The sequence below is a fragment of the Bradyrhizobium sp. 31Argb genome (assembly GCF_043638955.1).
Classification (GTDB): domain Bacteria; phylum Pseudomonadota; class Alphaproteobacteria; order Rhizobiales; family Xanthobacteraceae; genus Bradyrhizobium.
In genome coordinates this window covers 1-47705 of sequence record NZ_JBEGDB010000034.1, presented here as the reverse complement: position 1 = coordinate 47705, position 47705 = coordinate 1, and the positions used below count along the sequence as shown (strand labels likewise).

General features: G+C 63.5%; 56 protein-coding genes and 2 pseudogenes. 50 read left to right on the top strand and 8 right to left on the bottom strand.

Going from position 1 to position 47705, the window contains the following annotated elements; genetic code table 11:
* Positions 1–63: 63 nt before the first annotated feature.
* Positions 64–945: pseudogene (locus tag AAFX91_RS09690) on the top strand (GNAT family N-acetyltransferase); the annotation flags it as partial.
* Positions 946–1116: 171 nt separating this feature from the next.
* Here the strand turns inward: AAFX91_RS09690 and AAFX91_RS09685 are convergent.
* Positions 1117–2303: pseudogene (locus tag AAFX91_RS09685) on the bottom strand (FAD-dependent oxidoreductase).
* A 668-nt stretch (positions 2304–2971) separates the two neighbouring features.
* Between AAFX91_RS09685 and rpsL the strand changes: the two are divergent.
* The 33 genes from rpsL to AAFX91_RS09520 all read left to right on the top strand — a co-directional run bounded on the left by rpsL (position 2972) and on the right by AAFX91_RS09520 (position 24619).
* The gene (gene rpsL / locus AAFX91_RS09680; RefSeq protein WP_028168167.1) at positions 2972–3343 is read left to right on the top strand and encodes a 30S ribosomal protein S12; all 372 of its coding nucleotides are present in this window, start codon (positions 2972–2974) and stop codon (positions 3341–3343) included.
* A gap of 15 nt (positions 3344–3358) precedes the next feature.
* Complete coding sequence (gene rpsG, locus AAFX91_RS09675) at positions 3359–3829, top strand: 30S ribosomal protein S7 (RefSeq protein WP_394566293.1); 471 nt, start codon at positions 3359–3361, stop codon at positions 3827–3829.
* Between the two features lie 30 nt (positions 3830–3859).
* On the top strand, positions 3860–5932 hold the full coding sequence (fusA, locus tag AAFX91_RS09670) for an elongation factor G (RefSeq protein WP_394566292.1): 2073 nt from the start codon (positions 3860–3862) through the stop codon (positions 5930–5932).
* 40 nt (positions 5933–5972) lie between these two features.
* A complete protein-coding gene (gene tuf / locus AAFX91_RS09665) occupies positions 5973–7163 on the top strand; it encodes an elongation factor Tu (RefSeq protein ID WP_027583251.1) in 1191 nt (396 codons plus the stop codon).
* A gap of 83 nt (positions 7164–7246) precedes the next feature.
* The gene (gene rpsJ, locus AAFX91_RS09660) at positions 7247–7555 is read left to right on the top strand and encodes a 30S ribosomal protein S10 (protein ID WP_394566291.1); all 309 of its coding nucleotides are present in this window, start codon (positions 7247–7249) and stop codon (positions 7553–7555) included.
* 54 nt (positions 7556–7609) lie between these two features.
* Positions 7610–8329, top strand: coding sequence for a 50S ribosomal protein L3 (gene rplC, locus AAFX91_RS09655; protein ID WP_130225562.1), 720 nt, complete (start codon positions 7610–7612; stop codon positions 8327–8329).
* Between the two features lies 1 nt (position 8330).
* Positions 8331–8951 (top strand): 50S ribosomal protein L4, encoded by a 621-nt coding sequence (rplD, locus tag AAFX91_RS09650; protein WP_130577498.1) that lies wholly within the window; start codon positions 8331–8333, stop codon positions 8949–8951.
* Complete coding sequence (locus tag AAFX91_RS09645; protein WP_028168161.1) at positions 8948–9247, top strand: 50S ribosomal protein L23; 300 nt, start codon at positions 8948–8950, stop codon at positions 9245–9247. The genes rplD and AAFX91_RS09645 overlap by 4 nt, the downstream gene beginning before the upstream one ends.
* 13 nt (positions 9248–9260) lie before the next feature.
* Positions 9261–10094 carry a 50S ribosomal protein L2 gene (gene rplB / locus AAFX91_RS09640; protein ID WP_028168160.1) on the top strand — a complete coding sequence of 278 codons (834 nt, stop codon included), beginning with the start codon at positions 9261–9263 and terminating at the stop codon, positions 10092–10094.
* Positions 10095–10106: 12 nt separating this feature from the next.
* Positions 10107–10385 carry a 30S ribosomal protein S19 gene (gene rpsS / locus AAFX91_RS09635; RefSeq protein WP_027583256.1) on the top strand — a complete coding sequence of 93 codons (279 nt, stop codon included), beginning with the start codon at positions 10107–10109 and terminating at the stop codon, positions 10383–10385.
* Between the two features lie 10 nt (positions 10386–10395).
* On the top strand, positions 10396–10782 hold the full coding sequence (rplV, locus tag AAFX91_RS09630) for a 50S ribosomal protein L22 (RefSeq protein WP_028168159.1): 387 nt from the start codon (positions 10396–10398) through the stop codon (positions 10780–10782).
* Between the two features lie 22 nt (positions 10783–10804).
* The gene (gene rpsC, locus AAFX91_RS09625; protein WP_130577497.1) at positions 10805–11503 is read left to right on the top strand and encodes a 30S ribosomal protein S3; all 699 of its coding nucleotides are present in this window, start codon (positions 10805–10807) and stop codon (positions 11501–11503) included.
* 30 nt (positions 11504–11533) lie between these two features.
* A complete protein-coding gene (gene rplP, locus AAFX91_RS09620) occupies positions 11534–11947 on the top strand; it encodes a 50S ribosomal protein L16 (protein ID WP_028168157.1) in 414 nt (137 codons plus the stop codon).
* Between the two features lie 5 nt (positions 11948–11952).
* The gene (gene rpmC / locus AAFX91_RS09615) at positions 11953–12159 is read left to right on the top strand and encodes a 50S ribosomal protein L29 (RefSeq protein WP_130577496.1); all 207 of its coding nucleotides are present in this window, start codon (positions 11953–11955) and stop codon (positions 12157–12159) included.
* A gap of 10 nt (positions 12160–12169) precedes the next feature.
* Positions 12170–12418 carry a 30S ribosomal protein S17 gene (rpsQ, locus tag AAFX91_RS09610; protein WP_027583261.1) on the top strand — a complete coding sequence of 83 codons (249 nt, stop codon included), beginning with the start codon at positions 12170–12172 and terminating at the stop codon, positions 12416–12418.
* Positions 12419–12499: 81 nt separating this feature from the next.
* The gene (gene rplN, locus AAFX91_RS09605) at positions 12500–12868 is read left to right on the top strand and encodes a 50S ribosomal protein L14 (RefSeq protein WP_028168155.1); all 369 of its coding nucleotides are present in this window, start codon (positions 12500–12502) and stop codon (positions 12866–12868) included.
* Positions 12868–13182: a 50S ribosomal protein L24 gene (rplX, locus tag AAFX91_RS09600; protein ID WP_028168154.1), complete on the top strand. Its 315-nt coding sequence runs from the start codon at positions 12868–12870 to the stop codon at positions 13180–13182. The genes rplN and rplX overlap by 1 nt, the downstream gene beginning before the upstream one ends.
* On the top strand, positions 13175–13732 hold the full coding sequence (gene rplE, locus AAFX91_RS09595; RefSeq protein WP_130577495.1) for a 50S ribosomal protein L5: 558 nt from the start codon (positions 13175–13177) through the stop codon (positions 13730–13732). The genes rplX and rplE overlap by 8 nt, the downstream gene beginning before the upstream one ends.
* Positions 13733–13779: 47 nt before the next feature.
* The gene (gene rpsN, locus AAFX91_RS09590; protein ID WP_130577494.1) at positions 13780–14085 is read left to right on the top strand and encodes a 30S ribosomal protein S14; all 306 of its coding nucleotides are present in this window, start codon (positions 13780–13782) and stop codon (positions 14083–14085) included.
* 13 nt (positions 14086–14098) lie between these two features.
* Entirely contained in the window at positions 14099–14497 is a 399-nt protein-coding gene (gene rpsH, locus AAFX91_RS09585) for a 30S ribosomal protein S8 (RefSeq protein ID WP_394566290.1), read from the top strand.
* Positions 14498–14511: 14 nt separating this feature from the next.
* Positions 14512–15045 carry a 50S ribosomal protein L6 gene (gene rplF, locus AAFX91_RS09580; protein ID WP_130577492.1) on the top strand — a complete coding sequence of 178 codons (534 nt, stop codon included), beginning with the start codon at positions 14512–14514 and terminating at the stop codon, positions 15043–15045.
* Between the two features lie 11 nt (positions 15046–15056).
* Positions 15057–15416: a 50S ribosomal protein L18 gene (gene rplR, locus AAFX91_RS09575; RefSeq protein WP_027583268.1), complete on the top strand. Its 360-nt coding sequence runs from the start codon at positions 15057–15059 to the stop codon at positions 15414–15416.
* Between the two features lie 60 nt (positions 15417–15476).
* Positions 15477–16049 (top strand): 30S ribosomal protein S5, encoded by a 573-nt coding sequence (rpsE, locus tag AAFX91_RS09570; protein WP_027583269.1) that lies wholly within the window; start codon positions 15477–15479, stop codon positions 16047–16049.
* A 38-nt stretch (positions 16050–16087) separates the two neighbouring features.
* A complete protein-coding gene (rpmD, locus tag AAFX91_RS09565) occupies positions 16088–16282 on the top strand; it encodes a 50S ribosomal protein L30 (RefSeq protein ID WP_028168147.1) in 195 nt (64 codons plus the stop codon).
* Between the two features lie 20 nt (positions 16283–16302).
* Positions 16303–16791 (top strand): 50S ribosomal protein L15, encoded by a 489-nt coding sequence (gene rplO / locus AAFX91_RS09560; RefSeq protein WP_130577490.1) that lies wholly within the window; start codon positions 16303–16305, stop codon positions 16789–16791.
* A 141-nt stretch (positions 16792–16932) separates the two neighbouring features.
* Complete coding sequence (secY, locus tag AAFX91_RS09555; RefSeq protein WP_394566289.1) at positions 16933–18264, top strand: preprotein translocase subunit SecY; 1332 nt, start codon at positions 16933–16935, stop codon at positions 18262–18264.
* 79 nt (positions 18265–18343) lie between these two features.
* A complete protein-coding gene (locus AAFX91_RS09550; RefSeq protein WP_394566288.1) occupies positions 18344–19207 on the top strand; it encodes an adenylate kinase in 864 nt (287 codons plus the stop codon).
* A gap of 187 nt (positions 19208–19394) precedes the next feature.
* Positions 19395–19763 carry a 30S ribosomal protein S13 gene (gene rpsM / locus AAFX91_RS09545; RefSeq protein ID WP_130580944.1) on the top strand — a complete coding sequence of 123 codons (369 nt, stop codon included), beginning with the start codon at positions 19395–19397 and terminating at the stop codon, positions 19761–19763.
* A 114-nt stretch (positions 19764–19877) separates the two neighbouring features.
* Positions 19878–20267, top strand: a complete 390-nt coding sequence (gene rpsK / locus AAFX91_RS09540; RefSeq protein ID WP_006021048.1) for a 30S ribosomal protein S11 — start codon at positions 19878–19880, stop codon at positions 20265–20267.
* A 99-nt stretch (positions 20268–20366) separates the two neighbouring features.
* Entirely contained in the window at positions 20367–21410 is a 1044-nt protein-coding gene (locus AAFX91_RS09535) for a DNA-directed RNA polymerase subunit alpha (protein ID WP_207234542.1), read from the top strand.
* Between the two features lie 140 nt (positions 21411–21550).
* Complete coding sequence (gene rplQ / locus AAFX91_RS09530; protein WP_130580942.1) at positions 21551–21967, top strand: 50S ribosomal protein L17; 417 nt, start codon at positions 21551–21553, stop codon at positions 21965–21967.
* 282 nt (positions 21968–22249) lie between these two features.
* Positions 22250–23041 (top strand): SDR family NAD(P)-dependent oxidoreductase, encoded by a 792-nt coding sequence (locus AAFX91_RS09525; protein ID WP_394566287.1) that lies wholly within the window; start codon positions 22250–22252, stop codon positions 23039–23041.
* A 249-nt stretch (positions 23042–23290) separates the two neighbouring features.
* A complete protein-coding gene (locus AAFX91_RS09520; protein ID WP_394566286.1) occupies positions 23291–24619 on the top strand; it encodes a chloride channel protein in 1329 nt (442 codons plus the stop codon).
* 42 nt (positions 24620–24661) lie between these two features.
* Here AAFX91_RS09520 and AAFX91_RS09515 read toward each other — a convergent pair whose 3' ends face one another.
* A complete protein-coding gene (locus AAFX91_RS09515; RefSeq protein ID WP_394566285.1) occupies positions 24662–25675 on the bottom strand; it encodes a zinc-binding alcohol dehydrogenase family protein in 1014 nt (337 codons plus the stop codon).
* A 107-nt stretch (positions 25676–25782) separates the two neighbouring features.
* Here AAFX91_RS09515 and AAFX91_RS09510 point away from each other — a divergent pair, with 107 nt between their 5' ends.
* The 3 genes from AAFX91_RS09510 to AAFX91_RS09500 all read left to right on the top strand — a co-directional run bounded on the left by AAFX91_RS09510 (position 25783) and on the right by AAFX91_RS09500 (position 28955).
* Positions 25783–26160, top strand: coding sequence for a winged helix-turn-helix transcriptional regulator (locus AAFX91_RS09510; protein ID WP_394566284.1), 378 nt, complete (start codon positions 25783–25785; stop codon positions 26158–26160).
* Positions 26161–26229: 69 nt separating this feature from the next.
* Positions 26230–27621, top strand: coding sequence for a DegQ family serine endoprotease (locus AAFX91_RS09505; RefSeq protein WP_394566283.1), 1392 nt, complete (start codon positions 26230–26232; stop codon positions 27619–27621).
* On the top strand, positions 27618–28955 hold the full coding sequence (locus AAFX91_RS09500) for a replication-associated recombination protein A (protein ID WP_130580936.1): 1338 nt from the start codon (positions 27618–27620) through the stop codon (positions 28953–28955). Before AAFX91_RS09505 ends, AAFX91_RS09500 begins: the two co-directional genes overlap by 4 nt.
* 21 nt (positions 28956–28976) lie before the next feature.
* On the opposite strand, the gene AAFX91_RS09495 is transcribed toward AAFX91_RS09500, so the two are convergent.
* The gene (locus AAFX91_RS09495; RefSeq protein WP_130580935.1) at positions 28977–29777 is read right to left on the bottom strand and encodes an LON peptidase substrate-binding domain-containing protein; all 801 of its coding nucleotides are present in this window, start codon (positions 29775–29777) and stop codon (positions 28977–28979) included.
* A 317-nt stretch (positions 29778–30094) separates the two neighbouring features.
* Here AAFX91_RS09495 and AAFX91_RS09490 point away from each other — a divergent pair, with 317 nt between their 5' ends.
* The 6 genes from AAFX91_RS09490 to AAFX91_RS09465 all read left to right on the top strand — a co-directional run bounded on the left by AAFX91_RS09490 (position 30095) and on the right by AAFX91_RS09465 (position 36188).
* Positions 30095–31300: an RluA family pseudouridine synthase gene (locus AAFX91_RS09490; protein ID WP_394566282.1), complete on the top strand. Its 1206-nt coding sequence runs from the start codon at positions 30095–30097 to the stop codon at positions 31298–31300.
* A 595-nt stretch (positions 31301–31895) separates the two neighbouring features.
* A complete protein-coding gene (locus AAFX91_RS09485; protein ID WP_130580932.1) occupies positions 31896–32669 on the top strand; it encodes an ATP12 family chaperone protein in 774 nt (257 codons plus the stop codon).
* Positions 32670–32757: 88 nt separating this feature from the next.
* The gene (locus AAFX91_RS09480) at positions 32758–34296 is read left to right on the top strand and encodes a flagellar hook-length control protein FliK (RefSeq protein WP_394566281.1); all 1539 of its coding nucleotides are present in this window, start codon (positions 32758–32760) and stop codon (positions 34294–34296) included.
* Complete coding sequence (locus AAFX91_RS09475; protein WP_130580931.1) at positions 34293–34559, top strand: EscU/YscU/HrcU family type III secretion system export apparatus switch protein; 267 nt, start codon at positions 34293–34295, stop codon at positions 34557–34559. Before AAFX91_RS09480 ends, AAFX91_RS09475 begins: the two co-directional genes overlap by 4 nt.
* A gap of 69 nt (positions 34560–34628) precedes the next feature.
* The gene (gene blaOXA, locus AAFX91_RS09470) at positions 34629–35447 is read left to right on the top strand and encodes a class D beta-lactamase (RefSeq protein ID WP_282530741.1); all 819 of its coding nucleotides are present in this window, start codon (positions 34629–34631) and stop codon (positions 35445–35447) included.
* An 87-nt stretch (positions 35448–35534) separates the two neighbouring features.
* Positions 35535–36188 carry a carboxymuconolactone decarboxylase family protein gene (locus AAFX91_RS09465; protein ID WP_394566280.1) on the top strand — a complete coding sequence of 218 codons (654 nt, stop codon included), beginning with the start codon at positions 35535–35537 and terminating at the stop codon, positions 36186–36188.
* 106 nt (positions 36189–36294) lie between these two features.
* Here AAFX91_RS09465 and AAFX91_RS09460 read toward each other — a convergent pair whose 3' ends face one another.
* Positions 36295–36705, bottom strand: a complete 411-nt coding sequence (locus AAFX91_RS09460; RefSeq protein ID WP_130580928.1) for a DUF4260 domain-containing protein — start codon at positions 36703–36705, stop codon at positions 36295–36297.
* Between the two features lie 146 nt (positions 36706–36851).
* Here AAFX91_RS09460 and AAFX91_RS09455 point away from each other — a divergent pair, with 146 nt between their 5' ends.
* Positions 36852–38384 (top strand): acyl-CoA carboxylase subunit beta, encoded by a 1533-nt coding sequence (locus tag AAFX91_RS09455; protein WP_130580927.1) that lies wholly within the window; start codon positions 36852–36854, stop codon positions 38382–38384.
* 110 nt (positions 38385–38494) lie between these two features.
* On the top strand, positions 38495–38809 hold the full coding sequence (locus tag AAFX91_RS09450) for a hypothetical protein (protein WP_130580926.1): 315 nt from the start codon (positions 38495–38497) through the stop codon (positions 38807–38809).
* Between the two features lie 115 nt (positions 38810–38924).
* Here the strand turns inward: AAFX91_RS09450 and AAFX91_RS09445 are convergent, their stop codons facing one another.
* On the bottom strand, positions 38925–39383 hold the full coding sequence (locus AAFX91_RS09445) for a glyoxalase/bleomycin resistance/extradiol dioxygenase family protein (RefSeq protein ID WP_130584394.1): 459 nt from the start codon (positions 39381–39383) through the stop codon (positions 38925–38927).
* 382 nt (positions 39384–39765) lie between these two features.
* On the opposite strand from AAFX91_RS09445, the gene AAFX91_RS09440 reads away from it, so the two are divergent.
* Positions 39766–39939, top strand: a complete 174-nt coding sequence (locus AAFX91_RS09440; protein WP_165421615.1) for a hypothetical protein — start codon at positions 39766–39768, stop codon at positions 39937–39939.
* 193 nt (positions 39940–40132) lie between these two features.
* Here the strand turns inward: AAFX91_RS09440 and AAFX91_RS09435 are convergent, their stop codons facing one another.
* On the bottom strand, positions 40133–40360 hold the full coding sequence (locus AAFX91_RS09435) for a GCG_CRPN prefix-to-repeats domain-containing protein (RefSeq protein WP_282530737.1): 228 nt from the start codon (positions 40358–40360) through the stop codon (positions 40133–40135).
* 248 nt (positions 40361–40608) lie between these two features.
* Entirely contained in the window at positions 40609–41304 is a 696-nt protein-coding gene (locus tag AAFX91_RS09430; RefSeq protein WP_165421400.1) for a helix-turn-helix transcriptional regulator, read from the bottom strand.
* A 164-nt stretch (positions 41305–41468) separates the two neighbouring features.
* Between AAFX91_RS09430 and AAFX91_RS09425 the strand changes: the two genes are divergently transcribed.
* From AAFX91_RS09425 to AAFX91_RS09415, 3 genes are read left to right on the top strand one after another with little or no spacing between them, the layout of a single operon-like run.
* Positions 41469–41774: an NIPSNAP family protein gene (locus tag AAFX91_RS09425; RefSeq protein WP_130582248.1), complete on the top strand. Its 306-nt coding sequence runs from the start codon at positions 41469–41471 to the stop codon at positions 41772–41774.
* A 34-nt stretch (positions 41775–41808) separates the two neighbouring features.
* Positions 41809–42159 (top strand): antibiotic biosynthesis monooxygenase, encoded by a 351-nt coding sequence (locus AAFX91_RS09420; RefSeq protein ID WP_130582250.1) that lies wholly within the window; start codon positions 41809–41811, stop codon positions 42157–42159.
* A 45-nt stretch (positions 42160–42204) separates the two neighbouring features.
* Positions 42205–43017, top strand: coding sequence for an oxaloacetate decarboxylase (locus AAFX91_RS09415; RefSeq protein WP_130582252.1), 813 nt, complete (start codon positions 42205–42207; stop codon positions 43015–43017).
* Between the two features lie 65 nt (positions 43018–43082).
* On the opposite strand, the gene AAFX91_RS09410 is transcribed toward AAFX91_RS09415, so the two are convergent.
* Positions 43083–43490 (bottom strand): hypothetical protein, encoded by a 408-nt coding sequence (locus AAFX91_RS09410; protein WP_130582254.1) that lies wholly within the window; start codon positions 43488–43490, stop codon positions 43083–43085.
* Between the two features lie 371 nt (positions 43491–43861).
* Between AAFX91_RS09410 and AAFX91_RS09405 the strand changes: the two genes are divergently transcribed.
* Entirely contained in the window at positions 43862–47353 is a 3492-nt protein-coding gene (locus AAFX91_RS09405; protein ID WP_130582255.1) for an indolepyruvate ferredoxin oxidoreductase family protein, read from the top strand.
* Positions 47354–47705 lie beyond the last annotated feature (352 nt).

Sequence of the window (47705 nt, the reverse complement as noted above, 5' to 3'; positions counted from 1 at the left end):
TGACGAAACAATCCACGAGATCTTCCTAGCCGACCAGATCAGCCCTCAGTGCGTGGTCGCCGGATGACGCTCACGATCGATTCACCGAGGCTGGACATCGCCCCGCAATGGGACGAGCTGGTGCGGCGTGCGTCGTCGAACGTGTTCATGAATCCGGCCGCGCTTGCGGCGGTCGTTGCGACCGACTTTGCCAAGATACGCGTGTTGCTGGCCTGGGAGCAGGGCGCTGCGCGGCGCAGGCTCGTGGGCATCTGGGCGTTGCAGGTGCGGCAGACGGTGCGGCTGTGGCCAAAGGTATCGGAAGCGCTGCCCTACGAGTACGCTTTTCTCTCCAGCCCCGTCGTCGATCCGGCTTTCGCCGATCAGGTCGTTCCCGCGTTCCTCGCCGCCATCGAACAAGACCCGCTGCTGCCTGATGTCCTCAGCCTCACGTCGCTCGACGCGGAATGCCCGAGCTATGCCGCCATGTCGAAATGGCTGGCTGCGCGTGGCATCGAGCCGTTGATCGTTGCAACGAGCAGCCGACCTTTCGTGACGAAGGAATTCGGCGTGAAGCGTAGCGGCTCGACGCGGAAAAAACTGCGTCAGGACTGGAACAGATTGTCAGCGCTTGGCGCCGTCGATGTCGTCAACGACCGGTCGCCCGGCGCGGTCCGCCAGGCGTTCGAGACATTTCTGACGATGGAAAAGGCAAGTTGGAAGGGCGAGCGGGGCACGGCGCTGCTGTCGGACGTCCGCGATGCCGCCTTCACCAGACAGTTGGTGCAGAATCTGGCCGACCGTCAGGCTTGCTCCGTCGCCTTGCTCCAGGTGAACGGCGAGGTGGCGGCCGCGCAGGTGCTGATGTATTGCGGCTCGACCGCCTATACTTGGAAGACAGCATACGAAGCGCAGTTCGCGCGATATTCGCCCGGGCATCTGCTCGTCGACAAGGTGACCGATCAGTTGCTCGCGCAGCCCGAGATCGAGGCGATCAATTCCTGCGCCGCCGAAGACAGTTTCATGGCCCAGCTATGGGCCGGCCGCCGCACCATGCTCGATCTGATCTTCGATGTCAGCGGAACGAAGTCGCTGGGCTACCGGATGGAAGCGGGCCGGCTGCTCGGCTACCATTTCCTACGGCGTCTGCGGCAGCGCCTCCGGCAGCGTCGTCCGGCGTCCTCCGCCAGCAAGCCGTCGCAGGGCGCCTCGGCCAAGCCACGACAGGAAGCGGCCGCCGCGCTGCGCACGCCAGTAAAGGCTGGTGTCCGTCGACACCCGGCGGAAGTCGAAGGCCTTGGCCATTGACCAGGCGTCGCAAGCCTTCTTGACGGGATCGTCGTAGTACGCGGCGATCTTGTCCACGCCCATGCCTTCGCTGGCAAGCCACGCCGGGATATGGACATTGCAGAGCCGGGCGACGTCCGTGAACACCTTGTCGGTGCCGGTACCGGTGACCGGGCAGGTGACCGAGAAGGCATCGCCGACTAGGACGATGCCCGGCCGCCGATAATTGGTACTGACAGAAAGATCGGCCGGACGCACCTTGATATCGCCGGCAACGGCGAACTCGCCGGTGATCCGGGAGAGTCTGGGCAACGCGGCATTGAGGGTTCTGACAGGGCTCACCCGCATCTCGCGCAGCCAGGGATCATCGGCCTCACGATAGACGAACAGATTGGCACGCATCCGGCGCTCTTCGACCGGAAACAGCGTCAGATAGGGAATGCGGTCGCTCGGCCGCTCGGAGAAATAGGTCAGCGCCGGGAAGGGGAATGCCGGCTGGCCCACGGGGACGAGATCGAAACCGAGCGAGATTGAATGGCAGGGGCTGGTAATCTGTCGTTCGATGCCGATCATGCGGCGCAGCCCGACATTCAGCCCGTTGGCAAGCACGACCAGCCGGGCCGAAACCGTCTCGCCGCCGCCGAGCGTCACCTCCTGCCGCTCGGCGCTGATCGCAACATTGGTGACCTTGTCGTAGATGAACTCGGCGGGGGCGGCGATCTCAGCCCGAATCGCGTTGACGAGCTCGTCATACATGATGCCTATTGGTCGATCGGCGCCCTGTCGAGCAGTCGGCCGAAGCGGGCGATCCAGTTTTCGCGTGCGTGAGTCGCGCGCGAAAGCACCGCCTCCGCCAATCCGGTCCGCGCGAATCGCTCGATCTGCCCGCCGCCGCCCAGCTTCTCGACGCGGAAATCGAACGGATAGACGTCGTGCGGGTCGATCAGGATGGTCGGAATGCCGGCACGGCCCAGCATGGCGGCTGCCGTGGAGCCGGCCAGTCCCCCGCCGATGATCGCGATGTCGGTATAGCGCATGGGAAATCCCGGTCTCCAAGCGGGTTCTTTGCGCCCGCAATGGCAAACAAAGGCTTATTTTGCGCGATATCTCTGGATGAGAGCCGCGCAAGAGCTGCTTCAGGATATTTTGTCCGGGTAAAAAAGTCGGCCGACTCGCCCGGAGGAAGGGCGCCGAGCCCTGCATTTTCACTCGCGCTGAGCGCGCGAAAGTGCCAAATCCATATGCGGCAGAGGCGTTTCTCGTATTGTCGTTTTGCTTGACTTCACTATCTACCGCTTATACAAGGCGCGAACTTAACGACAGGCGGTGAGCTACGCCAGCGTCGGAACGGAACACCCTATCAGACCTACTGGGACTGAGGCGGGCACCAACCTCGACGAATGCCGCTCAAACGCTGTCGATGATAGCTAGGCAATGCCAGGGCGATCTTTGTTCTCTTGAGCGCGTTCTCTTGAGAGTGAACTCGGATGCATGACCTCGGTTCTCAACCGGACAGCGAACGCTGATCGGTCGTGATCGTGGTCCTCTGCGGCGTCAAACGCTTTCCGCTCAGCAATGAGTGGTAGGCGCGATTTCGTTTTGCGCGAATGGTTTTCGTGTGAGGCGGCCGGACGGGCGGCTCGTTCCCGTGAAGAACTTGCGGAGCCAGTGAGGTTCCGCGTGAACTTGAAGGGTGAAGGCTGACATGCCGACGATCAACCAGCTGATCGCAAAACCACGGGAAGTGCAGAAGTCGCGCAAGAAGGTGCCGGCGCTGCAGCAGTCGCCGCAGAAGCGCGGCGTGTGCACGCGCGTCTACACGACGACTCCGAAGAAGCCGAACTCGGCGCTTCGCAAGGTCGCCAAGGTGCGCCTGACCAATGGGTTCGAGGTGATCGGTTACATCCCGGGTGAGGGCCATAACCTTCAGGAGCACTCGGTGGTCATGATCCGCGGCGGCCGCGTCAAGGACTTGCCGGGTGTGCGCTACCACATCCTCCGCGGCGTGCTGGATACCCAGGGCGTCAAGAACCGTAAGCAGCGTCGTTCGAAGTACGGCGCCAAGCGTCCGAAGTAAGCGGGAACAGGTAAGATGTCGCGTCGTCACTCTGCAGAAAAGCGTGAAGTGCTTCCGGACCCGAAGTTCGGAAACATCGTCATCACCAAGTTCATGAACTCGGTCATGTACGCCGGCAAGAAGTCGGTCGCCGAGAACATCGTCTATGGCGCGCTCGGCATGATCGAGACCAAGACCAAGCAGAACCCGCTCGGCGTGTTCGAGCAGGCGCTCGAGAATGTCATGCCGACCATCGAGGTGCGCTCCCGGCGCGTCGGTGGTGCGACCTACCAGGTGCCGGTGGAAGTCCGCTCGGTGCGCCGGCAGGCGCTCGGCATCCGCTGGCTGATTTCGGCCGCGCGCGAGCGCAACGAGAAGACCATGACGGAGCGGCTCTCGGCGGAGCTGCTTGATGCGTCGAACAACCGGGGGAACGCCGTCAAGAAGCGTGAAGACGTGCACCGGATGGCGGAAGCCAACCGCGCCTTCTCGCACTATCGCTGGTAAGGCGAATTACGGAATTTAAGGAACAGCCCCATGCCACGCCAACATGCCATCGAGGACTATCGCAACTTCGGTATCATGGCGCATATCGACGCCGGCAAGACCACGACGACCGAGCGCATCCTCTATTACACCGGCAAGAGCCACAAGATCGGCGAAGTGCACGAAGGTGCCGCGACGATGGACTGGATGGAGCAGGAGCAGGAGCGTGGCATCACCATCACCTCGGCTGCGACCACCGCGTTCTGGAACGGTAAGCGGCTGAACATCATCGACACCCCCGGCCACGTCGACTTCACCATTGAAGTTGAGCGCAGCTTGCGCGTGCTCGACGGCGCTGTGTGCGTGCTCGACTCCAACCAGGGCGTCGAGCCGCAGACCGAGACGGTCTGGCGCCAGGGCGACAAGTACAAGGTTCCGCGCATCGTCTTCGCCAACAAGATGGACAAGACCGGCGCCGACTTCTTCAAGTGCCTGTCCGACATCGTCGACCGCCTCGGTGCCAAGCCGATCGCGATCCAGCTTCCGATCGGCGCCGAGAACAACTTCAAGGGTCTCGTCGATCTCGTGAAGATGAAGGGCATCGTCTGGAACGATGAATCCCTCGGTGCGAAGTTCGACTATGTCGACATTCCGGAAGACCTCGTCGACCAGGCCAAGGAATACCGCGAGAAGATGGTGGAAGCCGCCGTCGAGCTCGACGACGACGCATTGGCCGCCTTCCTCGATGGCAACGAGCCCGACGAAGCGACGCTGAAGCGGCTGATCCGCAAGGCGGTGCTGACCGGCGCGTTCTATCCCGTGCTGTGCGGCTCCGCGTTCAAGAACAAGGGCGTGCAGCCGCTGCTTGACGCCGTCGTCGACTATTTGCCGTCGCCGATCGACGTGCCCGCGATCAAGGGCACCGACGAGGACGGCAACGAAGTCGTGCGCAAGGCGGACGACAAGGAGCCGCTGGCGCTGCTCGCGTTCAAGATCATGGACGACCCGTTCGTCGGCACTATCACCTTCTGCCGCATCTATTCGGGCATCCTGCAGAGCGGCACCGGCGTGGTGAACTCGACCCGCGAGAAGAAGGAGCGGATCGGGCGCATGCTGTTGATGCATGCGAACAACCGCGAGGACATCAAGGAAGCCTATGCCGGCGACATCGTCGCGCTGGCGGGCCTCAAGGAAGCGCGCACCGGTGACACGCTGTGCGATCCCAACAAGCAGGTGATCCTGGAAAAGATGGAATTCCCGGACCCGGTGATCGAGATTGCGATCGAGCCGAAGTCGAAGGCCGACCAGGAAAAGCTCGGTGTCGCGCTCGCGAAGCTCGCCGCTGAGGATCCGTCGTTCCGGGTTTCGACCGACCATGAGTCCGGTCAGACCATCCTGAAGGGCATGGGCGAACTGCATCTCGACATCAAGGTCGACATCCTGAAGCGCACCTACAAGGTCGATGCCAATATCGGCGCGCCGCAGGTGGCGTTCCGTGAGCGCGTGACCAAGCGGGTCGAGCACAGCTACACCCACAAGAAGCAGACCGGCGGCACCGGCCAGTTCGCGGCCGTGACGCTGATCGTCGAGCCGAACGAGGCCGGCAAGGGCTACGAGTTCGAATCTAAGGTCGTCGGCGGCGCGGTGCCGAAGGAATACATCCCCGGCGTCGAGAAGGGTCTCGAGAGCGTGCTGGGCTCGGGCGTCGTCGCCGGCTTCCCGATTGTCGACGTCAAGGTGCAGCTCATCGACGGCAAGTATCACGACGTCGACTCGTCGGCACTGGCCTTCGAAATCGCAACGCGCGCCTGTTTCCGTGAAGCGCTGCAGATGGGCAAGTCCGTCCTGCTCGAGCCGATCATGAAGGTCGAGGTGGTGACGCCGGAAGACTACACCGGGTCCGTCATCGGCGACCTGAACTCCCGGCGCGGCCAGATCCAGGGCCAAGACATGCGCGGCAATGCCAACGTCATCAACGCGATGGTGCCGCTCATGAACATGTTCGGTTACGTGAACAACCTGCGCTCGATGAGCCAGGGTCGCGCGACCTTCACCATGCAGTTCGATCACTACGCCGAAGCGCCGGCGAACGTGTCGGCTGAAGTCCAGAAGAAGTTTGCCTGATTATCGTTGGTTGGCAGCTAACGATTGAACGGAGAGTCAAATGGCCAAAGCAAAATTTGAGCGTAACAAACCGCACTGCAACATCGGCACCATCGGTCACGTCGACCATGGCAAGACCTCGCTGACCGCCGCGATCACCAAGATCCTGGCGGAAACCGGCGGTGCGACGTTCACCGCCTACGACCAGATCGACAAGGCCCCGGAAGAGAAGGCGCGCGGCATCACGATCTCGACCGCTCACGTCGAGTACGAGACCAAGAACCGCCACTACGCCCACGTCGACTGCCCCGGCCACGCCGACTACGTGAAGAACATGATCACCGGCGCCGCCCAGATGGACGGTGCGATCCTCGTCGTGTCGGCTGCCGACGGCCCGATGCCGCAGACCCGCGAGCACATCCTGCTCGCCCGCCAGGTCGGCGTTCCCGCGCTCGTCGTGTTCCTCAACAAGTGCGACATGGTCGACGATCCGGAGCTGCTCGAGCTCGTCGAGCTCGAAGTGCGCGAGCTGCTCTCGAAGTACGACTTCCCCGGCGACAAGATCCCGATCGTCAAGGGTTCGGCGCTGGCCGCTCTGGAAGACAGCGACAAGAAGCTCGGCCATGACGCGGTTCTCGAGCTGATGCGCAATGTCGACGAGTACATTCCGCAGCCGGAGCGTCCGATCGACCAGCCCTTCCTGATGCCGGTCGAAGACGTGTTCTCGATCTCGGGCCGCGGCACCGTTGTGACCGGCCGTGTCGAGCGCGGCATCGTCAAGGTCGGCGACGAAATCGAGATCGTCGGTCTGCGCGACACTCAGAAGACCACCGTCACCGGCGTCGAAATGTTCCGCAAGCTGCTCGATCAGGGCCAGGCGGGCGACAACATCGGTGCGCTGCTCCGCGGTACCAAGCGCGAGGAAGTCGAGCGCGGCCAGGTGCTCTGCAAGCCGGGTTCGGTCAAGCCGCACACCAAGTTCAAGGCCGAGGCGTACATCCTCACCAAGGAAGAGGGCGGCCGTCACACCCCGTTCTTCACCAACTACCGCCCGCAGTTCTACTTCCGCACCACCGACGTGACCGGTGTCGTGCATCTGCCTGAGGGCACCGAGATGGTGATGCCGGGCGACAACATCGCGATGGAAGTGCACCTGATCGTGCCGATCGCGATGGAGGAGAAGCTGCGCTTCGCCATCCGCGAGGGCGGCCGCACCGTCGGCGCCGGCGTCGTCGCCTCGATCCTCGAGTAAGAAGCGAATAGGGAATGGCGAGTGGCGAATAGGAATTTCTATCCGCTACTCGCTACTCGCCACTCACCAAAGAAAGTACGGCAATGAACGGCCAGAATATCCGCATCCGTCTCAAGGCGTTCGACCATCGTATTCTCGATACGTCGACCCGCGAGATCGTGAACACGGCGAAACGCACCGGTGCCCAGGTTCGCGGTCCTATTCCGCTGCCGACCCGCATCGAGAAGTTCACCGTCAACCGTTCGCCGCACGTCGACAAGAAGAGCCGCGAACAGTTCGAGATGCGCACCCACAAGCGCCTTCTCGACATCGTCGATCCGACCCCGCAGACCGTCGATGCTCTCATGAGGCTCGATCTGGCCGCCGGTGTCGACGTCGAGATCAAGCTCTAAGTTTTTTGGATTGAAGTCCGCGCGAGTGGACGAAAGAGAACAGGAACCACGCCGATGCGCTCCGGAGTGATCGCACAAAAGGTCGGGATGACGCGGGTCTTTACAGAGGCCGGCGAACATATCCCCGTGACCGTGCTGAAGCTCGGCAACTGCCAGGTGCTGGGCCACCGCACCACTGAAACGAACGGTTATGTTGCGCTGCAGCTCGGCTCGGGCTCGCGCAAGACCGTATACATGCCGAAGGCCGAGCGCGGCCAGTTCGCCGTCGCCAAGGTCGAGCCGAAGCGCAAGGTCGCGGAATTCCGCGTCTCCGAGGATGCGCTGATTCCGGTCGGCGCCGAGATCCAGGCCGATCACTTCGTGGTCGGTCAGTTCGTCGACGTTACCGGCACCTCGATCGGTAAGGGCTTTGCCGGCGGCATGAAGCGCTGGAATTTCGGCGGTCTGCGCGCCACCCACGGCGTGTCGATCTCGCACCGTTCGATCGGTTCGACCGGCGGCCGTCAGGATCCCGGCAAGACCTGGAAGAACAAGAAGATGCCCGGCCACATGGGTGTCGATCGCATCACCACGCTCAACCTTCGCGTCGTCCAGACCGATGTCGAGCGTGGCCTGATCCTGGTCGAAGGCGCCGTTCCCGGCTCCAAGGGCGGCTGGATCAGGGTGCGCGACGCCATCAAGAAGCCGCTGCCGAAGGAAGCTCCGAAGCCCGGCAAGTTCAAGGTTGCGGGCGAGCAGGCTGCCGAGGCGCCGGCCGAGCAGGAGGGTGCGTGAGATGGAACTGAAAGTCACCACCCTTGAGGGCAAGGAAGCCGGCTCGGTCCAGCTTTCCGACGCCATTTTCGGCCTCGAGCCACGCGCCGACATCATTCAGCGCTGCGTGCAGTGGCAGCTCAACAAGCGCCAGGCCGGCACGCACAAGGCCAAGGGTCGCGCCGAGATCTGGCGCACCGGCAAGAAGATGTACAAGCAGAAGGGCACCGGCGGTGCCCGTCACGGCTCGGCGCGCGTGCCGCAGTTCCGTGGCGGCGGCCGCGCCTTCGGTCCGGTGGTTCGCTCGCATGCGACCGACCTGCCGAAGAAGGTGCGTGCGCTCGCGCTCAAGCATGCTTTGTCGGCCAAGGCCAAGGACGGCGGCCTTGTCGTGCTTGACAGCGCCGACATCAAGGAAGCCAAGACCAAGGCGCTGGTCGGTCACTTCTCCGGCCTCGGGCTCACCAATGCGCTGATCATCGACGGCGCCGAGCTCAACAACGGTTTCGCGACCGCGGCCCGCAACATTCCGAATATCGACGTGCTGCCGATCCAGGGTATCAACGTCTACGACATCCTGCGCCGCCAGAAGCTGGTCCTGACCAAGGCGGCCGTCGATGCGCTGGAGGCGCGCTTCAAATGAAGAATATCGATCCGCGCCACTACGACGTCATCGTCGCGCCCGTTGTGACCGAAAAGGCGACGCTCGCCTCCGAGCACAACAAGGTGCTGTTCAAGGTCGCCTCCAAGGCCACCAAGCCGCAGATCAAGGAAGCGGTCGAGAAGCTCTTCGACGTCAAGGTCAAGAGCGTGAACACACTGGTGCGCAAAGGCAAGACCAAGGTGTTCCGCGGCAATTTCGGTTCGCAGTCGGACACCAAGCGCGCGATCGTGACCCTGGAAGAGGGCCACCGCATCGACGTGACTACCGGACTATAAGGGCGTAACGACGATGGCATTGAAAACCTACAATCCAACGACGCCGGGCCAGCGCCAGCTGGTGATGGTCGATCGTTCGGCGCTCTATAAGGGCAAGCCGGTCAAGGCGCTCACCGAGGGCAAGCAGTCGAACGGTGGCCGCAACAACACCGGTCGCATCACCGTGCGCTTCCGCGGCGGCGGCCACAAGAAGGCCTATCGCAATGTCGACTTCCGCCGCGACAAGGTGGATGTGCCGGCGATCGTCGAGCGGCTGGAATATGACCCGAACCGCACCGCCTTCATCGCGCTGATCAAGTATCAGGACGGCGAGCAGGCCTACATCCTGGCGCCGCAGCGGCTCGCCGCAGGCGACACGGTGGTGGCCGGCAGCTATGTCGACGTCAAGCCGGGCAACGTGATGCCGCTCGGCAACATGCCGGTCGGCACGATCGTCCACAACATCGAGCTGAAGATCGGCAAGGGTGGTCAGCTTGCGCGCTCCGCCGGCACCTATGCCCAGATCGTCGGCCGCGACCAGGACTACGTCATCATCCGCCTGAACTCGGGCGAGCAGCGCCTGGTGCACGGCCGTTGCCGCGGCGCGATCGGCGCGGTGTCGAATCCCGATCACATGAACATCTCGATCGGCAAGGCCGGCCGCACCCGCTGGCTCGGCTGGCGCCCGCACAACCGCGGTGTCGTCATGAACCCGATCGACCACCCGCATGGCGGCGGTGAAGGCCGCACCTCGGGCGGCCGCCACCCGGTGACACCGTGGGGCAAGCCGACCAAGGGCAAGAAGACGCGCTCGAACAAGTCGACCAACAAATTCATTCTCCTAAGCCGCCACAAGCGGAAGAAGTAAGGAACGCCGGACATGGTTCGTTCAGTCTGGAAAGGCCCGTTCGTCGAGGCATCGCTGCTCAAGAAGGCAGATGCCGCGCGCGCGTCCGGCCGTCACGACGTTATCAAGATCTGGAGTCGCCGCTCGACCATCCTGCCGCAGTTCGTGGGCCTGACCTTCGGCGTCTACAACGGTCAGAAGCACGTGCCGGTTTCGGTGAACGAGGAAATGGTGGGTCACAAGTTCGGCGAGTTCTCGCCGACACGTACCTTCCACGGCCACTCTGGCGACAAGAAAGCCAAGAGGGCTTGAGGATTAAGCGATGAGCAAACCAAAGCGCGAACGTGTCCTCGCGGACAATGAGGCCAAGGCCGTCGCCCGGATGCTGCGCGTCAGCCCGCAGAAGCTGAACCTTGTCGCGCAGATGATCCGTGGCCGCAAGGCTTCGGCTGCACTCGCCGACCTGCAGTTCTCGCGCAAGCGGATCGCGGTCGACGTCAAGAAGTGCCTGGAATCGGCGATTGCCAATGCTGAGAACAATCATGACCTCGAAGTCGACGATCTCGTCGTCGCCGAGGCGCATGTCGGCAATGGCCTCGTCATGAAGCGTTTTGCCCCGCGCGGCCGTGGCCGCTCGGGCCGTGTCTACAAACCGTTCTCGCATCTCACGATCGTGGTTCGTGAGGTCGAGGCCGAGGCGAGCGCTTAAAGAAGAAGCGCAGGAGAATAAGATGGGTCAAAAGATCAATCCGATCGGGCTGCGTCTCGGCATCAACCGGACCTGGGATTCGCGTTGGTTTGCCGGCAAGGCCGAATACGGCAAGCTGCTGCATGAGGACGTCAAGATCCGCGAGATCCTGCACAAGGAGCTCAAGCAGGCCGCAGTGGCGCGTATCGTGATCGAGCGTCCGCACAAGAAGTGCCGGGTGACGATCCACTCGGCGCGTCCGGGCGTCGTGATCGGCAAGAAGGGCGCCGACATCGACAAGCTGCGCAAGAAGGTTGCCGACATCACCGCTTCCGACGTCGTCATCAACATCGTCGAGATCCGCAAGCCGGAGCTCGATGCCACGCTGGTTGCCGAATCGATCGCGCAGCAGCTCGAGCGCCGCGTCGCGTTCCGCCGCGCCATGAAGCGCGCGGTGCAGTCGGCGATGCGTCTTGGTGCCGAGGGCATCCGTATCAACTGCTCGGGTCGGTTGGGTGGCGCTGAAATCGCGCGCATGGAATGGTACCGCGAGGGCCGGGTGCCGCTGCACACGCTACGCGCCGACGTCGACTACGGCGTTGCCACCGCGTTCACCACCTTCGGCACCTGCGGCGTCAAGGTCTGGATCTTCAAGGGCGAAATCCTCGAGCACGATCCGATGGCCCAGGACAAGCGGATGGCCGAGGGCGAGAGCCCGCGGTCCCGTCGCGACGCCGCCTAACGGCAAATGAGAGTTTGAGGGCTTAACGCCATGATGCAACCAAAGAAAACGAAGTTCCGGAAGGCGCATAAGGGCCGCATCCACGGCGTTGCGACTTCGGGCGCGACGTTGTCCTTCGGCCAGTTCGGCCTGAAGGCGCTCGAGCCGGAACGCGTCACCGCGCGCCAGATCGAGGCCGCTCGCCGCGCGCTGACCCGCCACATGAAGCGCGCCGGCCGCGTCTGGATCCGCGTGTTCCCTGATTTGCCGGTGTCGAAGAAGCCCGCCGAAGTGCGCATGGGCTCCGGCAAGGGCGCGCCGGAATTGTGGGTGGCCCGCGTCAAGCCCGGTCGTGTGCTGTTCGAGATCGACGGCGTCACCAACCAGGTCGCGCGCGAGGCGCTGACCTTGGCCGCCGCCAAGCTGCCGATCAAGACGCGCTTCGTCGCGCGCATCGCGGAGTAACCGAGATGGCCCAGATGAAAGTCGAGGATATCCGCGCGATGAGCGCCGACCAGATGGAGGACGCGATCCTCAATCTGAAGAAGGAGCGGTTCAACCTGCGCTTCCAGCGCGCCACCGGTCAGCTCGAGAACACCTCGCGGCTGAAGGAAGCGCGCCGCGACATCGCCCGTATCAAGACCATCGCCGCGCAGCAGCGCGCGAAGAAGAAGTAAGAGGCCGGACATGCCGAAACGTACGCTACAGGGCGTGGTCGTCAGCGACAAGCAAGCCAAGACGGTGGTGGTGCGCGTCGATCGCCGCTTCACCCATCCGATCTACAAGAAGACGATCCGCCGTTCGAAGAACTATCACGCGCACGACGAGAGCGACCAGTTCAAGCCGGGCGACACGGTGTGGATCGAGGAATCGAAGCCGATCTCGAAGTTGAAGCGCTGGATCGTGATCCGGGGCGAGCAGAAGCAAACGGCCTGACGCGCATTCGGCTTCGAAGCCGGAGAATGTCAGGAAAATTTTGAGCGCAAGTGAAGCGCAGAAAGAGGACGAGGTGCATCAATGATTCAGATGCAGACCAACCTCGACGTGGCCGATAATTCAGGCGCACGCCGTGTCATGTGCATCAAGGTGCTTGGAGGCTCCAAGCGCCGCTATGCCACCGTGGGCGACATTATCGTTGTGTCGATCAAGGAAGCCATTCCGCGTGGCAAGGTGAAGAAGGGCGACGTCATGAAGGCGGTCGTGGTGCGGGTCCGCAAGGACATTCGCCGCCCCGACGGCTCGGTCATCCGCTTCGACCGCAATGCCGCCGTGCTGGTCAACAACCAGTCCGAGCCGGTCGGCACCCGTATCTTCGGGCCGGTGCCGCGCGAGCTGCGGGCCAAGAACCACATGAAGATCATCTCGCTTGCGCCGGAGGTGCTGTGATGGCTGCCAAGATCCGCAAGGGTGACAGGGTCATCGTGCTGACCGGCCGCGACAAGGGCCGCACCGGCGAAGTGTTCGAAGTGCGTCCGGCCGAAAACACCGCGCTGGTGCGCGGCGTCAACATGGTGAAGCGTCACCAGAAGCAGACCCAGAACCAGGAGGGCGGCATCATCTCCAAGGAGGCGCCGGTCCACCTCTCCAACGTCGCGTATGTCGGCAAGGACGGAAAGCCGACCCGCATCGGGTTCAAGATTCAGGCTGATGGCAAGAAGGTTCGCATTGCCAAGAGCTCGGGAGCAGAGATCGATGGCTGAGACCGCTTATGTGCCGCGCTTGCGCACGGAGTACGACAGGAAGATTCGCGGCCTGCTGACCGAGAAGTTCGGCTACGAGAACGCGATGCAGGTGCCACGGCTGGACAAGGTCGTGCTCAACATGGGCGTCGGCGATTCCGTCAACGACCGCAAGAAGGCCGAGACCGCTGCCGCCGAGCTGACGCAGATCGCCGGCCAGAAGGCGATCGTGACCTATTCGCGGGTTGCCATCGCGACCTTCAAGCTGCGCGAGAATCAGCCGATCGGCTGCAAGGTCACGCTCCGCAAGGCGCGCATGTACGAGTTCATCGATCGCCTGGTCACCGTCGCGCTGCCGCGCGTGCGCGACTTCCGCGGGCTGAACCCGAAGAGCTTCGATGGCCGCGGCAACTATTCGCTCGGCATCAAGGAGCACATCATTTTCCCCGAGATCGACTTCGACAAGGTCTCGGAAGCGCGGGGCATGGACATCACCGTGTGTACCACGGCCAAGACCGACGACGAGGCTCGCGCCTTGTTGACCGCTTTCAATTTCCCGTTCCGGCAGTGAGACGCTGACGAACAGCCTCTCAAACGCGGAAACGTAAGGAGCCACGCATGGCAAAGAAGAGTGCAGTCGAGAAGAACAACCGGCGCAAGCGGATGGCCAAGAACGCCGCCGCGAGCCGCGCCCGGTTGAAGGCGATCATCGCCGACAAGACCAAGCCGATGGAAGAGCGTTTCGCGGCGACCTTGAAGCTTGCGGAAATGCCGCGCAACTCGTCGGCGACCCGGATCCGGAATCGTTGCGAGCTGACGGGCCGCCCGCGCTCGAACTATCGCAAGAACAAGTTGTCCCGCATCGCGCTGCGCGAGCTCGGCTCCAAGGGCCTGATCCCGGGCCTCGTGAAGTCGAGCTGGTAAGGAGGGTCGGAAGATGTCAACGCACGATCCGATCTCTGATCTCATCACCCGCATCCGCAACGCGCAGATGCGCTCGAAGTCGAAGGTCTCGAGCCCGGGCTCGAAGATGCGCCAGAACGTGCTCGAGGTGCTGAAGGCGGAAGGCTATATCCGCGGCTACGCCAGTGTCGAGCATTCGTCCGGCCGCAGCGAGCTCGAGATAGAGTTGAAATATTTCGACGGCGACCCGGTCATCCGCGAGATCGAGCGCGTGTCGAAGCCGGGCCGCCGGGTCTACACGTCGGTGAAGAACCTGCCGCGGGTGAACAACGGTCTCGGCATCTCCGTTTTGTCGACGCCGAAGGGAATCATGGCTGACCACGAAGCGCGCGACGCGAACGTGGGCGGCGAAGTTCTCTTCACGGTGTTCTGAGGAAGGATTGAGCCATGTCACGTATTGGCAAGAGGCCTGTGGCGATCCCGTCGGGTGTGACGGCGACTGTCGACGGGCAGACGGTGAAGGTGAAGGGGCCGAAGGGCCAGCTTCAGTTCGTCGTGCATAACGACGTCGAGGTGAAGTTCGAGAACGGCCAGGTCAAGGTCGCTCCGCGGGTGGACACCAACCGCGCGCAGGCGATGTACGGCACCGCGCGTGCCCAGGTCGCCAACCTGGTCGAAGGCGTCACCAAGGGTTTTGAGAAGAAGCTCGAGATCACGGGCGTCGGCTACCGCGCCGCGATGCAGGGCAAGAACCTGCAGCTCGCGCTCGGCTACAGCCACGACGTCATCTACCCGATCCCGGAGGGCATCTCGATCGCGGTGCCGAAGCCGACCGAAATCACGGTCTCGGGCATCGATTCGCAGCGCGTGGGGCAGGTTGCGGCCGAGATCCGCGCCTATCGTCCGCCGGAGCCCTACAAGGGCAAGGGCGTGAAGTACGCCAACGAATTCATCTTCCGCAAGGAAGGCAAGAAGAAGTAACGGAGCCGGTCATGTCACTGAAGGTTACCAATGCCCGGCGCAAGCAACGCGTACGCTTGGCGCTGCGCCGTTCCGGGGGCGGACGTCCGCGTCTGTCGGTGTTCCGCTCGTCCAAGCACATCTACGCCCAGGTGATCGACGATCAGAAGGGCGAGACGCTGGCGTCGGCCTCGTCGCTCGAGAAGTCGATGCGCGATGGCGGCAACACGGGTGCGAATATCGATGCAGCCAAGGCCGTCGGCAAGCTGCTCGCCGAGCGCGCCACGCAGAAGGGCGTCAAGGAAGTCGTGTTCGACCGCGGCGCCTATCTCTATCACGGGCGCGTCAAGGCGCTTGCCGATGCGGCCCGCGAAGGCGGACTGAGCTTCTGAGCAAGTTTCGAGCGGATATTAGGACTGAGGCATAAGCCTTTCTAGAGATTGGAAAACACCATGGCAGAACGCGAACGCGGCGGACGCGAACGGAGCAGGGAGCGCGAGGAGCGCGACAGCGAGTTCGTCGACAAGCTCGTGCACATCAATCGCGTGGCAAAGGTCGTGAAGGGCGGCAAGCGCTTCGGCTTTGCGGCGCTGGTCGTGATCGGCGACCAGAAGGGCCGGGTCGGTTTCGGCCACGGTAAGGCGCGCGAAGTGCCGGAAGCGATCCGCAAGGCAACCGAGTCCGCCAAGCGCAACCTGACCCGCGTGGCGCTGCGCGAAGGCCGCACGCTGCATCACGACATCGCCGGCCGTCACGGCGCCGGCCGCGTCTACCTGCGTGCCGCGCCGGCCGGTACCGGCATCATCGCTGGCGGCCCGATGCGTGCGGTGTTCGAGACGCTCGGCATCCAGGACGTGGTCGCGAAGTCGATCGGCTCGTCGAATCCCTACAACATGGTTCGCGCCACCTTCGACGCGCTCAAGAACCAGGATTCGCCGCGATCGGTCGCTGCGCGCCGCAACATCAAGGTATCCACCCTGCAGGCCCGCCGCGTCGGTGGCGATGCAGAAGTGGTGGCTGAATAACTCGCGCTAAGCCAGCGCGCTATCTGGAGTTTCAAGAGATGGCCCAGGCCGCAAAGACGATCAAGGTCGAGCAGATCGGCAGCCCGATTCGCCGCCATCATTCGCAGCGTTCGACGCTGATCGGCCTCAAGCTCAACAAGATCGGCCGGGTTGCCGAGCATCAGGACACCCCTGAGGTTCGCGGCATGATCAGCAAGGTTCAACACCTCGTCCGCGTCGTCGGCGAGGGTTAAGACAGACAAGGAGAAGGGCGATGAAGCTCAGCGAGATCGCCGACAATCCCGGTTCGCGCAAGAAGCGCATGCGCATCGGCCGCGGCATCGGTTCAGGCAAGGGCAAGACCGGCGGCCGTGGCGGCAAGGGCCAGACCGCGCGTACCGGCGTGCGCATCAAGGGCTTTGAAGGCGGCCAGATGCCGCTGCATCGCCGCCTGCCCAAGCGCGGGTTCAACAACATCTTCAGGCTCGATTTCGCGGAAGTTAATCTCGACCGATTGCAGCAGGCGGTCGACGCCAAGCAGCTCGACGCCGGAGCGGTCGTGAACGCGGAAGCGCTGGTGAAGTCGGGCGTGCTGCGCCGCGCCAAGGACGGCGTGCGGCTGCTCGGCCGCGGCGAGCTCACGGCCAAGCTCAACATCGAGGTGCATGGCGCCTCCAAGTCCGCGGTCGCCGCGGTGGAGAAGGCCGGCGGCACGGTGAAGATCCTGGCGCCCGCCAAGAAGGACGAAGGCGAGGCGGCGTAACATCTGCGTCATTGCCTGGCTCGCGCAGGCAGGGACGGCAGAGAACGTTGGACTTATCGAAGCCGAGCACCAAATAATGTCCGGTGTCCGCCGATGATCCCGTGGGGGACGTCGGCGGGGGCTCCGGGAGAAAGCCGAAACATGGTCTCAGCAGCGGAACAACTCGCGTCCAACCTCAATTTCGCAGCGCTCGGCAAGGCCGAAGAGCTGAAGAAGCGCATCTGGTTCACGCTGGGTGCGCTGCTTGTTTATCGGCTCGGCACTTACATCCCGCTACCCGGCATCGACCCCAACGTGTGGGAGCAGGTGTTCCGCTCCCAGGCCGGCGGCATCCTCGGCATGTTCAATATGTTCGCCGGCGGCGGCATCCACCGCATGGCGATCTTCGCGCTGAACATCATGCCGTACATCTCGGCATCGATCATCATCCAGCTCCTGACCACCGTCTCGCCGCAACTCGAGGCGCTGAAGAAGGAAGGCGAGGCCGGACGCAAGACGCTGAACCAGTACACCCGCTACCTCACCGTGATCCTGGCCCTGTTCCAGTCTTACGGCATCGCGGTGGGCCTCGAGGGCGCCGGCAACGTCGTCACCGACCCCGGCATGTTCTTCCGTCTTTCGACAGCGATCACGCTGACTGGCGGCACCATGTTCCTGATGTGGCTGGGTGAGCAGATCACCTCGCGCGGCATCGGCAACGGCATTTCGCTGATCATTCTGTCCGGCATCGTCGCGGAACTGCCGGCGGCGCTGGCCAACATGCTCGAACTCGGCCGCCAGGGCGCGATGTCGACCGGCCTGATTTTGGTCGTGATCGTGATGGCGGTCGCCGTGATCGCCTTCATTGTCTTCATGGAGCGCGCGCAACGCCGGCTCCTGATCCAGTATCCGAAGCGCCAGGTCGGCAACAAGATGTTCGAGGGCCAGTCCTCGCATCTGCCGCTCAAGCTCAACACCTCCGGCGTGATCCCGCCGATCTTCGCGTCCTCGCTGCTGCTGCTGCCGACCACGGTCGCGAACTTCAATGCCGGCAAGGGCCCGGAATGGATGCAGTGGATCACCACCCAGCTCAGCCACGGCCGGCCGCTGTTCCTGATTCTCTACCTCGCCCTGATCGTGTTCTTCGCCTTCTTCTACACGGCGATCGTGTTCAACCCGACCGAGACCGCCGACAACCTGAAGAAGCATGGTGGCTTCATCCCGGGCATTCGGCCTGGCGAGCGCACGGCGGAGTACATCGACTATGTGCTGTCGCGCGTCACAGTGGTTGGCGCGATCTATCTTGCGATCGTATGTCTCATCCCGGAGATTCTGATTTCCTACGCCTCCGTGCCGTTCTACTTTGGCGGTACCTCGCTTCTGATCGTGGTCAGCGTGACCATGGATACGGTGGCACAGGTTCAGGGCTATCTGCTTGCCCATCAGTATGAAGGGCTGATCAGAAAGTCCAAGCTCAGGGGCCGTCGCCGCTGATAGAGCGGAATGCGGGCGGCGTAAAAGTCAAAACCAAGGGTGTGCGGATCGCGCTCACCAAGCCGGGGGGCGAAAAATCATGAGATTGATCCTTTTGGGGCCGCCGGGCTCGGGCAAGGGGACCCAGGCCCAGCGGCTGGTTCAGAAACACGGTATTGTCCAGCTCTCGACTGGCGAGATGCTGCGCGCCGCGGTTGCCGCCGACACGCCGATCGGGCTGCAGGCCAAGGACATCATGGCCGCGGGCGGGCTGGTGCCCGACGAGATCGTGATCGGCATCATCTCCGATCGGATCGATCAGCCCGACGCCAAGAACGGCTTCATCCTCGACGGCTTTCCGCGCACGGTTCCGCAGGCCGAGGCGCTGGATGACCTCTTGAAGAAGAAGCGCCTCAAGCTCGACGCCGTGGTCGAGCTTCGCGTCAATGAGAGCGCGCTGCTCGGGCGGGTGGAGAAGCGCGCCACCGAGACGCGGGCGCGCGGCGAGGAAGTCCGCGCCGACGATACGCCGGAAGTGCTGACCAAGCGGCTGGCAAGCTACCGCGCCCAGACTGAACCCCTGATTCACTACTATTCCGAGCGCCGCAAGCTGCTGACTGTAGATGGCATGATGACCATCGAGCACGTTACGGGTGAAATCAACCGGATCCTGGAGGCGCTCGGCGCCACGGAACCCAAGGCGGCACGGCGAGCCTCTCCAGCCAAGCGCTCCGCCTCTGGAGCCGCCCGAAAGGGAGCCAAGGCGCCCGCCAAGAAGGCGGCCGCCAAAGCCAAAGGAGGGGCCGGCAAGGGAACCAAAAAGGCCGCCACCTCCGCCCGGAAGGCCCGCAAAGCGGTCTCCAAGGCGGCCAAGGCCAGGGGCGTCGGCAAGGCCAAGAAGACGGTAAGGCAGGCCGCTAAGCGGCCCGCAAAAAAGCTCACGAAAAAGCGAGCTAAGCGCTAGGAGCGGTTGACGAAACCGACATGAATCCTTTAATAAGCCTCGCATCCAAGTCGGATAGTTTTATGACGATGCCGGGCCCCGAAGGAACGAGGGGAGGGCGTCGTGTTCGCGTTTGTGGACACCTGCCCGAGATAGCAGAGATCTAGGAAGCACCGATCCCAGGGGATCGGCGACAGGAGAGAAGGCTGTGGCCCGTATTGCCGGCGTGAATATTCCAACCAACAAGCGCGTGCTGATCGCGCTTCAGTACATCCATGGCATCGGCCAGAAGAACGCAGCCGACATCGTGGAGAAGGTCAAGATCCCGCTGGACCGTCGCGTCAGCCAGCTCACCGACCAGGAAGTGCTGCAGATTCGCGAAGTGATCGACCGCGACTATGTCGTCGAGGGCGACCTTCGGCGCGAGGTCGGCATCAACATCAAGCGGCTGATGGACCTCGGCTGCTATCGCGGCCTGCGCCATCGCCGTGGCCTGCCGGTGCGCGGCCAGCGCACCCACACCAATGCGCGCACGCGCAAGGGGCCGGCCAAGGCGATCGCCGGCAAGAAGAAGTAAGTTTGCGAATAGCGATTGGCGGTGGCGAAGAGAATCATTCGCCATGCGCCATTCGCCTTTTGAGGTGTAGCCGCTGGCATTACGGCGGCGTTGAGATCACAGGAAAGGTTTGGAATGGGCAAGGAAGCCACCCGCGTACGCCGCCGCGAACGCAAGAACATCGCCTCCGGCATCGCGCATGTGAATTCGTCGTTCAACAACACCACGATCACCATCACCGACGCGCAGGGCAACACCATTGCCTGGTCTTCCGCCGGCACGATGGGTTTCAAGGGGTCGCGCAAGTCGACCCCGTATGCCGCGCAGGTTGCGGCGGAGGACGTTTCCAAGAAGGCGCAGGAGCATGGCATGCGCACGCTGGAAGTCGAAGTTGCCGGCCCCGGTTCGGGCCGTGAGTCGGCGCTCCGCGCGCTGCAGGCTGCGGGCTTCACCGTTACCTCGATCCGCGACGTGACGACGATCCCGCACAATGGCTGCCGTCCGCGCAAGCGCCGGCGCGTCTGATGGTTGGTCGCGGGGCGGCTTTGCCGTCTCGCGATTGTTTTTGGAATTGACCGCGCGGACTAATCCGCGACGCCAGTAAGTTGATGTCGACTGGCCCAAATCGACTTCACCACGGGTGACACAGTGACGATCCAGAAGAATTGGCAGGAACTTATTCGACCGAACAAGCTGCAGGTGACGGCCGGCTCCGATGCCGCGCGGTTTGCGACCATTGTCGCCGAGCCGCTCGAGCGCGGCTTCGGCCAGACGCTCGGCAACGCGTTGCGCCGCATCCTGTTGTCCTCGCTGCAGGGCGCTGCGGTGCAGTCGGTGCATATCGACGGCGTGCTGCACGAGTTCTCTTCGATCGCGGGCGTCCGTGAGGACGTTACCGACATCGTCCTCAACATCAAGGACATCTCGATCAAGATGCAGGGCGAAGGCCCCAAGCGGATGGTCGTGAAGAAGCAGGGTCCGGGCGTCGTCACCGCCGGCGACATCCAGACCGTCGGCGACGTCGTGGTGCTCAATCCGGATCTCGTGCTCTGCACCCTGGACGACGGTGCCGAGATCCGCATGGAGTTCACGGTCGCGACTGGCAAGGGCTATGTGCCCGCCGAGCGCAACCGTCCTGAGGACGCGCCGATCGGCCTGATCCCGGTCGACAGCCTGTTCTCGCCGGTGCGCAAGGTCTCCTACAAGGTCGAGAACACCCGCGAGGGCCAGATTCTCGACTACGACAAGCTGACGATGACGATCGAGACCAACGGCGCGATCACGCCGGATGACTCGGTGGCCTATGCCGCGCGTATCCTGCAGGATCAGCTCAACGTGTTCGTCAATTTCGAGGAGCCGCGCAAGGAAGTCGCGCAGGAGATCATCCCCGATCTCGCCTTCAACCCGGCGTTCCTCAAGAAGGTCGACGAGCTCGAACTGTCGGTGCGTTCGGCCAACTGCCTGAAGAACGACAACATCGTCTATATCGGCGATCTCGTGCAGAAGTCCGAAGCGGAAATGCTCCGCACCCCGAACTTCGGCCGCAAGTCGCTGAACGAGATCAAGGAAGTGCTGGCCCAGATGGGGCTGCATCTCGGCATGGAAGTGCCGGGCTGGCCGCCGGAGAACATCGACGAGCTCGCCAAGCGCTTCGAGGATCATTACTGAGCGAAATATGAAGTGGCGAATAGCGAGTGGAAAACCACTCGTTATTCACCATTGGCTACTCACCATCCTGGGCGAACGCAGGAAGCCCACCTGAGAAACATGTCCGACGAGCCGTCGTGACAATCGAAAAGGAATAGATCATGCGTCACGGAAAGGTTCATCGGAAGCTCAATCGCACGGCCGAGCATCGGCGCGCGATGTTCGCCAACATGGCTGCGGCCCTGATCAAGCACGAGCAGATCGTGACCACGCTGCCGAAGGCCAAGGAGCTGCGCCCGATCGTCGAGAAGCTGGTCACGCTCGGCAAGAAGGGCGGGCTGGCGCTGCGCCGCCAGGCGATCTCGGAGCTGCGCGACGTCGACATGGTCAAGAAGCTGTTCGACACGCTGGCGACGCGCTACAAGGACCGCCAGGGCGGCTACACCCGCATCATCAAGGCCGGCTTCCGCTATGGCGACAATGCCGCGATGGCCGTGATCGAGTTCGTCGACCGCGATGTCGACGCCAAGGGCCAGGATTCCGGCCCGGTGCAGGAAAAGGAAGCCGAGGCGGCGTAAGCCTGCTTCGATCCTGAAGGTTTGTGAAAGCGGCGCCATCGAGCGCCGCTTTTTCATTTCCGAGTGTAGGGTGGGCAAAGCGTAGCGTGCCCACCATCACGAGCGGAGTGTGAATGGTGGGCACGGTGCTGACGCGCCTTTGCCCACCCTACAATTCTGTTCGGCCTCGCTTTTCATTTTTGCACGGATACGTTGGCGCGACGTCAGCCATGCTGCATTCGGCAATTGCGTCCGTATCTCGGGCTTCCGATATCTCCGTGATCGAATTTACGGAGATAGAACATGAAGATCGATCTTTCGGGAAAAACCGCGCTCGTCACGGGCTCGACTGCCGGCATCGGGCTGGCCATTGTCCGCGGTCTGGCGGCAACCGGAGCGGAGGTGATCGTCAACGGCCGCAGCCAGCCCAAGATCGACGCCGCCGTTGCTGCGATTCAGAAGGCGGTCGCAGGCGCCAAGGTTCGCGGCATCGCCGCCGACGTTTCCACAGCTAGCGGATGCAAGGCGCTGCTCTCGGCACAACCCGAGGTCGACATCCTCATCAATAATGCCGGTATCTTCGAGCCCAAGAACTTCTTCGAGATTCCGGACGAGGACTGGACCCGCTTCTTCGAGGTCAACGTGATGTCGGGCGTGCGCCTGTCGCGCGGCTACATGCAGGGCATGCTGAAGCGCAACTGGGGCCGCATCGTCTTTATCGCTTCCGAGTCCGCGCTGAGCATTCCGAAGGAGATGATCCAGTACGGCATGACCAAGACCGCGCAGCTTTCGATCTCGCGCGGGCTCGCTGAGCTCACTCGCGGCACTGCGGTGACCGTCAATTCGGTGATGCCGGGCCCGACCCTGTCGGAAGGCGTGGACACCTTCGTCAAGGATCTCGCCAGGCAGAACGGAGAGCCTGAGGACGAGGCGGTGGCGAACTTCGTCAAGCAGCACCGCCCGACCTCGCTCCTGCAGCGCTTCGCCAGCGTCGACGAGATCGCAAACATGGTGGTCTACGTTTCTTCGAAAGAGGCCTCCGCGACCAACGGGGCGGCACTCCGCGTCGAAGGGGGTATCATCAACACCATCTGAGGCGGCTCGCGCTCCGTCATTGCGAGCGTAAGCGAAGCAATCCATAGTACCGCTTGCTGAGGCGTGGATTGCTTCGTCGCTGTCGCTCCTCGCAAAGACGAGGGAGGGGGTGCGGGCTCCATTGTGGGGTGGGCAAAGCGCAGCGTGCCCACCATCACGAGCACGGCGTTAGACGGTGGGCACGCTGCGCTTTACCCACCCCACGGATCAGCGCTTTTTTCGGAGGCGCGGATTGCGTAGAACAGTTTCATGAAGCTGACCCTGTCCACGCGCCATCAGCGGCTGGTTAAGATCACCTCGGCGCGCTGGCAGCGACGTGCGATTTTTCTGCTCGGCGGCGTCGTTGTTGGCGCGGCCGCGGTGCTGCTAGCCCAGCTCTCCGATCTGGCGCAGCAGGCCTTCGCGATGCTGCTGTCCAAATCGCGTTATGCATCGCTTCTTGTCACGCCGATCGGCTTTGGGCTGTCGGCGTTGCTCACGGCCAGGCTGTTTCCGAACGCCCAGGGCAGCGGCATTCCGCAGGCGATCGCCGCGCGTCATCTCACCAACCAGCAGGCGAGGGAACGGCTCGTATCCATACGTATCGTGGTCGGAAAGATCATCCTGACCCTCTTTGGCTTGCTATGCGGTGCTTCGATCGGCCGCGAAGGACCAACGGTCCAGGTCGGTGCGTCCATCATGTTCGCAATCGGACGGGTGTCGCCACGGCGGCAGCCGGGATTGATCCTGGCCGGTGCCGCGGCCGGTGTTGCCGCTGCCTTCAACACGCCGCTCGCGGGCATCGTGTTTGGCATCGAGGAGATGAGCCGCGCTTTCGAAACGCGCACCAGCAGCTTGATTATCGCGGCCGTCATTGCTGCGGGCCTGACGTCGCTCGCGCTGATGGGCAATTATGACTATTTCGGCACGAGCGCGGTGACGTTGAACCGCGGCATCGACTGGCTCGCCATTCCCGTCTGCGGAGTCGTCGGCGGTTTGATGGGCGGCCTGTTCAGTCGCATCGTCATTACCGTGGCGCGCGGGTTTCGGGGGTTCGTGGGACAGGCGATTCGACGCCATTCAGTGCCATTTGCAGCACTGTGCGGCCTGGCGGTTGCGCTCTGTGGACTGGCGTCCGGCGACACGGTCTATGGCACAGGCTACTCGCAAGTGAAGGATGCACTCGAGAGCGGCGCACCGTTGCCTGAGAGCTTCGGGTTCCTGAAGTTCCTGGCCACTGCCTTGGCAGCCATCAGCGGCATTCCCGGCGGCATCTTTTCGCCATCGCTGGCGGTAGGAGCTGGACTTGGCTCGAACGTGGCGTCCTTCTTTCACGGAGCGCCTTTGGCGGCGATCATGCTGCTCGGCATGGTCTCGTATTTCGCCGGTGTCGTGCAAGCCCCCATCACGGCGTTGGTCATCGTGACCGAGATGACCGGGGATCACACCATGGTGGTGCCGCTGATGACCGCCGCATTGATTGCCTACGGCACCTCGCGATTGGTTTGCGAGGAAGGAATTTACCACGCGCTCGCCAAAGGCTTCATCGAGCGGTCAACGCCGCCTACCGAAGCGGCGCGTCCACCAGTTCAGGCGTGACACGAGCGGGCGCGCACCAGGCGCGCCCGCTCGCAGTCGGGTCTACCACCCCTCCAGCACGATCTTGCCGCGCGACTTGCCGCTCTCGAGCAGGGCATGCGCCCGCTTCAGATTGGCTGCGTTGATGGTGCCGAACGTCTCGGCGAGCGTGGTGCGCAGCACGCCCTTGTCGATGAGATCGGCGACGTCGTTCAGCAGATAGTGCTGCGCGATCATGTCCGGGGTCTGGAACGAGGAGCGCGTGAACATTGATTCCCAGTGTACCGACACCGCCTTGCCCTTGAACGCACTGACATTGAATTCCGGCGGATCGTCGATCAGGCCGAACTTGCCCTGCGGCGCCATGAAATCGGCGATCGCCTTGTAGTGCTGGTCGGTATAAGTGAGGCTGGCGACGAGGCCGACCGGCGGCAGCTTCAATTTCTCGATCTGCCCCTTCATCGGCTTGCCATGATCGACCACGGCATGCGCGCCGAGCTCCAGGCACCATTTCTGCGACTCCGGCCGCGTCGCGGTCGCGACCACCGTCAGGCCGGTCAGCCGCCGCGCGAGCTGGATCAGGATCGAGCCGACGCCGCCGGCGCCGCCGACGATCAGGAGCGTACGTGGATCGAGGCTCTTGCCGGGTGCGGCGCCGAGCCGGTCGAACAGCAATTCCCACGCCGTGATCGAGGTCAGGGGCAGGGCAGCGGCCTGCGCAAACGACAGCGTCTTCGGCTTCGCGCCGACGATGCGCTCATCGACCAGATGGAATTCCGAATTGGTGCCCTGGCGCAGGATCGAGCCCGCATAGAAGACCTCGTCCCCTCGCTTGAACAGGCTGACGTCGGGGCCGACAGCGTCGACCACGCCGGCTGCGTCGAAGCCCAAAATCTTGACCTCGCCCTCGGGCGGAGCGGCGCGCTTGCGCACCTTGTAATCGACGGGATTGGCGGAGATCGCCTTGACCGCGACGCGGATGTCGCGCCCCTTGGGTTCCGGTCTTGCGGCATCGAAATCGAACAGCGATTCCGCATCCTCGATCGGCAGGGATTTCTTGTATCCGACGGCCTTCATTGCCTTCTCCCTTGGTTGCGATCTAACTCTCGCGCTGGCGCCCAGTTGGCAAGTACGGTAAATTCAGGGAACTAGTCCCTGTTTGGATACTATTGGAAGAAAGCCCCATGAAACGGCGGAATTTTGCCCATCGGCCGGGCTGCGCGGTCGAGGCGACGCTCGACCTGATCGATGGCAAATGGAAGGGGGTCATCCTGTTCCATCTGTTGTCCGGCACGCAGCGGTTCGGCGAGTTGCGACGGCGGATGCCCGGCATCACCCAGCGCATGCTGACCAAGCAGCTTCGCGCGCTCGAGGAGGACAAGCTCATCCTCCGCAAGGTCTATGCCGAGGTGCCGCCACGGGTCGAATACACCGTGTCCGAAATCGGCGAGAGCCTGCGGCCGGTGATCGAGATCCTGAAGCAATGGGGCGAGACTCACCGGGCGCGGCTGTCCTGTGCGCCCGCACCTGATCCCATCGAAGCGGCGCAGACCGCCGCCTGAAGCAAGCAATCGCTTCTCTCACCGCTGGCTCACGCCTATATCAGAACGACGAATTTCCGGGAACTTTACATGACGCTGATTCGCTTAGCCGCCGTGTTGTTGATTTCAGCCGCCGCCGCGACACCGGCGCTGGCGCAGGACCGGCGCGTGCCGTCCTCGCCGGCCGAGCTGAAACTGTCCTATGCGCCGATCGTGCAGCGCATACAGCCGGCGGTCGTCAACGTCTACGCCGCCAAGACCGTGCAGACCCGCAATCCGTTCCTGGATGACCCGATCTTCCGCCGCTTCTTCGGTGTGCCCGGCCAGCCCGAGCAGATGCAGCGCTCGCTCGGCTCCGGCGTGATGGTCGATCCCTCCGGCCTCGTCGTCACCAACAACCACGTCATCGAGGGCGCCGACCAGGTGAAGATCTCGCTCGCCGACAAACGCGAGTTCGAGGCTGAGATCGTGCTCAAGGACAGCCGCACCGACCTCGCGGTGCTGCGCATAAAGGACGCGAAAGAGAAATTCGCGACGCTTGATTTCGCCAATTCCGACGAACTCCTGGTCGGCGATGTCGTGCTCGCGATCGGCAATCCCTTCGGCGTCGGCCAGACCGTGACGCATGGCATCATCTCGGCACTCGCGCGTACGCAAGTCGGCATCACCGACTACCAGTTCTTCATCCAGACCGATGCGGCCATCAATCCCGGCAATTCCGGCGTCGCGCTGGTCGACATGACCGGGCGGCTCGCCGGCATCAACACCGCGATCTTCTCGCGCTCCGGCGGTTCGCAGGGCATCGGCTTTGCGATTCCCGCCAACATGGTGCGCGTGGTGGTGGCGTCCGCCAAGAGCGGCGGCAAGGCGGTTAAGCGGCCGTGGCTTGGCGCGCGGCTGCAGGCGGTGACGCCTGATATCGCCGAGACACTCGGGCTGAAGCTGCCGAACGGTGCACTGGTCGCGAACGTCGCGCCGAACAGTCCCGCAGCGCATGCGGGGCTAAAGCCGTCGGACCTGATCGTTGCGATCGATGGCCAGACCATCGATGATCCCAACGCCTTCGACTACCGTTTTGCGACCCGTCCGCTCGGCGGCTCCGCCCAGATCGACGTGCAGCGTGGCGGCAAGACCATCAAGCTCACCGTGCCGCTGGAGACCGCGCCCGATACGGGACGTGACGAGATCGTGCTGACCGCGCGCTCGCCATTCCAGGGTGCCAAGGTGGCAAATATCTCGCCGGCGCTCGCGGACGAATTGCATCTCGATGCCGGGGTCGAAGGCGTCGTCGTCACCGACCTCGCCGACGACGGCACGGCCGCCAATGTCGGCTTCCAGAAGGGCGATATCATCCTTGCCGTCAACAACCAGAAGATCGCGCGCACCGGCGATCTCGAGAAGGCCTCGAAAGCGGCGTCACGGATCTGGCGGATCACGCTGGTGCGCGGCGGCCAGCAGATCAACGTGACCCTCGGCGGATGAGCGCGAAGCGCCAGCACGAATCCTCCACCAACCTCTTTGCCGCGGCAGGGATGGAGCAGGATGCGCCGCATCCGCTGCCCGATCGTCTGCGGCCGCGAAAACTTTCCGATGTCGTCGGGCAGGACCATATCCTCGGCCCCGATGGGGCGCTGACGCGCATGCTGGAGACGCGCACGCTGGGTTCGCTGATCTTCTGGGGGCCGCCGGGCACCGGCAAGACCACGGTGGCGCGGCTTCTGGCCGACGCGACCGATCTGCATTTCGAGCAGATTTCCGCGGTATTTTCTGGTGTCGCCGATTTGAAGAAGGCGTTCGACGCGGCGCGTGCGCGGCGCGAGACCGGCAAGGGCACGCTGTTGTTCGTCGACGAGGTCCATCGCTTCAACCGCGCGCAGCAGGATTCCTTCCTGCCCGTGATGGAAGACGGCACGGTGGTTTTGGTCGGCGCCACCACCGAAAATCCGTCCTTCGAGCTCAACGCCGCGCTCCTGTCGCGGGCGCGCGTGCTGGTGTTCCATTCGCTCGATACCGAAGCGATCGAAAAGCTCTACGCGCATGCTGAAGAGGTCGAGGGCAGGAAGCTGCCGCTGGATGCGGAGGCGCGCGCCGTGCTGGTGCGGATGGCCGACGGCGACGGCCGCGCCGCGCTGACGCTCGCCGAAGAAGTCTGGCGCTCCGCGCGCAAGGATGAGGTTTTTACCCCCGCCCAATTGCAAGACATCCTGCAGCGCCGCGCGCCGATCTACGACAAGTCCGCCGACGGCCATTACAACCTGATCTCGGCGCTGCATAAATCGGTGCGCGGCTCCGATCCGGATGCGGCGTTGTATTATTTCGCGCGCATGCTCGATGCCGGGGAGGACCCGCTGTTCCTGGCGCGGCGCGTGGTGCGCATGGCGGTGGAGGATATCGGCCTTGCCGATCCGCAGGCGCTGGTGATCGCCAATGCCGCCAAGGACGCTTATGACTTCCTCGGCTCGCCTGAGGGCGAGCTCGCGATCGCGCAGGCCGTGGTCTATGTCGCCACCGCGCCGAAATCGAATGCCGTCTACACCGCATTTGCCGCGGCGAAGCAGGTGGCAAAGCAGGGCGGCTCCCTGCTGCCGCCCAAGCACATCCTGAACTCCCCGACCAAATTGATGAAGTCGGAAGGCTATGGCTCCGGCTACCAATACGACCACGATGCGCCCGACGCCTTCTCCGGGCAGGACTACTTTCCGGAAGCCCTGGGCCGCCAGACCTTTTACGATCCGCCCGACCGCGGCTTCGAGCGCGAAATCCGCAAGCGGCTGGACTATTGGGCAAGGCTCAGGAAGGAGCGGGACGTGACGTAGACCGCCCCGGCTCTCAAATCACTAGCTCGCCTGGGCCGGCGGCCCGGCACGCATCCAGCCGAGGATGGTTTCGAGCCTTGCGACCACGTCCCGGATTTCCAGGACCTGCTGCATCCTTTCGACGCCGACCTCCAGGAGCTGGACGACGACATCGGCAAGCACGCCCGGCTCGCCGGCATAGCGGTAGAGCGATTGCGGCGGCACCGTGTTGGTGGAGCTCCGATACGCCTCGAAGATCTCACCCGTCAGCGCGAAAGCCTCCGTGTCGAGCGCGCGCACCTCGTCGAGCGGCACGACCTCGGCCGCGAGGAAGTCGGCTTCTGCGGGTCTGACGACAGCGACGCGCTTGCCGCAGGAAACCCGTACCTTCTGGTTTCCGTTCGGCAACTCGACGCGGTTCATGATATCGGCGACGACGCCGACCGAATAAAGCGCGTCGAAATTTGGGTCGTCGTCTTCGGCCCGTCGCTGCGTAATCACGACGATGCGCCCATCATTGGCGGCCGCGCTTTCGATTGCGCGCCGCGTCTTCTCGCGTCCGACGAAGATCGGTGAGATCAACTGCGGGAAGAACACGATGTCCCGCATCGGCGCGACGGGGATCACCGTGCCGCCGTTGAGCGATGGGGCAGGGGGACCCTTTCCCTGGGCGGCAACCGGCTGGCTGGACTGGATGGCCGCCGACAGCACGTTCCAGTCGTGAAAGCCCAAGGTCCTGGCGACCAGTTCAAGGCTCCCGCTGTGGCTGACGGATATTGATTTGGCTTTGAGCGCATCGCGCAGCGTCTGCGCCATGGCCTTGGCATCGCGGAAATCGCGCATGGATCGTCCTCTGCTGTAAGCGAACGAGAAATCGTCAGGTGCTTGCGTTGCTGACTCGTTCGCCGGGGCAAAGGAAGCCGGAAGCGGCTCGATACGTTCACCATACCCTGTTCGGGCGCAAGCAGCGGGTCGTATCCACCCGCGGAAAATATGCATGGCGTTCCCGACACTGTCAACGAGTATAGGTGGCTTGTTGCACGCGTCTCGTCAAACCGACGTCACCTTTTGGAGGTTTTGCGCGGGATTTGCGGTGATTTCGCCGTGACGGCCAGCCGCATTTGCGCTACGCAACACCCGACCTCTGGAGCCAAAACAGCATGAGCCGCCGCGTCAAGAGACCATTGTCAAAATCGGGCGATCGTGGTGATCGCCCGAAGGGCGCGCGGCCCTTTCGCAATCGTCACGAGGGCGATCGGCCGCCGATGCATCGCGCGGGCGCAAAGCCGCCGCTCTTTGCCCAGCCGCGGCGGGAGAAATCGGCCCCGCCCGTTGCAGCAGAGCCCGCGAAAGCTGCCGCCGAGCTGCCGTTGCCGACAAAAGTCCAGACCGTCACCGTGACCGCGGACGAGAACAACATGCGCGTCGACCGGTTTCTCGAGGCGCGGTTTCCCGGGCTGTCGTTCTCTCATATCCAGCGCATCGTTCGAAAGGGCGAGCTGCGCGTCAACGGCAAGCGCGCCGACAGCAAGGACCGGTTGGAGGAGGGACAGAGCGTACGCATCCCACCGCTGAAGCTCGATGCCCCGAAGGTGGTTGGTCAGCTCTCCGAGGCCGCGACGAAGACGCTTGCCGCGCTGAAGGAGATGACGCTGTTCGAGGACGCCGACGTGCTGGTGCTGAACAAGCCCGCCGGGCTTGCCGTGCAGGGCGGTTCCGGCACTACGCGCCATGTCGATCAGATGCTGGAAGTGATGCGCGACGCCAAGGGCCAGAAGCCGCGCCTGGTGCACCGGATCGACAAGGAAACCTCGGGCTGCCTTTTGGTTGCGAAGACGCGCTTTGCCGCGACGCAACTCACCGGCGCGTTTCGTTCGCGCTCGGCGCGCAAAATCTATTGGGCGTTGGTGGCGGGCGTGCCCAAACCGAAGCAGGGCCGCATTTCGACCTATCTTGCGAAGGAGGAAGGCGAGGACGACACTATCATGCGGATCGCTGCCCATGGCGATGAGGGCGCAAGCCACGCCGTCACCTACTACGCGGTGGTCGAAACCGCTGCGCAGAAGCTGGGGTGGGTATCGCTGAAGCCGGTCACGGGACGTACCCACCAGTTGCGCGCGCATATGGCGCATATTGGTCACGCGATCGTGGGCGATCCCAAATATTTCAATCGGGAGAATTGGGAACTTCCGGGCGGGTTGCAGAACAGGCTGCATCTGCTCGCGCGGCGCATCGTGATTCCGCATCCGCGCGGCGGGGTCATCGACGTCACCGCACCGTTGCCGCCGCATATGCAGCAATCCTGGAACCTGCTAGGGCTCGACACCAGCCGGTTCGACCCGATCGAGAACGCGCCCGAGGAATAATTTATTTGCGGTTTCAAAGGGGCGTTCCGACATATCCATCATGAGATATTCAGCGCTTGCACTCACCCTTGCCTTGCTGCTTGCCGCGCCCGCAGCGTCGGCACAGTTCATCGCGCCTGGCACTAACCCGAACCTTTTTCCGCCCCCTCCTGCACCGCCGCCGCCACCGAAGATCGTGGCGCCGACGACCCCGATGATGCGCGGAGAACCAGAATCTCAGTTGCCCCGATTGCCAAGTCCCCGCGCGTCGACCCGCCGATCGTTCGGTGACCGTGTCAGAAGCTGTCTCGACGAGGGCGCGGCTGCCGGCCTCGATCCCGCCGATCGCGCCGCCTATTCGCGCAGTTGCGCCGCACGTGACTGAGGCCTGAACTGACTGAAGAGCAGGTCTCTCAGCCGTCATTGCGAGGAGCGAAGCGACGAAGCAATCCACGTCTCCGCAAGTGGCGAAATGGATTGCTTCGCTTCGCTCGCAATGACGGGGGGCGGCAACGGCTGCGGTGCCCACAACGATCTTTGATCTCGTCGGCTTTATTTGCCCCGACGCCTGACTTATCCTGTGAGCAGACGAACCCCAACGGAAGCTTGCGAAGACATGCGCGAATTGTTCGATGAAGCGGCGGGACAATCCCCGCTAGATCCGCAGGAGGCGGCGCGTCGCAACGTGCGCGCGCCGCAGCGCAAGCGGTTCTATGGCCGCGCCGATGTCGCCGAGGAGGACGGCGGCTTTGCCGTGACGCTCGACGGCAGGCCGATCCGTACGCCATCGGGAAAGAAGGTGACGGTGCCGTCGTGCGCAATCGCGGACGCCGTCGCTGCCGAGTGGAACGCGCAAGGAGAGATGATCGATCCGCTGACCATGCCGCTGACGCGCTTTGCCAACAGCGTGATCGAGGGCGTGGTTGGTCGCGTCGACGTGGTCGCTGACGACGCCGCAAAATATCTCGGCTCGGATCTGTTGTTCTATCGCGCCGGCCGTCCAGAGGCGCTGGTCGCCCGCGAGGCCGAGCATTGGGATCCGATCCTGTTTTGGGCCGCGGATACGCTCGGCGCGCATTTCATCCTCGCGGAAGGCATCGTGCACGTCGCCCAGCCGGAAAGCGCGATCCAAGCCGCGCGCGAGGCGTTTCCGAGCGATCCATGGTCGGTGGCGGCGCTGCATGTGGTGACGACGCTCACCGGCTCGGCGTTGCTTGCGCTGGCCTTGACCCACGGTTTTCGGGACGCGGCGCAAATCTGGACCGCCGCCCATGTCGACGAGGACTGGAACATCGAGCAGTGGGGCTTGGACGAGGAGGTCGCCGCGCGCCGCGCCGCACGGCTGGTCGATTTCAACGCGGCCGCCAGCATCCTGAAGACGCTGAACTAAGTTCCTTTGGCGCAACCGCCACCGCTAAGTTAACGGGAGGTTTACGGCGCGGAGGTAGGCTCTAGCCTTCCAGCCGAGACCCTCCGACATGGCGCTGACCATCAATCCCGTGCTGCCGGTGCTTTCCGCCAAGGAGGTGGGCAGCGTCGCACCCGATCTCGTGCTGCAGCCGGGCAGCGTGATCAATGCGCAGGTGCTGAAGGTGCTCTCCGCCGACCTGGTCCGGATCGCGATCTCGAGCCTGTCGATCGACGTGCTCTCGGAAGCTCCCTTGAAGGAGGGGCAGGCGCTGCAGCTCGCGGTATCCCAGACCAAGGACGGGATCCGTCTTGCGATGCTCGGGCAGGGCGATGCCGCCGCTGACGACGCGGTGACGCTATCGCCCGACGCGCAGCTCGCCACCGCCAATCCCTCGACGACGGCCCAGCCCAAGAACGTCCTTACGCCGGTGGAGCGCGCGGCTGTCGCCAACGCCGCGCAAAATGCGGCGACGGTGCAGCAGAGCCTGGCGCCGTTGTTTGCCAATCTCGGCGCATTGGCTGCCGCGGGTAACCTGCCGCCAAGGCTGCAGCAGGCGATTGCGCAGGTGCTGACGCAGCAAACCCGGCTCGACCAGAACCTTGACGGCGGCGATATCAAGAATGCGTTCGAGCGCTCCGGCCTGTTCTTCGAGGCGGCGCTGGCCGCCGGCACCGCATCGCCGGCCGCGGGCGTTCCCGATCTGAAGGCCGCCCTGATCGTGCTGCGGCAGACCCTGCTGTCGTCGCTCGGCACGGCGAATGCCGCGCCGCCGGCCTCCACCGCCGCGGGACAGGCCGCGGCACATCCCGCGCTCACCCAAAATCTCGCGCCATCCGATCTCGAGGTCGAGGAAATCCTGCTGCCGCAGGCGCGCGTTCCGGTCGCCGACGATCTCGTGATGCCCGGCACCATCGGCCGGGGCACGTCAAATGCCGGCTCCTCCGCCGGTGCGACGCTGAATCTGCTGCAGGAACTCGGCAATTCCGCGCGTCCGACTGACATCGCCGCCGATGTTACCGTCCACACCAATACGCCGGCACCGCCGTTCCGAGGCGCGCTTCCCACCGCCCAGCCCGTCGCCTCGCCATCGGTCGCGCCGGATATGCGGCTCGCCGCCGCGGCGCATCATCTGCTTGGCGACACCGATGCCGCGTTGGCGCGGCAGACGCTGTTGCAGGTGGCGTCTCTGCCGGACCGCATCGATCCCGCGCATCAGCAGATCGACACCTCGTCGCCGCGCTGGCATTTCGAAATCCCGTTCGCAACGCCGCAAGGCACGGCGATGGCGCAGTTCGAGATTTCCCGTGACGGCGGCGGCGGTGTTGAGGCCGAGGCTGCCAAGCGCATCTGGCGGGCGCGTTTCTCGCTCGATGTCGAACCGGCAGGCCCGATCCATGCGCTGATCTCACTCATCGGCGACCAGACTTCGGTGCGGATGTGGGCGGAACGCCCGGCGACCGCCGCGCAGCTTCGCGCCAGCGTGCCGCAGTTGAGCCAGGCGCTGAGCCGGGCCGAGCTTCTGCCCGGCGACATCGTGATCCAGGACGGCGCGCCGCCGCAGGCAGCACCGGCTCGCGCCGGCCATTTCCTGGACCGCGCGCTATGAGCGTCGAGACCAAGAGCCAGCTCGCGGTCGCCCTGCATTACGACCACAGCGGCGCGCCGACGGTGGTTGCCAAGGGCAGGGGCGCGATCGGCGCCAAGATCATCGAGCTCGCAAGAGCCCACGACATCCCGATCGAGGAGAACGAGGTCCTGGCGGGCGCACTTTCCAATGTCGAGCTCGGCGACGAGATCCCGGTCGAGCTCTACAAGGCCGTTGCGGAAGTTCTGGTGTTCGTGCTCCGCCTGTCGGGCCGCGCCCGGTAAGGTTCTTGCCATCGTTTCATCACGATGGCATCCATCATGGTCTGCTCCTCAACCCATCCAGGTTCAGCCGTGATCAATCGCCGCCAAGCGCTCGGTCTCCTCACCGCCGCGTCCGTTCTGCCGACCCGCAGCCTCGCCAACGTGTCCTACCAGCGCAACGAGTTTCGCGACAGCCTGGCGCGGCGCTTCTTCGAGCTCGGCACCGAGGGGACCTTCGTCGCCTACAAGGTCGACGATTACCTGATCATCGCCAGCGACAAGCGAAGGTCGAGCGAGGGCAAATTGCCGGCCTCGACCTTCAAGATCCCGAATTCGGTCATCGCGCTGGATACCGGCGTGGTCGAAGACCCTGACAAGGACGTGTTCAAGTGGGACGGCGTGACGCGCAGCATCGAGGCCTGGAACAAGGACCATACGCTGCGCTCGGCGATCGCCGTTTCCGCCGTGCCGGTCTATCAGGAGATCGCGCGGCGCATCGGCGAAGAGCGGATGAAGAAATATCTCGATCTGCTCGAATACGGCAACCAAGACATCGGCGGCGGCATCGACCAGTTCTGGCTGACGGGAAACCTGCGCATCGATCCGGTCCAGCAAATCGATTTCGTGGACCGCCTGCGGCGCGGCACGTTGCCGGTCTCCAAGCGCGCCCAGGAGCTGACGCGCGACATCCTCCCCGTGACCAAGGTCGGCGACGCCACCATCCGCGCCAAGAGCGGCCTCGTCGGCGCCGAAATCGGCAAGCCCTCGCTCGGCTGGCTGGTCGGCTGGGTCGAGAAGGGGTCCTCCGTCACCGTGTTCGCGATGAACATGGACTGTAAGAACGAGAGCCACATCGCCGCCCGCATGACCGTGACGCAGCAATGCCTCGCCGACATCGTGGCGTATTGATGGGCTGATGCGCGCCCGCACTGGCTGGTGCGCAAATCGATGCCGGACTAACATCTCCGTACAATGAAAAATCATGCGGAGGAAACCATGCATTCGGCTTCAATCTGGCTCTCGTCGCTCACACTTGCCGCCGCCGGCGGCTGGTTCGCGGCCACGATGTTTGCCGCGCCGGCGACCAGCAAGGAGCCGCGCTTCCCGCAGCTCACTATGGACCAGCTCGACGAAAAGCAGCGACCGCTGGGCGAGCAGATCATGAAGGTCTCGAGCGTCGGCATCGGCGGCCCCTACAACCCGATGATCCGCAGTCCCGTGCTCGGCCAGCGGCTGTTCGACCTGTTCTATTATTTGCGCTGGCAGACCTCGGTGCCGACCAAGCTCAATGAGTTTGCAATCCTGATCATTGGTCAGCAATGGCGCTCGCAAGTCGAATGGTTCGCGCACGCGCCGCTCGCGGCCAAGGCCGGCCTGTCGGGCGATATCATTGCCGAGCTGCAAGCCAACAAGCGGCCGTCAAACATGGCCGAGGATGAGGCCGCGGTCTATGATTTCGTCACTGAGCTGACCACCACCAAGAAGGTATCGGACGAGACCTATGCGCGGGCGAAGAAGGTGTTCAACGATCAGCAGATCGTGGATTTGACCGCGGTCGCCGGCAACTATGTCATGGTCGCGATGATGCTTGCCATGGCGGAGGAGACCGTGCCGCCCGGCAAGGAGGAGCCGTTCAAGGTGGGGGAGTGACGGAGCCGCGGCTTGCAACGCCTCCTGTGCCTGACGCCGGCCGCATCCACGCTTTGCCGGCGTCAGCGAACGAAGGAATGGCCGGGATTGTCCCGGCCGTCGATTATCAAGCCTGAGGCGACTTCGCCTTTCCGATCCGTCCCATATGGGTGAAGCCGAATCCTGCCTGATATTTCAGTCCGTAGCCGAGCGCGCGGTCGATGCCGATATGGGCGAGCCAGATCATTGCGATCGAGAGCACCAGCGGCTCGGCGGTCGCAAAGCCCGCCGTCATCAGGGCCACGGGCGCCATGTAGCTGTGGGCGGCATTGTAGATGACCGCGCCCTCCTTGGGGCCAATGACATAGCCGGCAAAGCTCAAATCGGGCGCCAGGAACAGGATCGCATAGACCCACCACGAGCCGCCCCACATCGCGTACAGCACCGTCATGCCCACAAACAGCGTCAGCCCCTCCAGCCTGAGCAATAGGCGCACGCCGCCGGTGACCGAGCCGGCCTCGGCTGTGGTGTTATCCATGGTTTCCTCCCCAAATTTGCGCTGATCCAAGTACCGCCCGTGCCCGGGATTCGGGGCAAGAAGGTGGTTTCCGGTTCAGAAAATGCCGTGTTAGAACCCCGCGCGGGTTCCAGCAGCCAATCACTAGCTAATGCGGGCGGAAGCAAATGAAAGATATCCTCGACACCCTCGAAGAGCGGCGCGCCGGCGCCAAGCTGGGCGGCGGCATCAAGCGCATCGAGGCACAGCATGCCCGCGGCAAGCTGACGGCGCGGGAGCGCATCGAGCTGCTCCTGGACAAGGGCTCGTTCGAGGAATTCGACATGTTCGTCGAGCACCGCTCGACCGAATTCGGCATGGAGAAGTCCAAGGTTCCCGGCGACGGCGTCGTCACCGGATGGGGCACCGTTAACGGCCGCAAGACCTTCGTCTTCGCCAAGGATTTTACCGTGTTCGGCGGCTCGCTGTCGGAAACGCATGCGCTGAAGATCACCAAGCTGCAGGATATGGCGATGAAGGCGAGGGCCCCGATCATCGGCCTCTATGACGCCGGCGGCGCGCGGATCCAGGAGGGCGTCGCGGCGCTGGCGGGCTATTCCTACGTGTTCCGCCGCAACGTCATCGCCTCCGGCGTGATCCCGCAGATTTCCGTCATCATGGGCCCCTGCGCCGGCGGTGACGTCTATTCGCCTGCCATGACCGACTTCATCTTCATGGTGAAGAACACGAGCTACATGTTCGTGACTGGTCCTGATGTGGTGAAGACCGTGACCAACGAAGTGGTGACCGCCGAGGAGCTCGGCGGCGCCTCGGTGCACGCGACGCGCTCCTCGATCGCCGACGGCGCGTTCGAGAACGACGTCGACGCGCTGTTGCAGATGCGTCGGCTGATCGACTTCCTGCCCTCGAACAACACCGACGGCGTGCCGGAATGGCCGAGCTTCGACGATATCGGCCGGGTCGACATGTCCCTGGACACGCTGATCCCCGATAATCCGAACAAGCCCTATGACATGATGGAATTGATCCTGAAGGTCGTTGACGAGGGCGACTTCTTCGAGATCTCCGAGACGTTCGCCAAGAACATCGTCACCGGATTCGGCCGCATCGCGGGCCGCACGGTGGGCTTTGTCGCCAACCAGCCGATGGTGCTCGCCGGCGTGCTCGACAGCGATGCGTCGCGCAAGGCCGCGCGCTTTGTTCGTTTTTGCGATGCCTTCAACATCCCGATCGTCACCTTCGTCGACGTGCCCGGCTTCCTGCCCGGCACCGCGCAGGAATATGGCGGCCTGATCAAGCACGGCGCAAAACTGTTGTTCGCCTATTCGCAATGCACGGTGCCGCTCGTCACCATCATCACCCGCAAGGCCTATGGCGGTGCCTTCGACGTCATGGCCTCGAAGGAGATCGGCGCTGACATGAACTATGCCTGGCCGACCGCGCAGATCGCGGTGATGGGCGCCAAGGGCGCGGTCGAGATCATCTTCCGCTCCGACATCGGCGATCCAGACAAGATCGCCGCCCGCACCAAGGAATACGAAGACCGCTTCCTCTCCCCCTTCATCGCCGCCGAGCGCGGCTATATCGACGACGTCATCATGCCGCATTCGACGCGGCGCCGGATCGCGCGGGCACTCGCGATGCTCAAGGACAAGAAGGTCGAGATCCCCGCAAAGAAGCACGACAATTTGCCGTTGTAGGGATGCCGTAGGGCGGGTTAGCGAAGCGTAACCCGCCATCCCTCCTTGCGGTTATGTTGCGGCGGATTACGCTTCGCTAGTCCGCCCTACAAATGTACGGAGGAAGCGACATGCCTACTGCGCTTTTCATCGTCCGTTCGACCGTTACCGACCCTGCGAAACGCGCCGCGTTTGACGCATGGTATTCGCGCGAGCATTTGCCGGATGCGCTGAAATCGTTCCGGGCGCAGAAGGCGTGGCGGCACTGGAGCGCGACGGATCCGTCGCAGCATCTGGCGACGTATCAGTTTGCCGACCAGACCTCGCTCGATCGCGCGGTCAATGGCGAGGAGATGAAGCGGCTGATCGCCGACTTCAACCGCGATTGGCCTGATGTCACGCGCACGCGCGAGGTGCTGGTGTTGGCGGAAGAGGTTGTGGCGTAACCTCAGCGCCGCGCGCCTAGAGCTTCGGTTCTGATTGAATCAGAACCGAAGCTCTAGATTCTTGATTTGACGCGTTTTCTTCACGCGAACCGGTATCCACTTCGCTCGAAACGCTCTACGCCGCCTTGCCCTGGTTCTTGAACATCTCCGCCGCGCGCTTCTTGAGTTCGTCAGGCGCGACGTCCTCGATATGCGTGCCGAAGAACCATGCGTTGCCCGCGACATCCTTCACGCCGCCGGTGCGGTCGCCGTAGAACTGATCCGCCGGTTCCATGATCGAGGTCGCGCCTGCCTTGATGGCGTTTCGGTAGGCGGTGTCGACGTCGGGCACGTAGAGATAGAGCATGGCGGGCATCGCCTTGGCGTGCTCGGAGGCATCGGCGATCATCACCATGGAATCGCCGATCCTGAGTGTCGCGTGCATGATCGTGCCGTCGGGCCGCAGGGTCGGCTCGTGGTGCTTCCGGGCGCCCAGCGCCTGCTCCAGGAAGCTGATGATCTTCTCGGCGCCTTCCACGATGAGATAGGGCGTCACGGTATGAAACCCGTCCGGAGTTGGTCGTGCCTTCGCCATGGTGTTCTCCTGCGGAGTTGGAGGTAACCCCGTTAACGCAGAGCATCCATTTTGGTCGCATCGTGTTGGCAAAAAGCATCGCGGCTCGCGGATGCAGAGGCGCGCCAATTGCCGCGACGCTTTTTGTCGCGCCTGACGCATGCGCGCAGTTCAGCGGGCATTCATCTCACGGCGGCAACATTGTTCCCGCATCACATGCTGAGTAAGAAAAGGACAATGTTCATGGAACGCCGCCACTTCTTGAAGATTGCATTGGGCGCTGCCGCAGGTGTGGCAACCTTTGCTGCAACCGCGCAAGCCGCGCCGATGGTGCCATTAAGCGAAGACGCGCGGCGGCCTTCCAGCCCAGATGCCCATCCTGCGGTCTCCACCGGCGATGAAGTTGACAACCTCAAGCCCGAACAGGTGCAGTGGCATGGCGGTCATGGGCATCGCGGTCATGGACATCGTCGCCACTGGCGTCCTCACCGGGGCTGGCGCCACCCCCACCGCCACTGGCACCGTCGGCACTGGCGTCGCTGGTGAGGCCAATCTAGCAGGCTGCCAGCTTTGGTAGTTTGGAAGTCGGAACTCCAACCGTATCAATCCGAAAGCTGCTGCTTTTCGAATCTCCGCTACCACTGATCGAAAAAGGGCAGGGACCGCGAGCCGCAGTCCCTGCCCATTATTGTTCGGCCACTAAAGTTTAGCCCGCTCCGCTCGGCCATCTGATTGGCCGAGCTTTGTTCGACTACGCTTTAACGAAAAGTTTAGAAAGGCCGGCAGCGGCCATGGCGCCAAATGAAGCCGCGGGGGCAGACGCGAGGCGCCACCACGACCCGCGGCGCCGGCCGCACGACGACAACGCGGCCGTTGGGCCGGCAACCGCCATACGGGCCGCGGTGGAAGCCGGGGCCGCAACCACCCGCTGCGTTAGCGGAGCTGAAGCTCGCGACCATGCCAGCCGCAACGACAGCCGCCGCCAGAAGATACTTCATTCTTGTTCTCCCATTGAGTTCTCGCCGCACGCAAATGCGACACAGTGATTCGCCACGCTGGAGTGTCGCAGACGCCGCATCACTTGTCGCGAAGCATAGTTTTCAGGACTGAACGCGATGTGAAGGGAGCGGTTGCTTCTTACCGCGGAGCGAAGAAACTCGCCGCCAGCGTTGGGACTCGCCAGTCATTTGCGGGTGCAAATGACGGAGCAATGACGGCGCCAGTTCTTCGTTGCGCTCGCGCGCCGCTATTCGCCGGTCCCGAATAGCGCTGCAAATCGCTTTTCGCCGTTTCGTGAAAAGTTGACCACGCGGCTGCCCGGTGTCGAATCGCGCGCCGCCCATTTCAGCTCGGTGAAGCGCTCCATGAGCGCAGCGCCCAGCGTGCCCGCCAGATGATGCCGGCGCTCGCTCCAGTCGAGGCAGGCCTTGCACACGGGGCGGCGGGGATGGATGAGCGCGTCGGCGTCGATCTGCAGCGCCTTCGCTATGAAGCGCTTGCCTTCGCCGGTCAGCTCCATCGCATCCTTGCTCTGCCGGATCAATCGCTGCTTCTTCATGCTGTCGAGCATCTGAACGCCGAGGTCGCCGGCGAGATGGTCGTAGCAGATCCGCGCGCGCCGCAGCGCAGGGTCCTTCGGCCCGGTGCGTACGCGCATGTGGCCGGCGCGCGCGGCAAGCCCGGCAAGCCCCTCCAGCACGCCTGCGACGTCGGTGCCGGTGAGGCGGTAGTAGCGGTGGCGGCCTTGCTTTTCCGGCTCGATCAGCCCGCCAGTTTCGAGCTTGGAGAGATGCGAGCTCGCCGTCTGCGGCGTAATGCCCGCTTCCTGCGCAAGCTCGCTTGCGGTAAGCGCCCGGCCGCTCAAAAGCGCGGTGAGCATGTTGGCGCGCGCGGGGTCGCCGACCAGCGACGCGACCATGGCGATGTCAGGACCTGCTTTCATAGTTCGATCATAGCCGAAGCATTAGTGTCGGACAAGGCGATATTCTCCAAACTGCGGCCGTCATTGCGAGGAGCGCAAGCGACGAAGCAATCCACCTCTCCGCAAGCTGAGAGATGGATTGCTTCGCTCCGCTCGCAATGACGGTGGAGAACTTGGAGCAGCCCATGACCATCACCGTGTTCATCCGCTACCAGCTCGATCCCTTCAAGCGCGCGCAGTTCGAGGAATATTCCAGGCGCTGGCTCACCATTATCCCGAGATGCGGGGGCGATCTGATCGGCTACTTCATGCCGCATGAGGGCACCAACAACATCGCCTTTGCGCTGATCTCGTTCGAAAGCCTTGCCGCCTACGAGGCCTATCGCGCGCGGCTGCGCGCCGACGCCGAGGGCATGGCCAACTTCAATTTCGCCGAGGAACAGAAATTCATTCTGGCCGAAGAGCGGACTTTTTTGCGCTCGGTTACGTAGTAGGCTATCGCTTTGGGTAACGAGGGAGGTGCCGATGATCGCCGTGATCTTCGAGGTCTGGCCGAAGCCGGAACTTCGGCAGCAATATTTCGATCTTGCCGCCGAGTTGCGGCCGATCCTGGAGACCATTGACGGCTTCATTTCCGTGGAGCGCTTCGAAAGCCTGACCGAGAAAGGGAAGTTCCTGTCGATATCGTTCTTCCGCAATGAAGCCGCCGTCGAGGCCTGGCGCAATGTGGTGGAACATCGCAGGTCGCAGGCGAAGGGTCGCGCGGTCATCTTTGAGGACTACCGGATCCGGATCGCCAGCGTGGTCCGCGATTACGGCATGAACGATCGCGCGCAGGCGCCGAAGGACAGCTGTGCCGTTCATGAGCCGCACTAGCGCGTGATACGTCTGGTGTCACAAATCATCGAAAGGAGAGGAAACATGCCGGTCACGACTGCCGAGAAGCGCGCCGCGTTCAGGAAGCTGCATGAGCGCGGCTGCTTCATCCTGCCCAATCCCTTTGACGTGGGCAGCGCCCGCGCACTGCAGCAGCTCGGTTTCAAGGCGCTCGCCTCCACCAGCGCCGGCTTTGCCTGGACCATCGGCAAGGCCGACAACCGCGTCACGGTCGATGATGTCGTCAACCATCTGACGGCGCTCTGCGCCGCCGTCGATCTGCCCGTCAACGCCGATTTCGAAGGCGGCTTTGCCGTCGATCCGGACAAGGTCGCGACCAACGTCGCCCGCGGCGTCAAGACGGGGGTCGCGGGGCTCTCGATCGAGGACTCGACCGGCGATGCGGCGAAGCCGCTGTACGATTTCGACTTGGCGGTCGAGCGCATCAAGGCCGCACGCAAGGCGATCGACGCCGAGGATAGCGGCGTTCTGCTCACCGGCCGCTGCGAAGCCTTCCTGTGGGGACGGAACGATCTCAACCTCGTCATTGAGCGGCTGCAAGCCTATTCCGCCGCCGGCGCCGATTGCCTCTATGCGCCCGGCATCAAGACGAAGGAAGAGATCGCGGCGGTCGTGAAGGCCGTGCATCCCAAGCCCGTCAATCTCCTGAACGCTTCCGGCCTGTCGCTGCAGGAAGCCACTGACCTCGGCGTGCGCCGCATCAGCGTCGGCGGCTCGCTGGCGCGCGCCGCCTGGGCCGGCTTCATGAAAGCCGCACGCGAGATGGCGGAGCAGGGGACCTTCACCGAGCTCGGCCACGGCTATCCCGGCGGCGAGCTCAACAAGATGTTCAAGTAGCGGTTCAAACAAGAAACACGGCGGGCAGATCGATGCCCGCCGTGCGTGCGAGAGTGTCGGTCCTCTTATTTGTTGCTGTCCGGTTTGGCCGAATGGTCGACGTCCTGGCCGGTCGGATTAGACTGCGGCGGTGTCGGGCGGTTGGTCGCCGCGCCCGTCGTCGTGCCGGATTCGGTGTTGGCCTTCGGCACGGTCGATGGAGATGCGGGGTTGGCCGGCTGGTTCTGCGCGCTCTGCGACGGCGGAGTCGTGCCGGCATTGTTAACGGATGTGTTGTTCAGGCCATAGAACACTGCACCAAGCACCACCGCGATCGCAATCGCGAACATCGCGATCTTCGCTCCGCTGGCCGGGCCCTCGGCAAGCTCCGGATCCGGCTGCAACTCATTGTCCAGATTGTCGAGACGCGCCTGATGGCGGATCTCTTCCTCGGTCATATTGCTGCGATTAGGGTCATTCGGTTGGTTTGCCATTGGGTTTCCTCCGTTAGCCTAGGTTACAACTCGCCAACGCTCCCCGACGTTCCCGTGATCCCGCGCGCGGAGAAGAACGCACTGCACAAAACGCGCAAATGAGAATCGCGCGGCCACCTGACGCCGTCGCCGCATCCACCCGCGCGCCGCCGCTCCTCCAGGGACCTCACGGCGTTTCGCGCAACACCCCTCCGACGCACGAAGCGAAAACAAACCCGATCATTCCAGGCACGAAATTGCGAACTTCGAAAGCGAGGCGCCTGCGCACAGAATTGTGCTGCGCGGCCTTCGAAAACCGACATAGACTGGTTCTAAAGCGCTTGGATGACTAGCTAAAATCAGTCGTCGCGACCAGGAATACGAGGGCTTAGATGGGAATCAACCAGGGTCCGATCAGTCTCGACCAGAAGTATACCCAGGGTACCGGCCATATCTTCCTGACCGGCATCCAGGCTTTGGTCCGCCTGCCGATGGCGCAGATCCGCCGCGACCGCGCGGCCGGCCTCAACACCGCGGGCTTCATCTCCGGCTACCGTGGCTCCCCGCTTGGTGGCTACGACCAGCAGCTCTTCGCGGCCAAGCATCACCTCGAGCAGTACAAGATCAAGTTCCAGCCCGGCGTGAACGAGGACCTGGCTGCCACCGCGATCTGGGGCTCGCAACAGCTCCACCTCTCGCCCGGCGCCAACTACGATGGTGTGGTCGGCATCTGGTACGGCAAGGGCCCCGGCGTCGACCGCTGCGGTGACGTGTTCCGTCACGGCAATGCGGCGGGTTCCGCCAAGCATGGCGGCGTGCTCTGCCTTGCCGGCGACGACCACGGCGCCAAATCCTCCACCGTCCCGCACCAGTCGGACCACGCCTTCATCTCGGCGCTGATGCCCTATCTCTATCCGTCCAGCATCCATGAGATGATCGAGATGGGCCTCTTGGGCATCGCGATGTCACGCTACTCCGGCTGCTGGGTCGGCATGAAGGTGATCACCGAGACCGTCGAGACCACGGCCGAGATCGACCTCAGCGACGAGATGACGCCGTTCGTGATCCCGAGCGATTTCGAGCTGCCGCCGGGCGGGCTGAACATCCGCTGGCCGGACGATCGCTTCGACCAGGATCGGCGCCTGCAAGACTACAAGGGCTATGCGGCGATCGCCTTTGCCCGTGCGAACAAGGTCAACCGCATCACCATGGATTCGCCGAACGCGCGCTACGGCATCATGGCGTCCGGCAAGAGCTATGAGGACATCCGTCAGGCGCTGCGCGAGCTCGGCATTACGCCGGAGATCGCCGCCAAGATCGGCATCCGCCTCTACAAGATCGGCATGCCCTGGCCGCTCGAGCCGGAAGGCGTGCGTAACTTTGCCGTTGGCCTGGAGGAGATCTTCATCGTCGAGGAACGGCGCGAGATCGTCGAGAACCAGGTCAAGCAGGAGCTGTTCAACTGGCGCGACGACGTCCGCCCGCGCATCGTCGGCAAGATGGACGAGCACGAGAAACGCTTCCTGACCTTCGCCGCCGAGCTCAGCGTCGCCTCGCTCGCAAGCTCGCTGACCGAGCGCCTGCTTCGGCTCAATCTCAACCCAGAGATCGCCGAGATGCTGCGTGCCAAGGCCGACTGGTTCAACGGCCGCCAGGCGACGCAAATGCAGGCCACATCCCCGATCGCCCGCGTCCCGTATTTCTGCTCGGGCTGCCCGCACAACACGTCAACAAAGGTGCCGGAAGGCAGCCGTGCCATGGCCGGCATCGGCTGTCACTTCATGGCGCTGTGGATGAACCGCAACACCGAGACCTTCACCCATATGGGCGGGGAGGGCGTGCCGTGGGTCGGCATCGCGCCGTTCACCAACGAGAACCACATCTTCGCCAATCTCGGCGATGGCACCTATTTCCATTCCGGCATTCTGGCGATCCGGCAGGCGATCGCTTCCAAGGCCAACATCACCTACAAGATCCTCTACAACGACGCGGTCGCGATGACCGGCGGCCAGCGCCACGACGGCGACCTGTCGCCGCAGCAGATCACCTTCCAGCTCCACGCCGAAGGCATCCGCGAGATCTACCTCGTCTCCGAAAATCCCGACGCCTATCCGGCCAGCACCATCGCGCCGGGTGTGAAGCTCGCTCATCGCGACGAACTCGAGAACGTCATGAAGGCGTGCCGCGAGTTCAAGGGCACGTCCGCGATCGTGTTCGTGCAGACCTGCGCCGCCGAGAAGCGCCGTCGCCGCAAGCGCGGCCTGATGGAGGACCCGCAGCGCCGCGTGCTGATCAATCCCGCCGTCTGCGAGGGCTGCGGCGACTGCTCGGTGCAGTCGAACTGCATCTCGGTCGAGCCGCTGGAGACCGAATTCGGCCGCAAGCGCACCATCAACCAGTCGACCTGCAACAAGGACTATTCGTGCGTGAAGGGTTTTTGCCCGTCCTTCGTCACTGTCGATGGCGGCAAGCTGCGCCGGCGCGCGCCGCCGGATCTCGGCGCCATCGGTGACCTGCCAGAGCTGGCCACCCGGCCATCGCTGGAGCGTCCGTATAATATCGCGGTCGGCGGCGTCGGCGGCACCGGCGTGCTGACGATTGGCGCACTGCTCGGCATGGCCGCGCATATCGAAGGCAAGGCCAGCATGATCCTGGACATGTCGGGCCTCGCGCAAAAGGGCGGGGCGGTGCTAAGCCACGTCCGCTTGTCCGATCATCCGGCCGACGTCACCTGTTCGCGCATCGTCACCGGCACCGCCGATCTCGTGCTGGCCGCCGACGAGGTGGTCGCCGCGTCGAAGGAGACGATCACGCTCTGCGAACCCAGCCGCACGGCCGGCATCATCAACAGCCATGTGATCCCGACCGCGGATTTCATTCTCAACCGCGACTTCAACTTCCAGGTTCCCAAGGTGAACTCGGTGCTGGAGAACGCCCTGCGCCAGGACTCCGCTTTCTTCGATTTCACCAGGCCGGCTGAAGCCCTGCTTGGCGACAGCATCGCCACCAACATCATGATGATGGGCTACGCCTATCAGAAGGGCCTGCTGCCGCTGTCGGCAGCTTCGATCGAGCAGGCGATTGAGGTCAACGGCGTCTCGATCAAGATGAACAAGGACGCCTTCCAGCTCGGCCGTCTTGCCGCCGCCGATCCGGCGCGGCTGGCCGAGATGATGAAGGACCAGGACGAGCCGGTCGCGCCGAAGACCCTCGATGCCATGACGCTGGACGAGATCATCGCCCATCGCAGCGCCCATCTCACCGCCTATCAGAGTGGCAGATTGGCAAAACGCTATCGCAAACTGGTCGACCAGGTGCGCGATGCCGCCACCAAGGGCGGCTATGGCGAAGCACTGCCGCGCGCGGTTGCGATCAACTACGCCAAATTGCTCGCCTACAAGGACGAGTATGAGGTGGCGCGGCTCTACACCGACGGCCGGTTCGAGCACCAGCTTCGCGAGCAGTTCGAAGGCGATTTCAAGTTCAACTTCAACCTCGCGCCGCCGATCTTGGCGCGCGGCGTCGACGCCCAGGGCCGCCCGAAGAAGCGCGCCTTCGGTCCGTGGATGCTGAATGCCTTCCGCGTGCTGGCCAGGCTGCGTTTCCTGCGCGGTACACCGCTCGACATCTTCGGCTACAGCGCCGACCGCAAGCTCGAGCGCGATTTGATCGCAGGCTACGAGAAGGACGTCGCGACGGTGCTCGGTCTCTTGTCGCCGGCCACGGTCGAGACCGCTGTCGAATTGCTCTCGCTGCCCGACCGCATCCGCGGCTACGGCCCGGTGAAGGAAAAGGCGGTGCAGGACGCAAAAGCCCGCTACGCCCAACTCGCCGCCGACCTGGCCAACCCGCCGCCGGCCCCGCGCCAGATGGCAGCCGAGTAGGGCACTGCCGTTAGGGTGGGCAAAGCGGAGCGTGCCCACCTTTCTTGCACCGAACGTGGATGGTGGGCACGCTCCGCTTTGCCCACCCTCATATGGGGCTTTGTGAGTCAAGGCTCTCAACGAACGGGTGTGGGTCGGGTTTTTGCGGTGAGAGGGCGGCGCGCGGAGCCATGCGTAGCGCAGCGCAGCGCGACGACCGGGCCCCGGGTGAGGATTGGCTTCCGAAGATTTCTGCAGCTCACTGCATCACCTCATATCCGGTCGGATCGGCTGATCCGTACCCACCTTCCGCATGCTTGCGGCGAGGAAGCCAAGAGGATGAGACCCATCTACAAAACGGCGTTGTGGAAGC

Bases quoted from the DNA above. Each gene is read 5' to 3' on its own strand.
- rpsL (WP_028168167.1), top strand. From the start codon at position 2,972: ATGCCGACGATCAACCAGCTGATCGCAAAACCACGGGAAGTGCAGAAG.
- rpsG (WP_394566293.1), top strand. From the start codon at position 3,359: ATGTCGCGTCGTCACTCTGCAGAAAAGCGTGAAGTGCTTCCGGACCCG.
- fusA (WP_394566292.1), top strand. From the start codon at position 3,860: ATGCCACGCCAACATGCCATCGAGGACTATCGCAACTTCGGTATCATG.
- tuf (WP_027583251.1), top strand. From the start codon at position 5,973: ATGGCCAAAGCAAAATTTGAGCGTAACAAACCGCACTGCAACATCGGC.
- rpsJ (WP_394566291.1), top strand. From the start codon at position 7,247: ATGAACGGCCAGAATATCCGCATCCGTCTCAAGGCGTTCGACCATCGT.
- rplC (WP_130225562.1), top strand. From the start codon at position 7,610: ATGCGCTCCGGAGTGATCGCACAAAAGGTCGGGATGACGCGGGTCTTT.
- rplD (WP_130577498.1), top strand. From the start codon at position 8,331: ATGGAACTGAAAGTCACCACCCTTGAGGGCAAGGAAGCCGGCTCGGTC.
- AAFX91_RS09645 (WP_028168161.1), top strand. From the start codon at position 8,948: ATGAAGAATATCGATCCGCGCCACTACGACGTCATCGTCGCGCCCGTT.
- rplB (WP_028168160.1), top strand. From the start codon at position 9,261: ATGGCATTGAAAACCTACAATCCAACGACGCCGGGCCAGCGCCAGCTG.
- rpsS (WP_027583256.1), top strand. From the start codon at position 10,107: ATGGTTCGTTCAGTCTGGAAAGGCCCGTTCGTCGAGGCATCGCTGCTC.
- rplV (WP_028168159.1), top strand. From the start codon at position 10,396: ATGAGCAAACCAAAGCGCGAACGTGTCCTCGCGGACAATGAGGCCAAG.
- rpsC (WP_130577497.1), top strand. From the start codon at position 10,805: ATGGGTCAAAAGATCAATCCGATCGGGCTGCGTCTCGGCATCAACCGG.
- rplP (WP_028168157.1), top strand. From the start codon at position 11,534: ATGATGCAACCAAAGAAAACGAAGTTCCGGAAGGCGCATAAGGGCCGC.
- rpmC (WP_130577496.1), top strand. From the start codon at position 11,953: ATGGCCCAGATGAAAGTCGAGGATATCCGCGCGATGAGCGCCGACCAG.
- rpsQ (WP_027583261.1), top strand. From the start codon at position 12,170: ATGCCGAAACGTACGCTACAGGGCGTGGTCGTCAGCGACAAGCAAGCC.
- rplN (WP_028168155.1), top strand. From the start codon at position 12,500: ATGATTCAGATGCAGACCAACCTCGACGTGGCCGATAATTCAGGCGCA.
- rplX (WP_028168154.1), top strand. From the start codon at position 12,868: ATGGCTGCCAAGATCCGCAAGGGTGACAGGGTCATCGTGCTGACCGGC.
- rplE (WP_130577495.1), top strand. From the start codon at position 13,175: ATGGCTGAGACCGCTTATGTGCCGCGCTTGCGCACGGAGTACGACAGG.
- rpsN (WP_130577494.1), top strand. From the start codon at position 13,780: ATGGCAAAGAAGAGTGCAGTCGAGAAGAACAACCGGCGCAAGCGGATG.
- rpsH (WP_394566290.1), top strand. From the start codon at position 14,099: ATGTCAACGCACGATCCGATCTCTGATCTCATCACCCGCATCCGCAAC.
- rplF (WP_130577492.1), top strand. From the start codon at position 14,512: ATGTCACGTATTGGCAAGAGGCCTGTGGCGATCCCGTCGGGTGTGACG.
- rplR (WP_027583268.1), top strand. From the start codon at position 15,057: ATGTCACTGAAGGTTACCAATGCCCGGCGCAAGCAACGCGTACGCTTG.
- rpsE (WP_027583269.1), top strand. From the start codon at position 15,477: ATGGCAGAACGCGAACGCGGCGGACGCGAACGGAGCAGGGAGCGCGAG.
- rpmD (WP_028168147.1), top strand. From the start codon at position 16,088: ATGGCCCAGGCCGCAAAGACGATCAAGGTCGAGCAGATCGGCAGCCCG.
- rplO (WP_130577490.1), top strand. From the start codon at position 16,303: ATGAAGCTCAGCGAGATCGCCGACAATCCCGGTTCGCGCAAGAAGCGC.
- secY (WP_394566289.1), top strand. From the start codon at position 16,933: ATGGTCTCAGCAGCGGAACAACTCGCGTCCAACCTCAATTTCGCAGCG.
- AAFX91_RS09550 (WP_394566288.1), top strand. From the start codon at position 18,344: ATGAGATTGATCCTTTTGGGGCCGCCGGGCTCGGGCAAGGGGACCCAG.
- rpsK (WP_006021048.1), top strand. From the start codon at position 19,878: ATGGGCAAGGAAGCCACCCGCGTACGCCGCCGCGAACGCAAGAACATC.
- rplQ (WP_130580942.1), top strand. From the start codon at position 21,551: ATGCGTCACGGAAAGGTTCATCGGAAGCTCAATCGCACGGCCGAGCAT.
- AAFX91_RS09525 (WP_394566287.1), top strand. From the start codon at position 22,250: ATGAAGATCGATCTTTCGGGAAAAACCGCGCTCGTCACGGGCTCGACT.
- AAFX91_RS09520 (WP_394566286.1), top strand. From the start codon at position 23,291: ATGAAGCTGACCCTGTCCACGCGCCATCAGCGGCTGGTTAAGATCACC.
- AAFX91_RS09515 (WP_394566285.1), bottom strand. From the start codon at position 25,675: ATGAAGGCCGTCGGATACAAGAAATCCCTGCCGATCGAGGATGCGGAA.
- AAFX91_RS09510 (WP_394566284.1), top strand. From the start codon at position 25,783: ATGAAACGGCGGAATTTTGCCCATCGGCCGGGCTGCGCGGTCGAGGCG.
- AAFX91_RS09505 (WP_394566283.1), top strand. From the start codon at position 26,230: ATGACGCTGATTCGCTTAGCCGCCGTGTTGTTGATTTCAGCCGCCGCC.
- AAFX91_RS09500 (WP_130580936.1), top strand. From the start codon at position 27,618: ATGAGCGCGAAGCGCCAGCACGAATCCTCCACCAACCTCTTTGCCGCG.
- AAFX91_RS09495 (WP_130580935.1), bottom strand. From the start codon at position 29,777: ATGCGCGATTTCCGCGATGCCAAGGCCATGGCGCAGACGCTGCGCGAT.
- AAFX91_RS09490 (WP_394566282.1), top strand. From the start codon at position 30,095: ATGAGCCGCCGCGTCAAGAGACCATTGTCAAAATCGGGCGATCGTGGT.
- AAFX91_RS09485 (WP_130580932.1), top strand. From the start codon at position 31,896: ATGCGCGAATTGTTCGATGAAGCGGCGGGACAATCCCCGCTAGATCCG.
- AAFX91_RS09480 (WP_394566281.1), top strand. From the start codon at position 32,758: ATGGCGCTGACCATCAATCCCGTGCTGCCGGTGCTTTCCGCCAAGGAG.
- AAFX91_RS09475 (WP_130580931.1), top strand. From the start codon at position 34,293: ATGAGCGTCGAGACCAAGAGCCAGCTCGCGGTCGCCCTGCATTACGAC.
- AAFX91_RS09465 (WP_394566280.1), top strand. From the start codon at position 35,535: ATGCATTCGGCTTCAATCTGGCTCTCGTCGCTCACACTTGCCGCCGCC.
- AAFX91_RS09460 (WP_130580928.1), bottom strand. From the start codon at position 36,705: ATGGATAACACCACAGCCGAGGCCGGCTCGGTCACCGGCGGCGTGCGC.
- AAFX91_RS09455 (WP_130580927.1), top strand. From the start codon at position 36,852: ATGAAAGATATCCTCGACACCCTCGAAGAGCGGCGCGCCGGCGCCAAG.
- AAFX91_RS09450 (WP_130580926.1), top strand. From the start codon at position 38,495: ATGCCTACTGCGCTTTTCATCGTCCGTTCGACCGTTACCGACCCTGCG.
- AAFX91_RS09445 (WP_130584394.1), bottom strand. From the start codon at position 39,383: ATGGCGAAGGCACGACCAACTCCGGACGGGTTTCATACCGTGACGCCC.
- AAFX91_RS09435 (WP_282530737.1), bottom strand. From the start codon at position 40,360: ATGAAGTATCTTCTGGCGGCGGCTGTCGTTGCGGCTGGCATGGTCGCG.
- AAFX91_RS09430 (WP_165421400.1), bottom strand. From the start codon at position 41,304: ATGAAAGCAGGTCCTGACATCGCCATGGTCGCGTCGCTGGTCGGCGAC.
- AAFX91_RS09425 (WP_130582248.1), top strand. From the start codon at position 41,469: ATGACCATCACCGTGTTCATCCGCTACCAGCTCGATCCCTTCAAGCGC.
- AAFX91_RS09420 (WP_130582250.1), top strand. From the start codon at position 41,809: ATGATCGCCGTGATCTTCGAGGTCTGGCCGAAGCCGGAACTTCGGCAG.
- AAFX91_RS09415 (WP_130582252.1), top strand. From the start codon at position 42,205: ATGCCGGTCACGACTGCCGAGAAGCGCGCCGCGTTCAGGAAGCTGCAT.
- AAFX91_RS09410 (WP_130582254.1), bottom strand. From the start codon at position 43,490: ATGGCAAACCAACCGAATGACCCTAATCGCAGCAATATGACCGAGGAA.
- AAFX91_RS09405 (WP_130582255.1), top strand. From the start codon at position 43,862: ATGGGAATCAACCAGGGTCCGATCAGTCTCGACCAGAAGTATACCCAG.